Source organism: Ruegeria sp. ANG-R (assembly GCF_000813985.1).
GTDB lineage: Bacteria > Pseudomonadota > Alphaproteobacteria > Rhodobacterales > Rhodobacteraceae > Ruegeria.
Map to the genome: position 1 here is coordinate 1 of NZ_JWLJ01000009.1, position 57,671 is coordinate 57,671.

Sequence of the window (57,671 nt, forward strand, 5' to 3'; positions counted from 1 at the left end):
AAGCTGCGCAAGACGTTTGATTTGCAGCTGAATACCGAAGGTGTCTACGGTTATAAATGCACGCCACATTACCAAAAGGGCATGGTAGGTCTTATTGTTGTGGGCAACCCTTCGGGGAATCTGACACAAGCAATGTCCGTAAAGACACCAGCTGGTGCCCAAATGGTTTTTGATAGTTTGTTCATGCAGGCAAAGGCTATTTCTCTGGCGTATTAGGGCTCTTTAAGTCCCTGATTGCAGGCCTTGAAAACCAACCACCCTGTGTGTCAAGCGCGGGGTGGTGTTGTGCATCACTGCAATCAATCGGGCCACCAGATGCAGAGTGATGGTTCTGTTGCAAAGTTTTGACCATTGACGGTCATGGATGTAGCGAGCGAATAACTCGCTCCAATTTATGGTCGAAAGCTGGTTCATGATCTCTTTCAAAGGCGCACAATATCCAAAGGACGTCATTCTGTTTGCGGTCTTTTTCTATGTTCGGTGTGGCGTTTCATATCGTGATCTGGAAGAAATCATGCATGAGCGAGGCGTTGGGGTGGACCACACTACGCTGAACCGCTGCGTGTCACGGTATGCAGGCGCAATCGCTGAAGCAGCGCGTCACCGTAAGGGTCCGAGCGACCGCTCTTGGAAAATGGATGAAACGTACATCAAAGTGAAAGGCACGTGGGTCTATCTCTATCGCTCTGTCGATAAACACGGCACAACCTTGGATTTAATGCTGTCCGAGCGGCGCAGCCGCTACAAAGTTCTTTGCTCGGATGCTTGAGGTCAACGGCTTACCGCGAAAGATCGTTATCGACAGAAGCGGGGCGAACACAGCTGGCATCAAGGCGATCAACAAAATGCTCAGAGGCTTTGGTTGCCCCGTCCCGATAGAGATGGTCAGGCAGAAATATCTGAACAACATCGTAGAACAGGACCATCGTTTCATCAAAAGACGAACACGCCCGATGCTCGGCTTCAAGTCCTTTGCATCTGCATCCGCGACTCTTACAGGAATCGAAGTGTCGCACATGATCCGTAAAGGTCAGTTCACGCCTGGAATCTGTCCGCTCCGTCAATTTTCGGAATTGGCTGCTTAACCCGCAGGAGCAGCGCGGTACCTGCACTCAGCAAGAAACTTTGCAGCAGAACCACCCGAAGCTCCGAGGTGTCGATCATGGAGCATGTCTCTTCTGCCGCCGAAAATCTTTCTGCATAATGGGGTGGCGAGGTACCAGCTCAAGTTACAAACGCTTGGAAAGGTGCTTTTTCTTCCTGAGAAAGGAAGCAAAGCGGTATCACCTGGCGAATGTTGAGCCACTCAAAACGCAACGACTGTGGTAGCGATTTGGCGTAATATATCGGATTGTTGTCAGATATTACAATGTAATTTTCCGTCATCAAGCGCATTAAAGGCGTGCAATCAGTTTGACCGAATGCTGGCAAACCAACTTACTAGCTATGAGAAAATGAGACCATGACCGAGCTGCCAAAGATCGACTTTCTCTACCTCAACGAAGAAGACATGATTAAGGCGGGCGTTACCGACATGGCCGGCTGTGTCGACACCCTTGAGGACATGTTTGTGCTGCTGCACAAGGGCGACTATCGCATGGCCGGGGCCAACAACGACTCGCATGGTGCGATGGTTGTCTTCCCCGAAGAACCCGAATTCCCCGGCATGCCGCGCCACACGGCAGACCGCCGATTTATGGCGATGCCCGCTTACCTGGGCGGCCAGTACCGCACCACAGGCGTGAAATGGTACGGCTCGAACATTGAAAATCGTGAAAAGGGTCTGCCCCGTTCGGTTCTGATGTTCATTCTTAACGACACAGATACCGGCGCGCCGTTGGCCTTTATGTCGGCGAACCTGTTGTCGGCCTATCGCACCGGTGCTGTGCCTGGCGTTGGCGCGCGTCATCTGGCGCGCAAGGATTCGAAAGTTGTGTCGATCTACGGCCCCGGCGTGATGGGCCGCACCTCGCTGGCTGCGTTCATGGCCGCATGCACCGAAATCGACACGTTGAAAATTCAGGGCCGCAGTCAGGGCACCATCGACCGCTTTATCGAGTGGTCCCGCGAAACCTATCCCCAGATCAAGAACATCGAGGTCTGCACAGACATCGAAACGTTGGTGCGCGATTCCGACATCGTGACTTACTGTGCTTCGTGCGAGACCGGCGACGTTTCGAAATACCCTTTGGTCAAGCGTGAATGGTTGAAGCCCGGCACCTATCTGTCGATGCCCGCCGCCGTCGAAATCGACGAAGGGATGGAGCAGAAAGACGTCCGCAAGGTCATGGACCGGATCGGCCTTTACGAGGCATGGTTTGAAGAACTGCCGAAACCCGCGCACCAGCACGTGCCCGTCGTCGGCGTGCGGTTCATGGACATGATCCATGAGGACAAAATGTCGCGTGATGAGCTGGAAGACCTGGGCGCGATCTGTGCCGGTGAAACCCCTGGCCGCCAGAATAATGACGAGATCATTATCCTGTCGGTGGGTGGTATGCCGATCGAAGATGTGGCCTGGGGTACCGTTGTCTATCGCAACGCGGTTGAAAAGGGCATCGGCACCAAGCTGAACCTGTGGGACACCCCCGCCCTGCGCTAAGGCGGGCGATCACTCAAGGGATTGGAAACATGACAAAAATCACCAAAGTTAAAACCGGCGGCAAGCTGGAAGAGCTTAGCAGTTATTCGCGTATCGTGATGGTCGACAACTGGATTTACGTGTCCAACACTGCGGGCCGTAACCCTGAGACACAGGAAATCCCCGAAGAGCTGGAAGCTCAGACGCATCAGGTGTTCGACAATATCGAAAAGGCCCTGTCGGCGGTTGGCGCCAGCTTGCAGGATGTTGTCGCCACGCGCGTGTTCATCCAGACGCCGTCGGACACGCCCAAAGTGATGGGTATCTTTGGCGAAAAGTTCCGTGGTGTTGATCCGACCACGACCGTGACTTGCCCTCCGCTGGGCTCGGGCGTCTATAAGGTCGAGATCGAGGTGACAGCCTATCGCGGCGCAAGTCAGGCTGACATCACCTATATCGACACCTCCAAGTGATCAAATCCAGCGCGGGAAGCGGCAAGATGGCTCCGAAAATTGACACCGTTGAAACAGCTACAGACATTCCGTCTCAGGCTTCTGTTGTTGTTGTTGGCGGTGGCATTGTCGGGCTGACCACGGCCCTGAACCTTGCCGAGAAGGGCGTGTCGGTGACCGTGCTGGAAAAGGGCCGTCTGGCGGGTGAACAGTCCTCGCGCAATCTAGGCTGGATTCGCAAAACCTCGCGCGCGCGGCGAGATGTTCCGATGTCTTTGTTGTCGGACAAGCTGTGGGCTGAGATGCAGCAGAGGACCGGCGTGGATGTCGGATACCGGCAGAATGGCATTCTGTTCGTCGCCAAATCCGAGGCCGAGATGGCGGCTCATGAAAAATGGCTGGCCTCGGTTCAAGGCCTTGATTTGGATTCACGTCTGGTGTCCGGCCAGCAAATCGCCGAGATGGTACCCGGCGGTACCGAAAGCTGGGTCGGGGGCATCTATACGCCTTCGGATGGCTATGCCGAGCCCATGATCACCTCAAGCGCCATCGCAAATGCCGCGATCCGGCGGGGTGTCACCATTGTCGAGCGCTGTGCCGTGCGGACTCTGGAACGCTCGGGTGACAAGGTGACGGGTGTTCAGACCGAAAAAGGCCTGATCACTTGCGACCATGTAGTACTGGCCACGGGTCTGTGGTCGCGCAAGTTTCTGGCCAATATGGGCGTTTCGTTCCCGACGCTACCGCTGGTCTGCTACGCGATCCGCTCATCCGAAATGGATGGGCCGACGGATATCGCTGTGGGTGCACCGAACTTCTCGTTCCGCAAACGTCTGGATGGGGGCTATACCATCTGTCAGCGCGGCGCTGTTGGCTCGCCCCTGCTGCTGGATCACGCGCTGTTGGGCATGAAATATCTGCCGATGTTTAAGGATGGCCGTTCGATGCTGCGCATCAGTCTGGGCCGTGAATTCGTCGAAGACCTGCGGCTGAAACGCCGGTGGTCGCCCGACGATGTCTCTCCTTTCGAGAAGGTACGAACCATGGACCCGCGCGTGCGCGAGGATATCAATGTCGAAGCGATGGAGAACATCCAGGCCGCGTGGCCGACATTCGCAAGCGCTACTGTGGAAGAGACATGGGGCGGCACTATGGACATCACCCCTGATAGCCTGCCAGTCATTGGCGGGATAGACGGGATTGAGGGGCTGACCCTTTCCACCGGTTATTCCGGCCACGGCTTTGGCACCTCGCCTGCTGCGGGCCAGTTGACCGCAGAACTGGTTCTGGAGGATACGCCGTCGATTGACCCAAGCCCCTATCGGTTTGACCGCTTCTAGAAACGATTTTTCCTGATCCTCCGATCTATACCGGGACCCAGCCATGTTGCCGGGGCCGGTTCTGTTTTGATAAGCCGAGATGCAGAACAAGGATTTTGCAGACCATGCTGCCGCACGATGCCTCTGCCAGAGGAAAGATTTCGTTTGTCCGCGCCTCGCTGATGTCGGCGGTTGCGCGTGAACTGGGTAGAACCGGCACGCGGCCCGAACCGCTGTTGGCGCAAGCTGGGATCAACTCCGGGCAACTCTCGGACCCTTATGGGGAAATCCCGCTGTTGCAATTCGTGAGGTTTCTGGAAACCAGCGCGCATCTGACCTCGGACCCCCATATCGGTGCCGGGATCGGAACGCGGCTTTCGGTGGGCGATCTGGGGCCGGTTGGCATTGCACTGTCACTTTCGCAGAGCATTGATGTCGGGATTTCGCGATTTTCCCGGTTTTCCAATGCCTTGCAGGGCGGAACCGAATCGCAATGGGTCGAAGACGGAGGGATGTGCGTTTTTACCTATCGGGTTTCTGACCCCAAAATTTGGCCGCGGAAACAGGACTCCGAGTTTTCGCTGGCATCACTTGTTCACATCGTCCGGTCGAGTTTCTGGTCGCGCTGGTCTCCGGATGAAGTCCACTTTGAGCATGAGGCACCCCATGATGTGCGCCCACTTCAGGCGCTGTTTGGGTGCAAAATACGATTTGCTCAACCCATTAACCGGTTTCTGGTAGAGAAAGAGCGCTGTCTGGCAACTGCCAGAACCGAAGATCCAGCGCATTTGATGGCATTGGAACGGCATATCACTGAAATCATGGGGTCGACTCTACACTGCTCTACACTGAGCGCCTCTGTTTCTGCACTGATCGACGCAAGTCTTGGTCTTTCGCCGGTCACTTTGGCACGTGTAGCGCGGGTCCTGAAACTCACACCCCGTTCATTGCAGCGCAAATTATCACTTGAGGGCACGAGCTTTCGAGAGGTTTTGGAAAGGCAACGCAAGGACAAAGCCAAAGTGCTGTTGTCCAACCCCAACATAAAGGTTTCCGATGTTTCAGAAAGACTTGGCTATTCGGATCCCACCGCGTTCTGGCGCGCCTGGAAGAGTTGGACCGGCGAGTCACCGACCTTTATGAAAAAAACTTCCGGCCATGAAGTCGTTCAACGAACCGAAGCTTCATGATTTTGGTCAAAGCCATACTTCTCAAGTTAAATTTGGTTGTTTTTCACATTTTGCAGCAAAGTGCCGAGAACACGTACGCATGTATCCAAATCATCGCGGCTGACGCCCTTCACCATGTTCAGATAAAGCTCATTTACTTTTGGAGATAATTCCTTCAGTGCAGCTTTTCCCGTTGGTGTCAGATTAACAGTTCGAATTCGTTGGTCAGTCGAAAGTATATTGCGTTCGACCAAGCCCGCAACAACCAGCTGTTCTACGGTTCGGCTTGTGGTCGATTGCTCGGTAACGGACAGAATTGACAGTTGGTTGATGGTCAGCTCACCAAAAGCTGAAAGCGACGAAAGTACTCTGAGCTTGGCCCCGTGCAATCCGTTTTCAGCAAGGGCTGTGTTCTGATCTGCACTCCAACGGTTAGAGAGTCGGGTGAAAAGGTACGGAAGGTACTGACCTAATTCATCAGGTGACGTGAATGGGAACTCAATTTGGCCCACTGACTTCGATCGGGTCATGTCATCGCCTCGCGCCCAATTTAACCAACAGATCGCGGATTGTGGCTGCGATTTTCGTCATTTCCTCAGGGTGGAGATCAGCAAACATGTCTGCCAGAACTTCTTGGTGCACACGCAGCGCGTCTTCGAACTTGTCCTTGCCTTCATTGGTCAGTCGTGCCCGAAACGAGCGTCTGTCTTCCAAAGACATTTCCTTCTGTACCAGACCTTCCTTGATCAGGCGATTGACCAGCCCTGATACATTTCCGTTGCTAACCCGTAGCGCATTGGACAGGTTGCTCATGCTCATGCCATCGGGAAACCGGTAGAGATGCGCCATAGTATCAAACTTAGGAAGGCTTATGCCGCATTGATCTGACAATGCGCGGTTCAACTCTGAAAAAACCACGCTATGAAGGCTCATGATATTGAGCCAGGTTCGAGTATGTTCTTTGCGAAGGTCTTCGTCCTGGTAAAGTATGCCGCTCTCCAATGTATTGCTTGCGGGTTATGTACCGGCCTTGTATTTTTTCATCGCCTCCCGAATGTCATCAGGCATTTCGGTCGGGCGATGCTTTTCCAGACAAGTTATTACAGTTGTAAAATATCCTCGCAAGGCTTCGTTGTCACCTTTCATCGCGTGCAGGCACAGCTGATAGGATTTCCCGCCAATTTTCGAGATGGTCACAAATATCTCAACCTCATCACCCATCATGCAGGGGGTGAAGAAGGTGGCCGATGCGTTGACATAGCCCAAACCGATGCGGCGCGCGCCCAGAACATCGTAATAGTTGATGCCCAGATGGTTGCAGAACCAGTCCTCGACCGCGTGATTGAAGACGTTAAAGAATTCAGGCGTATAGACGATGCCCGCCGGGTCGCATTGACCGTGGCGGAACGTGTGTTTGTACGACCACATGCCCGGGGTGATATCATCACGGGTGATCGGTACGGGGCGGCCAATAGGGGCGGGTTGTTCTTGTTTTGTCATGAGAAGGACTCGATTGTTTTGATTGTACCGTCCAGTTCATCGCCGGCGGCATCTTTTATGGCTGAGGTCAGCAGACGGCGGCCCCAATCGGCGGCGTCTTCCCTTGCTGCGATGGATTTTGTTGTGCTCAGTACTTTGTCGAATTTCGACAGGCCGCGCACATGGGTGTCGGAATACCCCTTGATCAGACGGCGGAAGGACAGGATCACAACACCCAGATCATAGTTCTGTTTCAGCGCATCTGTGGCATCTGTCAGCCATGCATCGCGGTGGGTGACTTCGGTCTGGTGCCGCAACGATTTGCGCCGGCTTCCCTTCATGGCCCCAACGAAATGCAAGGGCAGGAACCAGCGCAGTGAATAGGTGCGCACTCGGCGGCCCTTGTTGATGCGGCGGTCCAGCCAGTCATAGAGCCCCTTGCGCCCGATCAGCCAGTTGGCCAGCCCCACCGGCAGGGTCGAGGTGATCTCTTCCATGCGCGGGTGCATGAATTCTGTGGTGTTGAGGATCTGACCGTCTTTCAGGCCAACCTCAACCGCGACACGGTCGCGCCGTGTACTGCGGGTCTTTAGACGCGCCACGCGGATCACATCGTCATAGGCCATGGCGTTGGCCAGATATTTCGCTGCGGTCGCAGTGAACTCGAACCCGTTTTCCGCGCCACCAGCTGCGGCGTCTTTCGCCGTCAGGTCACGCAGCAGGTCGAGATATTCGCTGCCATAATCGGCGTCTTGAAAATCGACCACTTTCTGAACGCCCAGAAATGCCGTCTGATGCGCCTGTTCAGGCAGTTCCGCACGGATACGCGACAGCAGAGCATCGGCGCGCTTGTCGCTCAGACGCTCGGGCAGCGGGGCAGGCGCGTCGGGCTGATCGACGGCTTCGGCCTCAACACTCTCTTCGCCCTGTTCGGTGCGGGTAAAGGCCGCGTCGAAGGTGCGGATGCTGGCATCCACGCCCTTGCCGCTCCTGCGGATCACCTCGTAATAGGCTTCTCGGTCAAAGGGCAGGGTGCCCGAAGCGGCAAGACTGCCGAACATTGCCGACGAAATGACCGAGCCATTGCGGACTGCCATGTCGTTCATGTCGAACACGATTTCCTGCTGGGCGACCACGCCGATGGCCTCGTCCACGGCACCGCTGTCGGCGATCCCTTCGCCGGGGGCCATCTTTTCGATGGTCGACAGCGCGCGGTGGCTGGACGCGATCAGGGTGGTACGGTCCGGCGTCACAATCCCGCGCAGGATCGAACGGCCCGCTTCCATATATTCGGATGCGATGACCACATCCACGTCACCGGGTGTCGGCATCTGCGCCAGAATGGGTTTTTCCCCGCTGTCGCTGGAGCGCATCATCTCAACATAATAGATGGTCGCCCCTGTCCGCTGGGCAACGCCCGGAACCGAGGTGGATTGAGCGACCCAGCCCTGACTTTCTGCAAGGCTAACGATCCAGCCGGTCAACACGCCGCCTCCCTGACCGCCCATTGCCACGATGGCGATGGAGATCGGGCGCTCGGTCGCTGGTCCAGCTGCCTTGAGGCCGAGATTGACTGTATCGTCTTTCATAATGTCTTACCCTTCGAAGCTGACCGCACGTTTTTCGCGGCGGTTTTGCAGGTAATTGATTACCGAACCGGACATCCGGTTGCGGAACTTGTCCCATCCGGTCGGATTGTGCGTGACTTCGGCCCGGAAGAACGAGGGGCACAGGACGGCTGCGTCAGCGACTTCGCCACAGTTGCCGCAGGCGACACAGGTGCTGTCGATCGAGGCGACGGGATCGTCGCGCAGCGGATCGTCCAGTTCCTTCACCGACAGGGACGGGCAGCCCGACAGGCGGATACAGGCGTGATCCCCAGTGCAGACATCTTCATCCACGCCAAATTTTTCCTTGATCGTGCGCTCACCGCTTTTGATCGCCTTGGCGACCTGAGGTTTCACGCGGCGTTGTTTGTTCAGCATACATTCGGACGATGCGATGATGATCTTGGGGCCTTCTGCGTCGGTGGTCAGCGCCTCGGTCAGCACGTCACGCATCTGGTTGACATCATAGGTGTGGTCTATCTGACGGACCCATTTGGCGCCCACACCGCGCACGGCATCGGTGATCGGGTTGTTGGTCTGGCGGCGCTTGTTGAAGGCGCGCGATGACAGGATATCCTGTCCACCTGTGGCCGAGGAATAGTAGTTTTCGACAATCACAAATACGCCGTCATGCTTGTTGAACACTGCGTTGCCGATGCCGCTGGTCAGGCCGTTATGCCAGAACCCGCCATCCCCCATGATCGAGATCGAGCGCTTGGCCCCCGGCACGTTGAACGCCGCCGCCGAGGCTGGACCAAGGCCGTAACCCATTGTTGTCGCACCGATATTAAACGGCGGCAGGATAGAAAACAGATGACAGCCGATATCGGCCGAGACGTGATGCTCACCATGTTCTTCGAAGACCAGCTTCATCGCGGCAAAGATCGGACGCTCCGGGCAGCCGGTGCACAGCCCTGGCGGACGCGGCGGCACGACGTCTTTCAGCCGTTCAACAACCGGGTTTGTCAGGATTGGCACTGGGTCCGGCACAGGGGCGCGGTTGCCAAGTTGCTGCGGTTCGTGATCTTCAAGGAACCGTGTCAGGCCTTCGGTCAGCACGGCGGCGGTGTAGTCGCCGCCCATAGGCAGGTAATCCTTGCCGTGGACTGTGACGGGGCGCTTTTTGCGGGCCACCAGCGTGTTGATCGACTGTTCGATATATTCCGGCTGACCCTCTTCCACGACCAAAACAGATTCGAGCCCTTCGCAGAATTCTTCGACCTCGCTGGGGATCGTGGGATAAGCCACGTTCATCACATAGATCGGCAGTTGCGAGTTGCCGTAGGCGTCGCACAGGCCAAGGAACTGAAGTGCGCGGATGGTACTGTTGTACATGCCTCCCACGACGATCAGGCCGGTTTTGCCTTTCTTGTCCTCGCCGGTGGGGCCAAAGAACTCGTTCAGCTTGTTGTCGCGGATGAAATCAACACCGGCGGGCCAGCGCTTTTCGATCTTCTCGACCTCGTGCTCATAAGCGGCGGGCGGCAGAACGATTCGGTCCAGATCACGCTTGGGCGCGTTCATCGCGTCGCGCAGGGTGAATTCGGGGCGCTTGTTGTCCTTGCAGACAAACTCGCCCGTCATATGGCATGATCGTACGCGCACCTGCAGCATGACCGGCGTGTTCGACGCCTCTGACAGCTCAAAGCCTTTTTCGATCAGATTGACCAAACAGGCCTGATCGGGGCGCGGGTCTAGTAGCCACATTTGTGATTTCATTGCAAAGGCATGGGTCCGTTCCTGCATGATCGAGGACCCTTCGCCGTAATCCTCGCCCACGATGACCATGGCGCCGCCTGTCACACCGCCCGAAGACAGGTTCGACAGCGCGTCCGAGGCCACGTTGGTGCCGACGGTGGATTTCCACGCCACAGCCCCGCGCACCGGATACATGACCGAGGCCGACAACATCGCACCCGCGGTCGCCTCGCTGGCTGAGCTTTGGAAGATCACATCCAGATCGTCGAGGATATCGTTGGCATCCGCCAGAACGTCCATCAGATGCGAGATCGGAGAGCCCTGATACCCACCGACATAGCCGACGCCTGATTGTAGCAAGGCCTTGGTAATGGCCAGAATTCCTTCCCCGCGGAACAGGTCGCCTTCACCCAGTTTCAGGTCTTCGACTTCTCTTGCGAAAGATCGTTCAGCCATGCGCGCCTCCAAAAATGTATGGTCATGAATAGATTTATATGTAAAATAAGTCAACGATAAGGTTTCACGTCATCTAAAATAGTTCACGCGAACAGGGAAAAAAGGGAAATAAATCATGCAGATAGCAAGACCAGACAGCGCAGTAGAAAAGATTCTTCCTGGCGTTGCGGACTTTCTTGATTCGCAGCTGACCATGGTAATCGGCGATCAGAAGGTCGCAGGTGAATCCGGGCAGACCTTTCCTGTTTTCAACCCGGCGACCGGTCAGAAACTGGCAGATGTTCCCTCGGGAACGGCGCAGGATGTCGACAAGGCTGTGACAGCCGCACAGGCTGCGCTGAACGGCGAATGGTCGAACATGCTGCCTGCGGATCGTCAGCGCATGATGCTGAAGCTGGCCGATCTGATCGAAGCCAATGGCGAAGAGCTGGCGCAGCTGGAAACGCTGAACAACGGCAAGTCGGTGATGATGTCGCGCCTGATCGAAGTTGGCGCATCCGCTGACTACATCCGTTATATGGCGGGCTGGGCGACCAAGATCGAGGGTTCGACCATCGACGTGTCGATCCCTGTGCCTCCGGGTGCCAAATATCAGGCCTATACCCGGAAAGAGCCGGTGGGTGTTGTCGGCGCGATCACGCCCTGGAACTTCCCGCTGAACATGGCGGTGTGGAAAATCGCCCCGGCGTTGGCGTGCGGCTGTACCGTTGTGATCAAGCCTGCGGAAGAAACCCCGCTGACCACCATTCGCTTTGTCGAGCTGTGTCTTGAGGCCGGTCTGCCTGCGGGTGTGGTCAATGTCATTACCGGTTCGGGCGCCGAGGCGGGTGCCGCGCTAACCGCGCATCCGGGCGTCAACAAACTGACCTTCACCGGCTCGACCGAAACCGGCAAGATTATCGGTGTTCAGGCGATGCAGGACATGAAGCGCGTGACGCTGGAACTGGGCGGTAAGGCCCCCATGGTCATGTTCGACGATATGGACATGGATCAGCTGGGCATTGCAGCCGGAATCGGTGCGCTGTTCAACACCGGCCAGACCTGCTGTGCCGGGACGCGTATCTATGCGCAAAAGGGCATCTATGACAAAGTCTGCGATTTCCTGGGTGGCATGGTCGGGTCGCTGCCGATGGGATCGGGCCTGGACCCGGTCAACCAGATCAACCCGATGGTCTCCGCCAAGCACCAGAACCACGTGAAATCCTGCATCGCACGCGGGGTCGAGCAGGGCGCGAAACCGATGCTGAACGCGGGCGACTATGACGGCGAAGGTTTCTTTGTGAAGCCCGAGATCTTCACTGACGTGGATCAGAAAATGTCGATCATGCAGGATGAGGTTTTTGGCCCCGTTCTGACCATCACCCCGTTCGAGGACCCCGATGATGCCATCGCGATGGCCAATGACACCCGCTACGGTCTGGGCGCGTCGATCTGGACGACGAACCTGAACACGATGCACCGCTATGTGCCGCAGATCGAGGCCGGAACCGTCTGGGTCAACGCCCACAACCTACCGGATCAGAACATGCCGTTCGGTGGCTACAAGCAATCCGGCGTCGGTCGCGAACACGGCCGCGCGGCGCTGGACAATTACCTGGAAACCAAATCCGTCTGTATCGCCTTGGGTTGAGTGTAGGAGTAAGAAACATGGTCACGAAAGACGGCAATTTCCTGCGCGAAAACAATGCGCGTCATCAGCTGCACCCGATGATCCATCCGTTGATCTCGGAAGAAAACCCGCCCCAAATCATTGTTAAGGGCGACGGCTATAACGTCACCGATATCGACGGCAACACATTCGTCGACGGGATCGGCGGCTTGTGGAACGTCAATGTTGGTCACAACCGCGCCGAGGTGAAGGCCGCGATTGCCGCGCAGATGGATGAGATCGCCTATTACTCAAGCTTCGCGGGCACCACGACCGCTCCGTCGATTGAGCTGTCGGCCAAAATCATCGAGATGTCAGCCGAGGAGAATATGGCCAAAGTGCTGTTTTCGGCCAATGGCTCGGACGCGGTGGAAACGGCGCTGAAACTGTCCCGCCAGTACTGGAAACTGGAAGGACAGCCGGAACGCACCGGGTTCATCTCGCTGAAGCAGGGCTATCACGGCATCCAATTTGGCGGCACCTCGGTGAACGGTTCGACCTATTACCGGAACGTCTATGGCCCGCTGCTGCCGGGTTGCTATCAAGTGGACAGCCCCTGGTCCTACCGCAATCCATATTCCGAGGACCCCCAGGAATTGTCGGACGCGATCATCACCCAGATCGAACGGGTGATCCAGCACAACGGTGCCAATACCATCTCGGCTTTCATCGCCGAGCCAGTACAGGGCGCGGGCGGCGTAATCGTGCCCCCGGCACAGTTCTGGCCTGCTCTGCGCAAGCTTTTGGACAAATATGATATCCTGCTGATCTCGGACGAAGTTGTGACCGGTTTCGGCCGCTCGGGTTCCATGTTCGGAGCGCGCGGCTGGGGTGTGAAACCTGATATAATGTGCCTCGCCAAGGGGATCACCGCAGGCTACATCCCGCTGGGCGCAACCGTACTGAACGAACGCGTCATGAGCGCATGGACCAAGGGCGTCGATCCCAACGGCTTCATCTTCCACGGCTATACGGCAACCGGCCACGCTCTGGGCTGTGCTGCGGCCAACGCCACGCTGAAAATCGTCGAGGATGAGGACCTGCCCGCAAATGCCAAGGCGATGGGTGATCGTCTGCTCAAAGGCCTGCAGGACATCCCCAACTGGTCGTCGCTGGCCGGTGAGGTGCGCGGTAAAGGTCTGATGGTCGGCATCGACATGGTGGCCGACAAGAAAACCCGCGAACCGATTGATCCTGGCAAGGGACAAGGCGAGATGACAGCTGGGTTTGCTCGTGAAGAAGGTGTGATCGTGCGCCCGGCCGGGTCCAACATCATCATCTCTCCACCGCTGACGATTGATGCCGAGGGTGTCGATAAGATTGTCGATGGTCTGAACAAGGCCTTCCGCAAATATGAAGAGGTGAAATAGCCATGCTACCCGTCAAAAATTTTCCCAAGTTCACGGCGGCTGCGGTTCAGGTGAGCCCGGCGTTTCTGGATGCGGACAAGACCGCTGAAAAGGCCGCAAGTCTGATCGGCGAGGCGTCGGGGAACGGGGCGCGATTGGTTGTGTTCCCCGAGGTGTTCATCCCGGCCTATCCCTATTGGAACTGGATCACCGATCCGGTGACGGGCAGCGCGTGGTTTGACAAGCTGGTACGTGCGTCGGTCTTCGCCGATGGCCCCGAGATCGGGAAAGTCCGTGCCGCCGCCAAGGCCAATGGCTGTTATGTGGTCATCGGCATCAATGAACGCAGCCCGGTCAGCCTGGGCGCACTTTACAACACGCTGCTGTTCATCGGCCCGGATGGCGAAGTCTTTGGCAAGCACCGCAAGCTGGTGCCGACCTGGGCCGAGAAACTGACCTGGACGGGCGGCGACGGATCGAGCCTGCGGGTCTATGACACCGAGATCGGCCCGCTGGGCGGTCTGGCCTGTGGGGAAAACACCAACACGCTGGCGCGGTTTTCCCTGCTGGCGCAGGGCGAACTGGTGCACACGGCCAGCTATATCGGCCTGCCGGTGGCGCCGCCTGATTACGACATGGCCGAGGCGATCAAGCTGCGCGGCATGTCGCACAGTTTTGAGGGCAAAGTGTTCACCATCATCTCGACCTCGACCGTGTCGGACGAGATCATTGCTGCGATGGAAGAGATCCGCCCCGATGCCCGCGCCCTGCTGGAGCGCGAGTCGGGTGCCTATTCCGGCATCATCGGCCCGGACGGGCGCGAGGTTGTGCCGGGTCTGATCGATGACGAGGGCATTGTGTATGGCGAGGTCGATCTGGGCCGCTGCATCCAGCCCAAACAGATGCATGACATCACCGGGCACTACAACCGGTTCGATGTCTTCAATTTACAGGTGAACCAGCAAGCGCAGGCGCCGGTCTCTCTGACCGGTCAACCCCCTTTGCCAGCAACAGAACGCGAACAGGAAGAGGGCGCAACGTCCGACATCCAATAACTAAAAGGAGTTTGCCTCATGGCACAAACCGAAATCAAACCCGAAGACGACATTCTGGGCCGTGCACGGGTGCGCGACACGCCTGAACTGGAAGCCTATTACGAGGATCTGGCCAAGATCGAAACCGGCGCGCTGTGGACCGTGGCCAATGACATTGAGCCATGGGAACCGACGCCCAAATCGGCCCCGGTTCTGTGGCGCTGGGAAGACACGCGCCGTCAAGTTCTGCGTGCGATTGACCTGGTGCGTCCCGAAGATGCGGGTCGTCGCGTGGTGTATCTGCGCAACCCGCTGCGAAAGGATGTGAGCGCGGCCTGTGGCTGGCTGTTCTCGGGTCTTCAGACGATGAAGGCGGGCGAACGGGCTGGCGCTCACCGACACGCCGCCTCGGCGCTGCGTTTTATCATGGAAGGCTCGGGCGCTTATACCATCGTGGATGGGCACAAGGTAGAACTGGGTGCGCGCGACTTTGTGCTGACGCCCAATGGCACATGGCACGAGCACGGCATTCTGGAGACCGGCACCGAATGCATCTGGCAGGATGGTCTGGATATTCCGCTGACCAACTGCCTTGAGGCGAACTTCTATGAGGTTCATCCCAACGATTATCAGACCACCAACATCCCGATGAATGACAGTCCGCTTACCTATGGTGGTCCGGCGCTACTCCCGCAAACGGACAAATGGGACAAGCCCTATTCGCCGTTGTTGAAATACTCGTGGGAGCCGACTTACGAGGCTCTGCTGAACTATGCCAAGATCAGCGAAGGCTCGCCCTATGACGGGTTGATCATGCGCTATACCAATCCGCAGACAGGTGGTCATCCGATGATGACGATGGGGGCCTCGATGCAGATGCTGCTGCCGGGTCAGCACACCAAGGCACACCGGCATACCGGCAACGTGATTTACAACGTCGCCAAAGGCTCGGGCTATTCCATCATCGGCGGCAAGCGGTTCGACTGGACCGAGCGGGACATCTTCTGCGTTCCTGCCTGGACCTGGCACGAGCATTGCAACACCTCGGAAGGTGATGATGCATGCCTGTTCTCGTTCAACGACTTCCCGGTGATGGAGAAACTGGGCTTCTGGGCGGAGCAGGCATTGGAAGACAATGACGGTCATCAGATCGTCGAGGGTTAAACGCGAACAGCCCCTTCAAGCAGTGAAGCGGTGGGGGCCAAAAGAGGATATAAACCTATGAAACTTGTGACCTACCGCGACAGCGCGGCCGGTGAGGGGCGCCTTGGTGTCGTCAAAGACGGGCTTGTTATTGACGTTGAGTATCTGGGCGAAGCAGTGGGCGAGGCTCTGCCCTCGACCATGCTGGATCTGATCGATCTGGGCCCGGACGCCCAGGCCTCCATTACGCGAGCGCTTGAGGCCACCGACGGGTCCCGCCCTGCAGGCATCGCGGTGCCGAAAGAGAACGTGCGGTTGTTGGCACCAATCCCGCGCCCGCGCAAGAACATCTTCGGCATTGGCCTGAACTACGTCGAGCACGTGGCCGAAAGCGCCAAGTCGCTGGACACTTCGAAGGATCTGCCGAAGGAGCCGGTGGTGTTCTCGAAGCCGCCCACATCTGTGATCGCCAACGGCGAGCCGATCCAGCACAACGCGTCGATGACACAGATGCTGGACTGGGAGGTCGAGCTGGCCGTGATCATCGGCAAGCGCGCTACCCGCATCAGCAAGGATGACGCGATGAGCCATGTGTTTGGCTATTCGGTGATCAACGATATCTCGGCTCGTGACAACCGCCGTGCTGGCCAGTGGATCTTTTCCAAGGGCCAGGACAGCTATTGCCCCTTTGGTCCGGCAATCATCACCGCAGATGATGTGGCCGATCCCCACAATCTGGATCTATGGCTGACCAAGAACGGTGAGGAAAAGCAGCGCTCGAACACCAAACACCTGCTGTTTGATATCCCGACACTGATCGCCGACATCTCGTCAGGCATTACGCTGGAACCCGGCGACATCATCGCCACCGGCACCCCGGCGGGTGTTGGCGCGGGCCGTGATCCGCAGGAATGGATGTGGCCCGGCGACGTGATCGAATGCGGTGTCGACGGCATCGGTGTGCTGCGCAATCCGGTTGTGAAGATTGGCGACTGACATGGCTGGCATTCAGGAAAACATGCACCAGACGCTCAAGATCGGGCAGATCGTTCCATCGTCAAACCTGACGATGGAACGGGAAATCCCGGCCATGCTGCGCGCGCGTGAAGAGGTGCTGCCCGAGCGCTTTTCGTTCCATTCCTCCCGCATGCGGATGAAGAAGGTTACGAAGGAAGAGCTTGAAGCCATGGATCGCGACAGCGACCGTTGTGCTTTGGAACTATCGGACGCAGATGTCGATGTGATGGGCTATGCCTGCCTTGTCGCCATCATGTCCATGGGCAAAGGCTATCACCGCGAAAGCCAGAAGCGTCTGCATCAGGTGACCGTGGACAATGGACATCCTGCGCCGGTTGTCAGCTCGGCCGGTGCGCTGGTTGATGGTCTGCATCTGATGGGGGCCAAGCGGATTTCGATCGTGACGCCGTATATGCGTCCGCTGACCAATCTGGTTGCGGATTACATCGAGGCCGAAGGCGTCGAGGTGTCGGACAGCATCGCGCTGGAAATCCCCGACAACCTTGAGGTTGCCGCCCAGAACCCGCTGAACCTGACGGAGATCTACAAGCAGGTGAACCTGAAAAACATCGACGCGCTGGTCCTGTCGGCCTGCGTTCAGATGCCGTCACTTGCCGCGATCCAGAAGGTTGAGGACGAATGCGGCATCCCGGTTCTGTCCGCAGCGGTCGCCACGACCCACCAGATGCTGAAAGAGCTTGGCCTGGACGCACGCGTTCCCGGTTGCGGCACGCTGCTGTCGGGCAAATTTGCATGAAACTCTTCCGGACGCGGTTCCAAATCGCGCCCGGCCACTGACACGCGGCAGGAGGAGCCGCGCCAAGGTTATAAGGGAGAAGACGGATGTTTTCGAGATTTCTAAGCACCGCCGCAATTGTTTCGGCGGCGACGATGGTGTCGATGCCGGTACAGGCGCAAGAGGTCACTCTGACCATTTCCACCTGGGCACCGCCCACGCATGGCATCAACGCCACAATGTTCCCCGAGCTGATCCGCCTGATCGAAGAGGCCACCGAAGGTCGCGTGACGGCTGAGATGAAGTACAATCTGGCCCCGCCGCCTGCGCAGGCCGATATCGTCTCGGACGGGATTGCTGATATCACATGGATCGCCCATGGCTATACGCCGGGTCGTTTCCCTTCGGCTGCTATGGCAGAGCTGCCGGGTTTCGGTGGCAATACCGAGGCGTTGTCGGTTGCCTATTGGCGCACCTTTGAAAAGTTTTTTGCCGAGGCGAACGAACACCGAGATCTGAAAGTTCTGGCCGTTCATACCCATGGCGACGGGATGCTGCATTCCTCGACCAAGATCGAAAATCTGGATCAGGTCGCGGGCATGAAGTTCCGTGTTGGCGGCGGCGTCGCTGGCCACGTTGGTAAGGCGTTGGGTCTGTCCGCGATCAACGTGCCTGCGCCGCGTGTCTATGAAACGCTCGCGTCGAACGCGGCAGACGGCGCGATGATGCCGATGGAGGCGAAGGTCGGCTTCCGCCTGACCGAGGTTGCGCCGCACAGCTATGACATGCCGTCTGGATTCTATCGCACCTCCATGGCCACGGTCATGAACCGCGACGCGTTTGAAAACCTCAGCGAGCAGGATCAGGCCGCTTTGGACGATTTGTTTGGCGAGAAGCTTTCGGCCATCACCGGCGCGATGTGGGATCAGTTCGATCAGGAAGGGATTGATGCATCAGCTGCGGCAGGGACCAACACGATGACCATGGCCTCGGAAGAGGATCAGGCCGTCTGGGCCGCCAAGGCCGATGTGATCGTGGCGGAAGTTCTTGAAGAGATTAGCAAAACCGGCGTCGATGCAGAATCGGCTTATGCCTACTTTCGACAGGAATTCGAAAGTCTGAACACGCAATGACCACCTGAGCCGTTTGGGCAAGCGCCAGTTGGTGTCTTGCCCATCGGCACGCGTATCGCAGCACGCGATGCAGGACCCTGAGGAGGAGGTTCCATGCAAGACAACGCTCATCCACTCTTGGTATCGCCAATCCGGGGCGCGTGGCGCGTGAGCCGATGGCCGGGCAGGAGCTGACATGATGACCCCATCCTCTGAAACCTCCAGACTGAAACTTTGGTCCGAACGGCTTGCTCTTGGCCCGGCAAGGATTGCTGGGCTTGCCCTTATGTTCCTGATGGTTTTGACTTTTGTCGATGTGATCTCGCGCAGCGTGTTTTCCGCGCCGCTGGGCTTTTCGGCAGAGCTGACCGAGATTTCCATGGCGGTCATCGTCTTTGCCGCTCTGCCCATGGCCACCTTGCACGATGGCCATATCGTTGTGGATCTGCTGGACAAGCTGTTTCAGGGCAAGGCCGCTTATCTGCGCGATATGATGGTGGATGTGGTCTGTCTGGTGTCGCTGGCCTATCCGGCGGTGCGCGTGTGGACCCTGGGCACCCGCAGCCGCAGCTATAACGAAATAACGGAAATCCTCGGTTGGCCGCAGTTCTATCTGATCTATTTCGTCTCAATCGCCCTTTTCGGCTGCTGCGCCGTCTATGTGCTGCGCATCCTTATCCGGTTCCAGACAGGGGCCAGCCCCCAGCGAGAGGCTTCATGTTAATTTCGATACTTGGTTTCTTCGCGGTTCTCGCGCTGGCCTTTGTGCGCATCCCGATCGCTTTTGCGATGGGGATCGTCGGCTTTGTTGGCACCGCCTACCTGACCAGCACCAAGGCATCGCTGTCCCTTACAGGTCGTTTGATCGTGGACACGTCGCAGGACTATGGACTGTCGGTTGTGCCGCTTTTTATCCTGATGGGGCTGTTTGTGAACAAAGGCGGCCTGTCGCGTGAGCTGTACCGCGCGGCCTATGGGTTCCTCGGCCATATGCGGGGCGGACTGGCGATGACAACCATCACCGCCTGTGCCGGGTTCTCGGCCATTTGCGGCTCGTCACTGGCGACAGCGGCCACCATGTCGAAAGTGGCTATGCCCGAGATGCGCAGGCTGGGCTATGCTGATCGTTTGTCGACCGCTTCGATTGCGGCGGGGGGCACGCTGGGTATCCTGATCCCGCCCTCTGTCATTCTGGTGATCTATGGTCTGATGACCGAGACCAGCATTGGCAAGCTCTTCATCGCGGGCATTATCCCCGGTTTTCTGGGCGTGTTGTTCTACCTTCTGGCCGTTCAATGGACGGTCCGCCGCGACCCCACCGCCGGACCGGCGGGTGATCGTAGTTCCTGGCCGGATCGCCTGCGCGCGCTACGCGACATCTGGATGGTGCTGGCCCTGTTCTTCCTTGTGATCGGTGGCCTGTACGGGGCGTTTGATTTTTATCCGCTGAACCTGACCTTCTCACCGACCGAGGCTGCGGGCATGGGCGCGGCAGGGGCCTTCCTGATCGCGCTGGCCCGAGGCCAACTGAATCTGCGTGCCGTCAACGAGGCGCTGACCGAAACCGCCGTGACCTCGGCCGGGCTGTTCGCGGTTCTGATCGGTGCCTGGATGTTCTCGAATTTCGTCAATCTGGCAGGCCTGCCCGAAGCGCTGCGCGAATTCGTTCTGGGTATCGGAGCGACTCCGATGGCGGTGATGATCGTGATCATCCTGATCTACATCGTTCTGGGCTGCGTGTTTGAAAGCCTGTCGATGTTACTGCTGACGGTGCCGATCTTCTTCCCGCTGGTGACATCGCTGGGTTTTGATCCAGTCTGGTTCGGCATTATCGTCGTTGTCGTCACTGAAATCAGCCTGATCACTCCGCCGGTAGGGCTGAACGTATTTGTCCTGAAAGGCGTTGTGAACGACGTCTCGACCGGGACGATCTTCAAGGGGGTCACCCCGTTCTGGGTTGCCGATATCTTTCGGTTGATCCTGTTGCTCTGGTTTTCGGGGCTTGTTCTCTTCCTTCCCAACATGATGTGAGGTGCCATGGAAAAAGTTATCACCCGCCTGAAGACATTTCAGGAGCTGTTCCACCGGGACCGAAGACCCGGAGACCTGATGTTCGCGCTGGCATTTCTGGCATTCTGCATCTTCCTGTTGTGGAACCTTGAGGGGCAGGCCCAATGGGTCAAGAACACCAAACTGGTGGCACAGCCCGCGTTTTGGCCGACTGTGGCGGTTTATGGCATGGGCATCTTTGCACTGCTGCACCTGATCGGGTCGCTGTCCTCGCCCCGGATTCCTGGGCGATTGAAGGAAATTTCGTTCTGGGTGCGCTCGCTGGAATATGTGGCCTATTTCCTGATCTATGTCAGCATCGTGCCGGTGATCGGCTATCTGCTGTCGTCAATCGTGTTTGCGCTGTTCCTGACCTTCCGGCTGGGATACCGCCGGGCTACGGCGTTTGGCATCTCGACTGTGTTTGCCGTTGCGGTTGTGCTGATCTTCCGCGCCGGTCTGCGGGTGAAGATACCAGCAGGGCAGATCTATGAGTATCTGCCAGACGCCGTCCGTTCTTTTGCAATGATCAACCTGTGAGGATCAAATAATGGACGCACTCCTCGGAGGAATTCAGATCCTGCTTAGCTGGCAGGTTCTCGTCGCCCTGTTGATCGGTTCGATCGGCGGCGTGATCATCGGTGCCATTCCCGGTGTTGGCGCGGCTGTGGCCATCGCAATCCTGCTGCCCGCTACATTCTCGTTTGAGCCCATCGTGGGCCTTACCATGCTCCTGGGGATTTACGGCAGTTCGATGTATGGCGGATCGATCCCGGCCATCCTGCTGAACACGCCGGGCACGCCTGTGAACGCGCTGACCACGTATGACGGCTATCCGATGACCAAACGGGGGCAGGCACACCGGGCGCTGTCTCTGGCGTATTCAGCCAGCTTCTTCGGCGGTGTTTTTGCCGTGATCTGTCTGATCATTCTGGCTCCTGTGCTGGCAATGATCGCACCGCATTTTGGCAGCCGCGAGATCTTTCTGGCGGCGCTACTGGGGATCATTCTAGTGATCCTGGCGCACCGAGGTCAGATCATGGCCGCTGGTATGATGGCGTTTCTGGGTATCTTCCTGAATACCGTCGGATTGGAACCCGCAAAGTACACGCATCGTTTCACATTCGGTCAGAATTGGCTGACCGGTGGCGTTGACCTTATTGTTCTTGTGCTGGGCCTGTTTGCGATCAGCCAGGCGCTGTTTCTGATGGTCGAAAAAGATGAGATGCCCAAAGCCGAACGCGTACAGGGCAACATGCTGGGCGGTTTTGTCGAACTATTGGGCCTGAAACGCGTGGCCTCGGTCGCGGGCAGTTTTGGCGTCATGATGGGTACCATTCCGGGCGTGGGTGAGTTCACCGCTCAGTTCCTGTCGTATACCTACGCGCAGAAAACCTCGAAAACCCCCGAAGCGTTTGGGGATGGTTCGCCCGAGGGTCTGGTTTCATCCGAAGCGGCGAACAACGCGGTGCCTGCTGCGGCGATGATTCCGCTGCTGGCGCTTGGTATTCCGGGTGAGGCGCTGACGGCCATGATGTTATCGGTGTTCTATGTGCACAACGTCATCCCTGGTCCGCAGCTGTTCCAGGGCAGCATGGACTTTGTGATGGCGCTGTATATCGCGATGCTGCTGCTGAACATCATCGTTCTGGTGTTCCTGCTGTTCTCGACCAACCTACTGTTGCGCATTACCCAGATTCCAACCCGGTATCTGGGACTGATGATCCTGTTGCTCAGCTTTGTCGGGGTTTACTCTCTGCGGAACTCGCCTGTGGATTGTGCCATGGCAACCGGGTTCGGTGTGTTCGGTCTAATCCTGAAACGCCTGAACCTGCCGATCGTTCCGATCATTCTGGGCGTTGTTCTGGGTGGCATCATGGAGGTCAAGCTGCGCAGCGCCATGGCGCGCGTCGACAGCCCGATTGATTTCGTCAACCGCCCGATTTCGGCCATTCTGGTTTCGCTGATCCTGATCGTGCTTGTGCAACACGTCCGAGCCCTGCGGTTCGAACACAGGCAGCGGCGGCTCAAGAAACAGATGGAAGGCGATAAGCCACCCAAGGATGAAGGCGTGGCACCCGAAGGCTTCTGATCCTTCTAGGCGACAGGGTGTGGCGGGTGATTTCATTGCCGGCCACAACCAGCATCAGGAAGTAATTGCAGAATTCCGCATCGGTCCAGCAGACGACCGTCCACCTCGCCACGCACCGGCGAGGTGACGATATCGTCCAACGGGTTCTTGCGGCGATCTTACGCCCATCTCACGGGCAATCAGCGATGCGGGATGACCGGTTTATTTCGAGCAGGACAGCAACTTGATCCTTCTCTCACCCGAGAATTTGCGCCGCGCGCCCGCGGCCCAAGAACCGACACTTAGCGCGGCGAAGCTGCGGCGGAGACTGGCAGCCGAAGGGGGACCTTTCGCGACATCCTTCGCAAAAAGCGGATCGAGATGGCGTCACGTCTGTTGCTGGATGAAAGCTATGGCGTGCTCGGATTCGCGGAGCGCTGCGGGTATTTCGTAACCGCCAGTTTCACGCAGGCCTTTGCTGAGGAAACCGGGAAATCCCTGCGTCAATTTCGATTGGACAGCCGGATATCCTGACAAAAAAACCTGCCGGCGAAGCGCCGGCAGGTAAGGTGTCGAGAAGAACGCTCGGGGAGTTCAGTTTGCGTTCATCTCGGCAATGTTGCCCAAGGTCGCCCCGTCTTTTGCGATCTGTGCGGCGGCCTCTTCCGGGGTCTGCCAGTAGATCAGCGCACCGGTTTGCTGAGACAGCTCTTTCGCGGCATCGCTGGTTGCGACTTTCTGAGCGACGGCGATGATCTTGTCGCGTGCGTCCTGAGGGGTGTCCTTATGAACGAACAGGCCGTTCCAAGTTCCTAATTCTAGCTCGGGCTTCAACTCACCCAGAGTCGGCACGTCAGGCAGGATCGCGATGCGATCTTCTGTGACAGTGGCCAGCGGGGTGATGCTGTCGAGGCAGGGCTGAACCAGTTGCAGCGTGGTGTTGATCACATCCGCATCGCCCGAAGCAAGTGTGTTGCAGTCCAGCGCATCAAACGCGGCATCGCTGCCCCATTCAAAACCAAACGCTTCCTGAGTGGCCATGGTCACCTCGGTCGGAGAGGCACCAGCGCCAAAGTGGCCCACAACCAGGCTGTTGTCCTGCGCATGCGCGGCAAGCTCTTCCATGGTTTTAAACGGAGCGTCACCGGCAGCGGCCAGAATGAACGGGTAGGTCAGAAAGATGCCCAAAGGCTCAAACGGGTCTTCTGCTAGGTCCGGAATACCGATCTGGGGGCCGACGATCGGGATATCCAGAACGAACGAACCAATGGTGTAACCATCTGCTGGCTGGTTGGCCACGAACACAGCGCCCGGGAACGGACCACCACCGCCACCTGGCTTGTTCACAACTGCTGCAGGGACGCCGTAGGTAGCCTGAAATTCATCGGCAATCATCCGGGTCAGAACGTCTTCAAGGTCGCCTGGGGGGAAGGGCACAACAAACTCAACCGGTTTTTCGGGATATTCCGCAACAACCGGCGCAGCGGCCAAAGTCGCCAGTGCGACCGACGTATAGAAAGCAATTTTCCTCATAGTTTTTCTCCTGTTGGCTCATTTCAGCCCATTGCTATTTGGGTCAAGAAACATGCTGATGAAAAGATTTATATGTAAAATACTTTTTGAGTCAACCACCTTCCTCTAAACGTCGCGCTTGACAGATTTTCTTTTATATATAAATCTATGCAAAATCATACATTAGATTCGAGGGGCTAGAAAATGCCAGCAATCGCATACGAGGTTGTAGCTGCCACCAGCGAAACACCCGATATTCGGCGTATCGTGATGAAACCGATTTCGCCGATTCCTGTCGTGTGGCGGGCCGGGGCGCATATTCGCGTCAACCTGCCTGAGGGTGGTGATCGCGCCTATTCCCTCCTGCGCCTGCCAAAGATGAAGGCCGGGCATCTGGCCGTTGGCGTTTTGCGCGAACCCAACAGCCACGGCGGTTCGAAATACATGCACTCGCTTAAGGCCGGAGATTGGATACGTCTGAACAATCCGGCCAATCATTTTGAGGTGGAAGATCACGACGGGCCCTGCCTGCTGATCGCGGGCGGCATTGGGATCACGCCGATCTTGTCGATGGCCTCTGATCTGTCCAGAACCGACCGTGAGTTTGAGGTTCATTATGGCGGACGCGCTGAAGGTGCGCTGGCCTTTGTGCCCGAAATGCAGGAAATCTGCGGTGACCGCCTGAACCTGCATTACGACGATCAGCCCAATCGGATGAATCTGGTCGAAATTCTGGAAAACGCCCCCGATAACTCGCATGTCTATTTCTGTGGCCCGCGCGGTATGGTCGAGGCGATCATCTCGATCACCGAAAACCTTGGCTGGGATGATGAGCGTGTGCATTTCGAGGTCTTCGCCGCCAATGCCGATACCTCTGGCGATACTGCGTTTGACATTCAGATCCGCAGCACGGGTCAGGTTGTCAAAGTGGCGTCGGACAAAACCATCGTCGAGGCACTGGAGGAAGCAGGGCTTGACCCGCTTTACGATTGCCAGCGCGGCGATTGCGGCATCTGCCAGTGCAAGGTCCACGAAGGTGAGCCCGAGCACCGGGACGTGGTGCTGACCAAAAAGGAACGGTCGTCGAACTCGAAGATGCAAATCTGCGTTTCGCGTTCCAAATCCCCGAAGCTTGTCATCGACATCTGATTTAGGAAACAGGAGGAAGCAATGGATCGCTACCGCGGGAACCCACAAGCCATCGCTGATCTGGTCAAGGGCTATGCTGTCCATCGTGACACATATGTAGATCAAGAAGTCTTTGACCTTGAGATGGAACAGCTGTTCCCGAACTGCTGGGTCTATATTGGCCATGAAAGCCAGATCAAGAATTCCGGCGATTTCATCACATCAAAGATCGGGCATCAGCCGGTTCTGGCCTCGCGTCATCGTGACGGTCAGGTCTATGTGATGCACAACCGTTGCCCGCACAAAGGCGTCAAGATCGCCTCCGAACCCTGCGGCAACACCGGCAAGTTCTTCCGCTGCCCCTATCACGCTTGGTCGTTCAAGACCGATGGCTCGCTGTTGGCGATCCCGCTGAACAAGGGCTATGAGGGCACCGGGTTTGACGCGGATCGCGCGGCTCAGGGTCTGCCCCGGATCGAGAACGTGAAAATCTATCGCGGCCTGATATTTGTGCGTCTGGCTGAAAAGGGCCTGAGCTTTGAGGAATATTTCGGCGAGTCGCTGACCACGATCGACAACATGGCCGACCGCTCGCCCGAGGGTGAGCTTGAGGTGCTCAGCGCACCGATCCGCTACATGCATTCGTGCAACTGGAAAATGCTGGTCGACAACCAGACCGACACCTGCCACCCGATGGTGGCGCATGAAAGCTCAGCCGGGACTGCGGTGAATGTCTGGGAACGTGCCAAAAAGGCCAATCCGGATCTGGAAACGCCGATGGCCGTGCAGCTTTATGCGCCCTTCATGGCACCTTACGAATTCTACGAAGGCGCAGGTATCCGCGTTTGGCCGAATGGTCATGGCCATTCCGGCGTGACCGGCTCGATCCACCAGGACTACGAAGATGTCGATGGCTATCTGGGCAGGATGGAAGACGCCTACGGCAAAAAGCGCGCGCATGAGATTCTGGGCGACGTGCGGCATAATACCAACTACTTCCCGAACATCATGGTGAAGGGTCCAGTCGGCATTCTGCGCAACTTCATCCCGCTGGCCGTGGACAAGACGCTGGTCGAGAGCTGGGTGTTCCGATGGAAAGGCGCGCCGGACAAGCTGTATGAGCGGGGCCTGATGTACAACCGCTTCATCAACGCGCCGACCTCGATTGTGGGCCATGATGATCTGGAAATGTACGAACGCGCGCAGGAAGGTCTGTTGTCGGACGGCAATGAGTGGATCAACCTGCACCGTCTGTGGGAAGAGGATGAGGCCGAAGACACCACCGAAGTGGTCAACGGTACCTCGGAACGTCAGATGCGCAACCAGTTCTACGCCTGGCGCAAATTCATGATCCAGAACATGGAAAACACCGTGGAGGCCGCAGAATGAACCGCGACGATCTGATTGATTTCGTCTATGACGAAGCCGCCATGCTGGATGACATGCGGTGGGAGGACTGGACCAAACTGTTTGCCGAAGATGGCCGATACTGGATGCCGCTAGAATGGCAACAGGAAGACCCGATCCTGCAACCCTCGCTGATGTACGAAGACCTGCTGCTGCTGACCGTTCGGGTTGAGCGTCTGACAGGTGAACGGACCTTCAGCCAGAAACCCAAAAGCCGTAGCCATCACCTGATGGAACGGCCCCGTATCCTGTCGATGGGGGAAGAGGACGGTATATACAGAATGCGCACCTCGTTCCTTTACACCGAAACGCGGGGCGACCTGTTGGAACGCTACTCTGGCTGGATCGGGCATCAACTGGTCGAGGTCGACGGTGCTTTGAAGATCAAGCAAAAGCGCATCGACCTGATCAACTTCGACGCACCCTTCAGCAACATTCAGCTGTTTATCTGAGGCACTTCATGACATCCGAGACCGTTTACCGGCGCTTTTCTGAAACCGCCGCGCGCCGCGGTGACGCACCCTTTCAGCATGTTCTGGAAGAAACCGCAGGGATTTACGGAATCCCGGCGGGCGATATCTCTTATACCGATATGGCCGCACGTATTGAAAAATGGCGGCGACGGTTCGAGGACGCAGGATACGGGGCAGGCCAACGCGTTGGCTTGCTGTTGCAGAACCGGCCTGTGTTCCTTGAAATCTGGCTGGCTCTGAACGCGATTGGTGTATCGGTAGTGCCGATCAATCCCGATCTGCGACTGGCCGAGCTGGAATATCTGGCCGAGCATTCCGAGATGATCCTGGCCATCGTTCTGGCCGATCGCGTGGATGAAATGCGTCAGGCGGCCCAGAATGCAGGCCTGTCGATGCCGGTGATCACCGTCGATGACGATTTGCCCGCCGCAACCACTGCGCCCCGGGCCGGGGCCGAGCTGAACAGCGCGACGGAATGCGCGCTACTTTATACCTCGGGCACCACAGGGCGGCCCAAAGGCTGTATCCTGACCAACGAATACTACCTGCATTCCGGCGACTGGTACGCGGAAACCGGCGGCCATATCAGCCTGCGCAAAGATTGCGAGCGGATGTTGACGCCGCTGCCGGTGTTCCACATGAACGCCATGGCGGTTTCGGTTACGGCGATGATCACCGTCGGTGGCTGCCTGATCATGCTGGATCGCTTCCACCCGCGCAGCTGGTGGGAGTCGGTACGCAAAAGCGGCGCGACCGTGGTGCATTATCTGGGCGTCATGCCCTCGATGCTGATGGTGGCCGAACCCTCTGATGCAAACCGCGACCACAATGTGCGCTTTGGCTTCGGCGCAGGTGTCGACAAAAAGCTGCACGCGCCCTTCGAGGAGCGCTATGGCTTTCCGCTGGTCGAGGCCTGGGCCTGTACTGAGACCGGGTCCGGCGGTGTGATCAGCGCCCATGAAGAGCCGCGCCAGATCGGGACCTCGTGCTTTGGCCGCCCCTGCAAGGACGTCGCCGTGCGCGTGGTGGATGACGCAGGCAATGACGTTGCCACCGGCGAACCCGGTGAGCTTTTGGTGCGCCGCGCCGGGGACAATCCGCGCTATGGCTTCTTCTCGGGTTACCTGAAAAATCAGGAAGCCACGGATGAGTTGTGGGAAGGCGGCTGGCTGCACACCGGCGATGTGGTCAGCCAGGACGCAGACGGATCGCTGCATTTCGTTGACCGCAAAAAGAACGTGATCCGCCGCTCGGGCGAGAATATCGCGGCGGTCGAGGTTGAATCGATCCTCAACCGTCACCCCGAGATCAAGATTTCCGCCGCTGTCGCCGCCCCCGATGAGGTGCGCGGAGACGAGGTGGCCGTGTTCATGATCCTTGACGGGGTCAAGGGCGACGCCGCCAAAGCTGAAGAGATTGCAACCTGGGCGCTGGACCAGATGGCCTATTACAAAGTGCCCGGCTGGATCGCTTTTGCAGATGACCTGCCTTTGACCGCGACGCAGAAAATCCTGCGCGGACAGATGAAGGATCTGATGGTAAAGACGTTTGAGGAAGACGGCTTTATCGACACGCGGCACCTGAAGAAACGCAAGGTCTGATGGCAAAACAGAAATCATATGACGGCGCGGTTGTCTGCGCGCCGGTGACTGTGCCCTATGTGCGGTTTTCGCCAGAGACGGCACATTGGTGGACCGGGGCCGCGCTGGCCGAACTGTCGCGTCAGACGGGGCTTGGGCCTGCGGATTTTGACGGGTTCTGCTTTGCCAGTTTTTCGGCCGTGCCCGACAGTGTGGTGGGCATGGTCCAGCATCTGGGCCTCAGCCCCCGCTGGATGGACCATATCCCGACGGGCGGGGCCAGCGGCGTGATGGCGCTGCGCCGTGCGGCGCGCGCGGTTCAGGCGGGTGATGTGGATATCGTGGCCTGTGTTGCGGCGGACACCAACCAGATCGACAGTTTCCGGCAGACTTTGGCCGGGTTCTCGCGCTTTTCGCAGGATGCCACCTATCCCTATGGGTTTGGCGGGCCGAACGCGACTTTTGCGCTGATCACCGATAACTTCATGCGCCAATATGGCATCGGGCGCGAAGATTTCGCCAAGCTCTGCGTGGCGCAGCGCGACAATGCGCTGTCCAATCCGACGGCGCTGATGAAGAAGCCACTGACGCATGAGCAATACATGAAGGCCCGTCCGATCTCGGACCCGGTGCATCTGTTTGACTGCGTGATGCCCTGCGCCGGGGCTGAGGCGTTTATCGTCACCACCCCCGAAAAAGCCGAAGAACTGGGCCTGTCCACGGCGCGGATCGCAGGCACCATCGAACGGCACAATGCCTTTGCCGAGGACGCTGTGCAGACGCGCGGCGGCTGGGCGCGCGACATTGACGATCTGTGGCAGGCCGCAGAGCTTGGCCCGCAGGATATGGATATGGTTCAGGTCTATGACGACTATCCCGTGATCGTCGCCATGCAACTGGCCGATCTGGGCTTTTGCGACAAAGACAAGCTGCCAGAGTTCATTGCCCAGAATGACTTTACCATCTCGGGCTCACTGCCGCTGAACACCAATGGTGGCCAGTTGTCCGCCGGGCAGGCGGGCGCGGCTGGTGGGTTCCAGAACGTGACCGAAGGGTTGCGGCAGGTGCTGCATTGCCCGTTGGGCGATCAGGTGCCCGATGCGCGCCACGCGCTGGTGTCGGGCTTTGGTCTGGTGAACTATGACCGGGGCGTGTGCACCGGTGCGGCTGTATTGACGCAGGAGGTGCTGCGATGACCGATCCGTTGACGCCTCCGAAAAAGAAAGACCCGCTGGTCAGAACCCGCGCGGGCCATGTGCCTCCGGGGCTGCGATCCCGTGCGGCCAAGGCAATGGCAGTGCGGGCCGGGCAGGGGCAGTTTGTTTTGCAGACCTGCAACACCACCGGGCAGACGACCTATCCGCCGCGCGACCGCTCGCCCTTTACCTGGGATGAGCTGACCTGGCAGGAACAGCCCCGTGGCGCCGTAATTGAGGCCGTGACCACGATTGATGCCACCGTCGATCCGTTTTTCCGCGAACATCTGCCCTGGCGCGTTGGCTCGGCCCGGCTGGATGCAGGCCCGATGGCGATTGTGCATCTGCATGGCGACGTCAAACAGGGCGACCGCGTGCGGATGGAGATCAAGCTGGACCGGGGCGGCAACCCGGCCCTGTTTGCGATGCCCGAAAAGGAGACACCGAACATGGCCGATGATCCGCAACTGCGCGTCTTTACTGCTGATCCGAAACTCCGCCGCGTTCTTGTCACCGACGGGCGTGGCCCGGTGGGGCAGGCCGTGGCGCAGGCCCTGCTGAAGGCCGGGGCCAAGACGGTCTATCTGGGCAATGCCGACACGCTGATGCGCTATCCCGGTCAGGACCGGATCGAGGCCATCGAGGGCATCGAACCCGTCGCCCTGAACCTGACCGACACAAGCAGCACGCAGGAACTGGCGGCGCAACTGGGCGGCAAAGTGGAAATCGTCGTCAACACGGCACAGTTCACCCGTCAAAGCGGCGTGGGTTTCGGCGGCAAGTTGAGCGATCTGCAAACCGGGCTGGAAACCGAGGTGTCGGGCCTGATGCGTCTGGCGCAGGCCTTTGCCCCGGCGATGTCCGGGCGGTCGGATGATGGGGTGAACTCGGCTGCGGCCTTTGTTGACGTGGCCTCGATCCACGGGCTGACCGGAAAATCCGGTTTCTCGGGCGCGGCGGCGGCGGCGGCTGCGCGCCTGTCGCTGATATCGGGACTGCGCGGAGAGATGGCCCATACCGGCATCCGCGTCATGTCGGTTCTGACCGGCGCAATCGACGATGAATGGCACCAGAACGTGCCGCCCCCGAAGACGGCCCCCGTTCAGATCGCCAAAGCGGTGGTCGAAGTGCTGCAAAAGGGGCAGGAAACAATATGCGCGGGCGATGTGGCCAAGGACATTCTGTCCCGCTGGCAGGCCGATCCGCTGCTGACAATCCGGGAGGAAAACCAATGACCCAATCTGTTCTTGTTGATCTGGCGGCGGCGCTGGCCTCGGGTCAGGTGCGCGTTGTCGACCTGACCAACACACTCAGCCCCGAGTTTCCGGTGATCGTGCTGCCGCCAGAGTTTGGCCAATGCGCGCCGTTCCGGATGGAGAAAGTCTCGCGCTATGATGACAATGGCCCGGCGTGGTACTGGAACAACATCTCGATGAACGAACACACGGGCACGCATTTTGATGCGCCCGCGCATTGGGTGACGGGCAAGGATCTGCCCTCGAACACCGTTGATGCGATCCCGGCGCAGGATTTCATGGCACCGGCGGTTGTGATCGACATCTCGGTTGAATCTGCAGCGGATGCGGATTTTGTGGTGACGCGTGCGTTTCTGGAAAACTGGGAAAAGGAAAACGGTACCATCCCGCCGGGTCACTGGATTGCCCTGCGCACCGATTGGTACAAGCGTGTCGGCACGCCCGAATACCTGAACCTGCTGGAAGACGGCGCGCATTCGCCCGGGCCGGATGCCAGCGCGGTTGAATTCATGGTACATGACCGCAATTGCGTGGGTCTTGCGGTGGAAACCGTGGGCACCGATGCGGGGCAGGGGTTCCATTTCAATCCGCCCCTGCCGGCGCATTCGATCCTGCATGGCAATGGCCGTTTCGGCCTGCAGTGCCTGACCAATCTGGACAAGCTGCCAACCTTCGGCGCGATCATCGTCGCCTGCCCGCTGAAAATCGAAGGCGGTTCGGGCAGCCCGCTGCGCGTTGTCGCCCTGATCGAAGGAGAGGGCGCATGAAAACCACTCTGATCACCGGCGGAAACTCGGGCATTGGTGCGGCGATTGCCGAATTGCTGCTGGTGCGTGGCGAAAAGGTTGTGTCGCTGGGGCTGGAACTGCCCGCGGCAGAGCATGAGAACCTGTTTGGCTACACCGCCGATCTGACCGACGCGGCCAACACGGCCGAGGTTGCGGCGCAGATCGCATCAGATCATCAGATCGACGCGCTGGTGCACAATGCGGGGATGATCCTGCCTAACCTGCTGCCCGATGCTTCGCCGCAGGACATTCTGACCCTGTCGCAACTGCACCTTGCCGCGCCTATGGCGCTGACGCAGGCAGTTCTGGCGGGCATGGAAGAGCGTGGTTCGGGCCGTATCCTGTTCATCTCATCCCGCGCGTCGATGGGGATGCCGACCCGCTCGGCCTATTCTGCGACCAAGGCGGGGGTGCATGGCATGGCGCGCACCTGGGCGCTGGAGCTGGCCCCCAAGGGGATCACCGTCAACGTTATCGCGCCGGGCCCGGTTCTGACCGAGAATTTCTGGGGCATCGTGCCAAAAGACGGCGAATTGCAGGGCAAAATCGCCGATGGCGTGCCGGTCAAGCGGATCGGGACATCGGACGATATCGCCAATGCGGCTGGGTTCTTTCTGGATGACAAGGCCAGTTTTGTCACCGGGCAGGTCCTGTTTGTCTGCGGGGGCACCAGCCTCGGTAGCCTGCCGTCGTGAGGCCCCATGTTCTACACGATTGAACAGGGTCACCCGTTCCGCCACAACCCCCTCAGCGCCATTGTCACCCCGCGCCCCATCGCGTGGATTTCCACCCGCGATCAGGATGGGGTGGACAATCTGGCGCCCTATTCGTTCTTCAACCTCACGGCCTATGATCCGCCACAGGTAATGTTCGCATCTACCTTCACCAAACCCGATCAGGATCGCTCGAAGGACACGGTGTCGAATATCGAAGCCAGCGGCTTTTTCTGTGTCAACGTGGCCGAACACGCGGCGCGCGAGGCGGTCAACCACTCCTCGGCCCCGCTGGAGCGTGGCGTGGATGAATTCGCGCATACCGGCATCGAAAAAACCGCGTGCGAAATGATCGACTGTAGCCGCGTCGCGCAGACTCCTGCGGCGCTGGAATGTCGGTTGAACCAGGTGATCGACCTGCCAGGTGAGAACAACCATCTGGTTCTGGGTTTCATCGAGGCCGTGCATATTCGCGACAATTGCATTGTCGAGGACCGGTTCGAGATCACAACCTATAAACCTCTGACCCGGTTGGGGTATCAGGACTACGGCATGATCGAAGACACATTCAGGATGTCCCGACCCAAATAACGGCTGTCAGACCATCACAGCGCATTTCGTTCAGATAAGGGTGCACGTATGAAAATCTGGTATCAAAGCTATGTCGATTATGAAAACGGGGCCGCGTATTGGGATGTTCTGAAACCGCATCTTGAGGCCTGCGTCTCGGACGGTACGACAATTGACATCCATGGCATCACCCCTTTCGACAGCTATGCGCACCCGCTGGTCGAATTCCGCTGCGCCCGCGAGATGATCTGCAATGCGATCCGGGCCGAGCGTGAAGGGTATGACGCGTTTGTGGTCGGCCATTTTCAGGATGCGGGACTTTATGAGGCGCGTAGCGTTGTCGACATCCCGGTGATCGGTTTGGGCGAGGCCACGATGCTTTGGTGCTGCCAGATGGGCCAGCGGCTGGGGATTGTGACGATCAACACCCGGTTCATTCCGTGGTTTCACCACCAGATCGGCAAATACGGCCTGCGCGACCGCATTTCAGGCGTCCACGCGATGAGCTTTGAGCCCGGCCAGATTCTGGGCGCCTACGGTGATGCTGACAAGGCACAAGTGGTGAAGCGGTTGTTCGAAGAACAGGGCCGCCCTCTGGTCACCGAAGGAACCGATGTGCTGATCCCCGGTGGCGGCATTCCCATGCTGCTGTTTTCGCAGTTCCACGATCACCAGATCGACGGCGCGCCGGTGGTGAACGGTATTCCGATTGCGGTGAAATCGGCCGAAATGGCCGTCGCGCTCAAGTGGATGACAGGGCAGTGTGTCAGCCGGACCGGCGATTATTCCAAAGCCCCACCCGAGGTGATTGAAGAGTTCATGACCCATCCGAAAGGGTTGTGATTCAATCAGTTGAGATGTGCTTTCTGAAGATTCTGCGTCAAGTTTCAGAATAACATTTATTCATAAAATTATGCTTTTGAAAAATTTTATATGTAAATGATACTTTCTTGTGTATTCTGGCTGACGTCAGGGAAGGTTGAAACAACCGCTTCGAGGGAGTGAAGGAATGACCACAAGCGATTTGACAGCGCTGTTCGGTCTTTCGACCAAGGGCCGTAGCTGCAGCGATCTGTTCGCGCGAGGTTGTCGTTGCACCGCTGACACTGAAAAAAGTAACAGAACAGAGAGGGCATTAAGATGAGATTTGTGACGAAAACATTGGCGGGGCTGGCCCTTGCGGTGGCCTCGTTGGGGACAGCGGCAAATGCGCAGGACACCTTGCGGGGCGTCAGCTGTTTCCCGATTGGCAGCCCTCCGGGCTTGCCGTTTGAAAATCTGGTGGCTGATATCAATGAGCGCGGCGCAGGCGTGGTTCAGATCGACTTGCTGGGCGGCGCGCCAGCCATTGGCAGCCCGTTTCAGGTGGCCGAGCGGATGGCGTTGGGGGCATATGACATAGCGGGTTGCCCCGAGGCGTTCTTTGGAAATCTGGTCCCCGAAGCCCCCGCGCTGCGCCTGACCGAGCGGTCCTATGCTGAGCTGCGCGAGAATGGCGGGATCGACTATTTCCAGGAGTTGATGAATGCCAAAGGCGCGGTTTTTCTGGGCCGCCACCATGACGACGGAAACTTTCACCTGTTCCTGGCGGAACCGATTGAAAGCACCGATCTCAGCGGTCTGAACCTGCGGGTCTCGCCGGTTTACACCGCGTTCTTCAAAGCGCTTGGGGCCACGGTGCAGCGGTCCAGCATGCCCGAGGTATATACGCTGATGGAAAACGGCACGGTTGACGGTTTCGGCTGGTCGTTCCGTGGCATCTCGCCCACCTGGTACAAGGTGACGAACTATCGGGTGGATCCCGGTTTCTATCGCGCGACCATTCATACCATTGCCAACAAAGCCCGCTGGGATGCGCTGAGCCAGGAGGCGCGGGATGTGATCTCGGAGGTTGTCATCGAGTATGAGAAACGGATGGAACCGGGCAGCAACCATTCGAACGAACTGGACGCGGCGATGCGCGCGACGCAGGCCGAGAACGGGTTCGAAACCATCACCCTAGAAGGTGCCGATGCCGAAACATGGGTGAACTCGGCTCGTGACGCGGCTTGGGCCGAGTTTCTGGAACAAAACCCCGAAACCGGCCCCCGCCTGCAAGAACTGTTCACCCAGTAAGGGCGCACCGCGCCAACCGGCTGGTCGCGCGCGGCCAGCCCATTCCCCACTCCATGCGGTCGGTGACCATGCAAACCTTTGAATCCCTGTTCAAAACGCTCAATTCCGCCATTGCGGCATGTGTTGCCGTGTCGGTCGGGCTGTTCACCGTGCTGGTGACGCTGGATTACCTGCTGCGCAAGTTCAGGATCGGCGGGCTGGAATGGCTGAATGAAGGGGCTGAATACGGCCTGTTCTTTGGTGTGTTCCTGTCCGCAACCAGGGTTTTGCAGCAAGGCGCGCATGTGCGGGTGGATATCATCATCTCATCCCTGCCAGCCCGCGCGGCGGCCTGGCTTGAGCGGATGGTGGATCTGTTTGGCGCGCTGATCTGCGCGATCATGGCCTATCTGGGCAGCAAAGGGGCGTTGTCGGCTTTTGTACTGGGCACCTTGCCCGACAAGGATCTCCGGGTTCCGAACTGGGTGGTTCTGTCGGTCTTCTGCCTGTCCTTCGTGCTGCTGACGGTCGAGTTTCTGCTGCGCTACTACCGCGCGGGCAAGCACGGATATGTGCGCGAAGACGGTGTGGGATTCTAAGTTATGGAATGGTATTTTGCACTCAGCCTGATGCTGGGCACGGTCTGTTTCTTTCTGTTTCTCGGCCTGCCGGTGGCCTTTGCCTTTATCGCGGCGAACCTGCTGGGCACGGCGATGTTCATCGGGGCGTGGGCTTCGCTGGGCGACTGGACCATCGTGCGTATCTCGTTGGAAAGCATGCCGATCGAGTTCCACGAGGCGGTCGGATACCCGTTAACCACAATCGCGCTGTTTCTGCTGATGGGAGAGATCCTGTTGCAGACCGGTGTGGCCTTCAAAGCCATCGGCGCGATTGAACAGATGATCGCTCGCGTGCCGGGCCGGTTGTCCATCGTGGCCATTCTGGGCGGCACAGTGTTTTCCTCGTTGTCGGGATCAACCGTGGCCAATACCGCCATTTTGGGCAATGTACTGCTGCCCGACATGGTCAAGCGTGGCTACAAGCCGGAAATCGCCATGGGGCCGATCATGGCGGTCGGCGGCATTGCCATGCTGATCCCGCCCTCGTCTCTGGCGGTGCTGCTGGCCAGTATCGCGCAGCAATCGGTGGCCCTTCTGCTGGTAGCGGGAATCGTGCCCGGCGTTCTGATGGCGCTGCTGTTTTTTGCCTATGTGGTCATTCGCTGCACCATCAATCCCGATATGGCCCCGGCATATGATCCTGACACCAGCCATCTTGACCAACCCATCACCTTTGCGGTCAACCGCAAGGGGCATACGATCTGGTCGCGCAGCTATGATGGTGCGCTCAACCGAGTTCTGAACCGTATCCTGCCGTTCTTTCTCTACATCACCCCGCTGATGTCGATCTTTGTAGTGGTTGTGGGCAGCATCTTCTTCAAACTGGCCTCACCGACCGAGGCTGCCGCGATGGGCTGTCTGGCGGCGCTGGCCACCTGTTACTTCTTCCGCCTGTTCCGGCACACGATAACGATCAGCGGGATCGAAGGCGCAGATTTCGACTGGCGCGCGATTGCAACTGCACTGATGGGGACGGTCAAGATCAACACGATGATCATCTTCATCATCGCCGGATCGCTGGTCTTCACCCAGGCACTGGCGGTGTCGGGCGCAACCCAGGGCCTGCTTGAGGCGCTGTTGTCGGTGGATATGAGCGCCACGACCGTGGTGATTCTGATGATCCTGATCCTGCTGTTTTTAGGGGCATTTATGGATCAGGTCAGCATGCTACTGCTGACGTTGCCCTTCTTTCTGCTGGGCGCGAATTCGCTACAGGTCGTCTATGATATCGACCCGATCTGGCTGATGGTGCTGATCCTGATCTCGATGGAGATCGGCCTGCTGACCCCGCCCTTTGGTCTGCTGCTCTATGTGATGAAAGGTGTCGCACCTGCCGGGATCAGCATTGCACAGATCGTCCGGTCGGCTATTCCCTTCATCCTGATCGAGTTGGCCGTGCTCGCGTTGCTTATCGCCGTACCTGAAGTCGCAACTTGGCTACCACAACAGCTGCGATAAACGATAAGGCATCTTGAATACATGTCATTTTCCTTAGACCGCCCCGAAACGCTAATGTTCATGGGCGGGATCACCGCGCTGGCCGCCATCTCGGTTGAGATTGTGGTGCCTGCAACCGGTATCGTGGCGCGGTATTTCGATCTGCCCGAAGCGCGCGGAGCTTCGCTGGTCGGCGTGTACTTCCTGTCCTACGGGACCGGGCAAATTTTCTGGGGGCTGTATTCGGATGCTTTTGGGCGGCGCATTGCGCTGTTGCTATCTCTGGCCGGTTTTGCGCTGGCGTCGCTGGCCTGTGCGCTGGCCCCCAGTTTTGAATGGCTGTTGATCGGCCGCTGCGCCCAAGGGGCGATGGCCGGGGCACCGGTGACTGCCCGCGCGATGGTGCGTGATGCCACCTCTGGTGCAGAGAGTGCGCGGATCATGACGTTGCTGGGCGCGATCCTGACCGTGACCACACTGTTCGCGCCAGTGCTGGGGTCCGGGTTTCTGATCCTGTTTTCCTGGCGCGTGATCTTTCTGGCGCTGATGCTGCTGGCGCTGGTGTTTCTGATCTACAGCTACGTGGCGCTGACCCCCACAAACGAACGCTGCCGACGTGAAAGGTTTTCGCTGCGCTTTCTGCGACAGGCAACACAGTATCTGCCGGGCAACCAGCAATTCCTTGTGCCGACCCTGATCGGAGGGTTTATCTTTGGCGGCTATGCCTCGCTGGGGGCGGTCGGTGCCATCACGGCTGAGGAGCAATATTGCATCTCGCCCGGTTCCTTCGGGGCGCTGTTCACCATTGCGGTTCTGGCCAATGTCTCAGGGTCGTTATTCGCCAGCCGCCTGTTGCGGCGGATCAATCTGCGCGCTGTCGGAACGCTGTCGATGGCCATTCTGGCGGTTCTGACCATCATTCATGTTGTCATCGCGCAGGCGCAGCCCAGCTTGCAATTGTTTTGGGTCACGATATGCATCTACGTCTTTGTGTTCGGGATGACCCTGCCCACAACCATGGCCGCTTCGCTGGAGCCTGCGGGTGAAATGCCGGCCTTTGCGGCCTCGGTTTTTGGGGCCTGCATCATGGGGATGGCCTTTCTGGGGGCGGTGACCGCATCGCGCCTGTATGATGGGGATCATCAGGCCATTTCCCTGACCATGGCGCCGTTCGGAGCGGCGGCGGTTATGGTGGCTGTTGCAGGCCGCGTGTTGGGACGGCCTGCGTCGCCTTACCCCTGATCGAAACGGGCGATGCGATCTTGCTCGGCTTTTAGCTCGTCTTCGTCCCAATACCCGATGATGATCCCTGAGCGCAGCGTCGGGTCGCCGCCCTCAGCCCTCAAGGCATCATCGCGGGTAAAGCTGTCATCGCGTTTTGTGATCCGGGTGCGGGCATCCTGATACCAGCTGTGGATGGCGGCCAGTAGACGCGCCCGTTCTGCGACAAAATCCGGGTGGTCACCTAGATCCGTCAGCTCATCCGGGTCGGTTTGCAGGTCGAACAGCATGGGCCGAAAGCCCCGGCATTCCACCAGTTTGAACCGTCCGTCGAACACCATGACCATGCGACTGTTCTGAACCGGTACCTCTAGCTTGTATCGCGCAGTTTCCGGGGCATAGTCGAATTCCGAGAACACATAGGTCTTTTCCGCAGCCTTCTGCCCATGCAGAACCGGCAGCAGAGAGGTCCCTTCCAACACGTGCGGCTTAGCCTCGCCGTCTGCGACCTCCAGGAATGTGGGCGCCAGATCGATCATTTCGACCAATCGCTCCGAGACCTGACCGCGTGTTTTGTCCGCCGCCGGATCAGGATCGACGATGATCATCGGTACCTTGGCCGAGACATCGTGGAACAGATACTTCTCACCTAGCCAGTGATCGCCCAGATAGTCCCCGTGATCTGAGGTGAAGACAATCATCGTATCCTGCATCATCCCGCGATCTTCCATGAAGGAAAACAGCAGCCCAAGCTGATCGTCGATCTGTTTGATCAAGCCCATATAGGCAGGAATGACCTTTTCGCGCGCACCTGGACGCGCAAAGTTCTGCGAGTGTTTCTCTTCGGTAAAGGCGCGGAAGATCGGGTGGCCGTTATCAAGCTCGGCCTGATTGCGCACCACGGGCGGGATGTCTTCGAGCCCGTACATGTCGTGATAAGGGGCGGGCACGAGATAGGGCCAGTGCGGTTTGATGTAACTCAGATGTGCGCACCAGGGGCGGCCATCCGCCTGCGCTTGCGCCATGAAATCCATCGCGCGTCGGGTCATATAAGGCGTCTCGGAATCCTCTTCGGCCACGCGCGCAGGCTTGTCGGCATGGGTCCAGAGCCAGCCGTTCAGGACCTCTCCGTTCGGGGCTTCGGCAGCGTTGGCCCAGCTTTCCCACGGGCTCTCGCCGGTATAGCCTTTCTCGGCCAGATAGCGGTTGTACTCCGGCGCTTCATGGGGCCCGTCCGATGGGTGCAAACCATCATCTCGTTCAAACGGTTCAAACCCGCATTGCGCGCTGTGCACCCCAATGATCGAGTTCGGGTCGATCCCCAACCTCTCCATCCCTTCGGTGTCAGCGGTCATATGGGTCTTGCCGATCAGAACCGTGCGCATCCCGGCGTCGCGCAGATGATCGCCCAGCGTCGGTTCGCCAATGCGCAAAGGGATGCCATTATAGGTCGATCCGTGCGAGCGGACATAGCGCCCAGTATAGGCCGACATACGCGACGGCCCGCAAATCGTCGACTGCACATAGCTGTTGGTGAACCGCACCCCGCGCGTGGCCAGCGCGTCGATATTGGGGGTGTGCAGGGTCTTGTGGCCATAACAGCTTAGATAGTCATACCGAAGCTGATCACACATGATCCAAAGGATGTTTCGGGGTTTCGCCACGGGTGTCACCTGTTGTTTTCATAGAATGCGGGGCGGTCAGAGCAAACCAACCGCCCCAGTTGGATCAGTTTTCACCGATAAGCGCGTCGATCTTGCCCAGAATCGTGATGTCGCTTTCGATTTGCGCTGCCGACTCGTCGGCCCCTTTCCAATAAATGACTGCGCCGGTGTTTTCAGCCAGCTCCTTGGCCGCGTCAGAGTTCAGCGCCTTGATGGCAACCTCTTCGATCTTGGCGCGGATTTCGGGGGGCGTGTCCTTGTGTACGAACAACCCGTTCCAAGTGGACAGGTCCAGCTCAGGCACCAGCTCTCCCATAGTTGGGACATCCGGCAAAGTCGCGATGCGTTCGTTCGTCACGGCGGCCAGAACGTTCAGCTCATCCACACACGGCGCGACAAGCTGCAATGTGGTCGAGATTACGTCTGCATCGCCCGACGCCAGCGTGTTGCAATCGAGCGCGTCAAATCCGGCCTCAGACGAGAACTCGAACCCCAGTTGGCGGGCGGCGGCAACCATGTGGCGGCGTGGGATGCTGCGGGCACCGAAATGGCCGAAGGTGACCTGATTGTCCTTTGCATAGGCCGCCAGTTCGTCGATGCTCGAATAGGGCGCATCGCCACTGGCCGCGATTACGAAGGGGTAGGTCAGGAATATGCCAACCGGGTCAAACGGGTTGGGTGACAGTTCGGGAATGCCGATCTGCGGACCCACCACCGGCACACCGATCACGAATGAGCCAATCGTATATCCATCCGCAGGCGCTTGGGCCACATAGATCGAACCAGGGAACGGGCCACCGCCGCCACCGGGTTTGTTCACGACTGCGGCAGGCACGCCATAGGTTTCCTGAAATTCATCGGCGATCATCCGAGTCAGCAGATCCTCAAGATCGCCAGGGGGAAAGGGTATGACGAATTCAACTGGTTTCTCGGGATATTCTGCGGTGGCCAGCCCGGGCAGGGCGGTGGCTGAGAGCGCCAGAGCGGTAAGCAGTTTCTTCATAAGGGTCTCCCTCCTGTTGGTTTGCGCGGCATGTTCTGTATGCGGCGCAGTATCGTGCCAGTCTGGGGCGGGGGCCGTTGAAATGAAAATACCGTTTGCAGGTGGGGTATATCTGTTTTGATATATCAAAGCGTAACGTCAGTCTAACTTGCGGGTTTAGCGGCTTCTTCTTCGATCAGTTGAATCAAGCGTTTCGCAGGTTGGCCAAGCTTGCGGCGCGCATTTGTTGTGATGCCGACGGCACCCATCAGTTGCGGGTCCCCCAGCTCGAGATCAATAAACTCATTCCGCGCAAGCTCCTGTGAGACAGCCCCGGCGGGACAAAAAGCAATCGCCTGCGTTGTCGGCAGAAAGGCGCGGATAAACTCGAATGAAATCGTTTCGATTTTATTGGCAATTCGAGGTTGGTCGTTGGCAATCAAGAAATGGTCGAGCTCGTCCCGCAGGACCACACCTTCCAACGGGACCAGCATTAGATACCCGGCTATGTCCGATAATCCGACCGCTTTGCCTGTTGATAACGGATGTGTGTGGTGGGCCACAAACAACAGCGGTTCACTGTAAAGGTGATTGAAGCTGAGCCCATCCATTTTCTCAGACGTCCCTAAACGTCCGATTGCAAAGTCCAGATCACCACGCCTAAGGGTGTCCGGAAGAGTTGCGTCGCCACGGGTTTCAAGCTCGATCGAAACGTTTGGGAATTCTTCCTTAAAACGGACAACCGCGCGCGGGAACAGAGTGCGCGATACAGTTGGCAGGATAGCAACACGCACTGATTGCGTACCATAATCACACTCTACATCGCTCAGACCCGCTTCAAGCTGTTCAAACGCTGCCAGAACGTAAGTCTGTAGACGGCGACCCTCAGCTGTCAGGTGCAGACCATTTGGGGTCCGGTCGAATAGGCGGCAGTTCAGTCTCCCTTCCAGTTCCGCTACCGCTCGTGACAAAGCCGGTTGGGATGTGTGCAACCGCTGGGCCGAGGCCGTGACCGAACCGCTATCGGCTATATCCACGAAGGCGTGCAGATGCCTCAGCCGGATACGGAGTTGATTGAGTAATGGAAAACGCATCACATCCCGGCAGTTTTGAGCAGAATATCGTGCAGCATTTGGTCCGGCAATTCTTTATCGTCCAAGAAGTGTGAGCGATAACTCAACCGCGTCACCTATTTACTTTGAGGACATCCGACCTTGTGTCGGATCACCGATGCGCCGTCTTGACGATACCGCTTCAACAGCCGGAAAATCTGCCGCCGTGTCAGGTCCAACATGTTCGCAGCACTGTCTACGCTCAAACGTCCATCATCGACCTGCGCCAGGACTTCCACGCGGTTCAACTCGCGCTCGCTCATAACCACCCATCCCATGTCTGCTCACCCTCATTGATTTTTGAGGGCAGAGTGACATTCCTGAATTGCTCACGGGTGACATTTTAGCTTTGCTGCTACACAACCAATACTGCAGAAGCAAAATTATGTTAAATTATCTGCCGGATCCGCTGATACCAGAAAAACGTTGTTTTAACCTAAATAATTTACCCTGTGCATGTGATTTTAGGAACATATCTAATGTGCAATATTGGGCCATCCCGCTTCCAAACCGATGCCACTCTCGTAGACAAGTTGAGCTTCTACCGTCGAACGCACGAATCTACTAGACGTGCTCTATCCAGCACGACTTGGCCATCAATCGATTTTTTCGACTTTCAAAACCTGACGGTATCGCCCGGAGCGATGCGCAGTGCCGACGGTTCAAACACTATTCGACCAACTTCACCCTTTTTCAGCAGGGGCCATATTCGCGACCGCCAGCGCAACACCCACAGTGGTGAAAAGCGCGTATTTAATGTAGTGGTTCCTTTCACACAAAGTCTCTTTTCGGTTGAACAAACAGGGCTGAGAGGACGGTTTTTTGATCTAGCGCAAAGGCTGAGTTTTTCTATCAGGTAAGGAGATATCCGTGAGGCCGACCTGCGTCGGGGTACATAGATTCCAAAGGAACCAAAGCGTGCTGAAGACTGATCTCATCATTCTAACCGTCGGCTCGACTGGCCAGACCCATATGGCGATGATGGATGCGCCCTCGGACGCTGCGTGTCAGGATGCGGCCCAAACGATTCAGGCGATCCTCAGTAAGAATGACATTCCGATCTCGGCCATGCGCTGTGGGGAAACCGGGTTACGACTGACCGAGTTCGCACATGGCTACTCCGAGGAAGAGATGCGATGGCATTACCGGGTGACCGTGAAGGGCACAGCGTTAGAGGATGGCTTTGCGATCACCCAAGTCGCACCGGGCACCTGTGAGATGTCTGGCCCGGATACATACTGCACGATTTCGGCACAGCACCCGGTTGAAGACTAATGCGGTCGTTTGGATGTTTGCCAATAATCGTGCTTTAATCATTTGTATTGCAAAACTTTTCTGGGGTTTGTTTCTAATGTATCGTGATGGTGTATTTCATCTTTCAGATATATGCTCAGGCAGGAACCCAAGTGGACCCCATCAACCCCCCTTCCGAAGACGCGCTGTTCTTCGGCGATGATCAGGAATGCGTTAGTTACAACCGTGTTTGGTTCAACCTGATCCGCGCTCATCGTAAGTTTTATCCACGTATCACCAAGGCCCTGAAATCCTGTGGTATAAACGACCCGCTCTGGTACGAGATTCTGCTGGAAATTGAGCGGGCCGGGCCCGAGGGCCAACCGATGGCTGCGCTTGAAAAACGGTTGTTTGTTCCACAATATGCGCTGTCGCGCCACGTTGCCCGATTGGAAAAGGAAGACTTCGTTCGGCGCGAATACATCGCCGATATTCGCCGCAAGCAGATCCTGTTTCTGACCGAAAAGGGACAGGGCATGCATGCGCGCATCTGGCCCGTCTACTGGGATGCGATGCAGGACGAAATCGGGCCGCATATGAGCGTTGATGACGCTTATAAGCTGGCCCGACTTCTGATCAAACTTTTACCCTGACAGGTAGGATCAAAAGGGTTGTCAGAACCGTGCGACGGCCTCAACAACCACTGTACGACCCGGTTCCTTGAGCGGGACAAGATCGGCGGCGTAGTCTGCACCATAGGTCGCGCGATCCGAATAATCCTCGTCAAACAGGTTGTTGACCGACAGGCGCAATGTGAGGTTCGAAAGTGACGGTGGAGTGTATTCACCAAAGATATTAACCACGGTGTAGCCGTCCAAACCCGAACAGGTGTCGCAGACCGCCGTCGCGTCATTGTCGAAAGCCATATCGACCGTGGCGCCAAAGAGCGTGTTCAACTGTGGCACAAATTGCTGAGCTTGAAGCGCGAGGCGCTGGCCGATCGGAGTACCAAAACCAAAAGCCTGCGACTCATAGGTGCCGGGATCCTCACCGTTGATCTTCAGGTCCGCGTTTGTATAGGTCACGCGCATCGAGCCATTGTACCAGGCATAGCTGGCGTCAAGGTTAAAGCCCTGGCTTCGGACATCTGCGGGGTTGTGTACGTTCATGCCCGTCGCCCGGTCAAAGACCATCATGCGGGCGCTATCGACGGATGTACGAAACAGTTCTGCCGATACATGCAGATTGCCTGCATCCCAGCCAACGCCGAGATTGATGTTCTTGCCACGTGACGATTCAAAACCGCTATAGTCGGTAATCCAGAACTTATAGTTATCTTCGATCTGGTAGCCGCCAAACACGTTCGAGTATCCGGCCCGCAGCGACAGAGCGTCAGTCAAGAAGTAGGTTGCTGAAAGGTTATAGCTTCCACCTGAATCGCTAAGGTCAGTTTCGTCAACGCCGGTAAAATCCTGTGTATCATAGCGCGCTCCGGTCGAGATACTCCAACGGTCGGACGGGTCAAACCGGGCCTGCGCGAAGATACCAAGGTTTTTCACCCGCTCTTTCAGACTGTATGTCGGTTCGGTGAACTCGGAGTCCTTATCGTAGAAGTCCAAACCAGCCACAACTGTGCCGCCCTCCATGAACCCGCTTCCGATATGGAAGGTGTTTTGGATTTTACCCGACAGAGTAGATGAGACACCCTCGTAACTGGAATCGGTCCGGTTCACCGTGGCATCGGAATAGCCCACAACGACCTGCGGGTCCCACATTCCCCCGCCTTGCGTATTTGAGTATTGGAATGCATAGCTTGATCGCTCAGTGTCATATGGCAACAGTTCCATCTCAAATGGTGGTACCCAATTCCCGAAATTGGGCTTCTCGTTGCGCTCTTCGGAATCCTTGATGCGCTGGCCTGACAGTTCGAAGCGGTCGCCCTGATCTCCTTCATAGGCGAACTTCAAAAGCCCCGTCTGCATGTCGGCTGCCGTTCCTTGCGTCAGGTTGCCTGCGCCGTCTTCATAGGGATCGCCGGTGGTTGAACGCCCATAGCCAAGGGCTTCAAAACCACTGCTGCGGCCCGCCAACACAAGTGATCTGGCAAACGTGTCGCCATTATTACCGTAACCCAGCCGTAGTGTTCCCGCTGCGCTGTGTCCGTCGGTAATTATGTCGCCAGCGTCAATGGTTTCCAGAATGACCGCACCGGCAGTTGCGTTTGGTCCGGTGTCTGCAGCGGCGATGCCAGGATCAACCCGAACAAACTTCAGCATCCCCGGATCAAAAACCGTTGCACTTGTGTGGTGGAACACACGGTTGTTTTGCAGCGCTCCGTCAATCTGGGTGGTCAGATTGATCAGGTCGATTCCGTTCACGTAGATTTTCTGAGTGAGCGGGATTGCCCCGCCAACTGAGACGTTGGCGATCCCCTCGAACAGATCCTTGGCATTGCCCAAGCGAGCATTCTCCAACTCAGCATCCGACAGGTAGATGGAGTTGGCGCGGTCCGCATCCCGCCCCAACGGGTCTCTGTCGCGCACAATGATCGGATCAAGCGAAAAAACCTCGCCATCGGTGTCCGTCGCCGTCGGTTCTGATGTCTCTGCATCTTGCGCAAGCGCGGCTGCGCCAAACAGCAAGGACAGCGCCGACCCGCAGAGCAATCCTGCGCGCGACGCGTTAAATTTCTTAGGCATGATTTCTGGCCCCCATGAGTTGCATTCAACCTGGCGGGCCCTGAGCATGAGCTGGCGTGGATTTCGCCCGTCCACTAGGCTTCGGACCATTAACATGCAAGTGCATGTCAATGATTGGTGCGAGACTGTGGCGCTAAACCAACACTATCGGGCGACCATCGACTGTTTTGACCTTGGCGCGGGTTTGAAACACGTCCTGCAGCAAGCTATCGCTGACAATGGTACTGGGCGCACCATCGGCAACCACTTCGCCCGCCTTGAGGGCGATGATGCGGTCCGCATAGGCTGCGGCATAGTTGATGTCGTGCAACACGATCACCACGGTCCGCCCGCGTTGCCGGGTCAAATCGCGCAACACCTCCATCAATGCACGAGAGGCGGCGATATCCAGGTTGTTGAGCGGCTCATCCAGCAGCAGATAGTCCGTGTCCTGTGCATAGGCCATGGCGACAAAGGCCCGCTGGCGTTGCCCCCCGGACAGCGTATCCAGTTGACGGTCGCCAAGGTCGGCCAGGTCGAACAGTTTCAGGGCGGCCTCGATCAACTCGCGATCCTCGGCACCCGGGCGGCCGCGATGATAGGGATAGCGACCAAAGCCGACCAGATCACGCACCGTCAGGCGGCTGGCAACCGTCAGGTCCTGACGCAGGATTGCAAGCGTGCGGGCCAGTTCAATATCCGTGGCCTCTCCAATTTGCAGATCATCCACCACGATCGAGCCGGACTGCAGTGGTAAAAGGCGCGCGATCAGCGATAGGAGCGTCGATTTCCCGGCCCCGTTCGGCCCAATCATGGCAACCACTCCACCCTTGGCCAACTGCAGCGACACATCACGAAGAACGGGCTGACCGGCAATCTGATAGCTGAGGTTGTGAATGTCGATCATCTGAGGCTCCGGAGCAGAAGAAACAGGAATACGAGCCCGCCGAGGAACTCGACCACCACACTGAGCGGGGTGTTAAGGTCCAACACCCGCTCCATCATTGTCTGGCCGCCGACAAGTATGATCCCGGCGATCAGCGCGGCGGCGGGCAGGATGTCGGCGTGGCGGCTGGACGGTATGATCAGGTAGGTCAGGCTTGTGACCAACAGGCCAAAGAATGCGACCGGCCCGACCAGAGCGGTCGAAACCGATACGAGTATCGAGATCAGGATCAGCACCTGCCACTGCAGCCGCTGCGGTGGCTCACCCAGTGAGGTGGACAGAACCGGGCCAAGCGATGTGACGTCCAGCCGGTGGCGCAGATGCCAGACACCCAGCCCCGCCACCAGCGACAATCCTGCAGCCAGAGTCAGAAGGCTGGTGTCAATGTTCGAGAACCGGGCAAACGACGCAGCTTGAACAACGGCATACTCGTTGGGATCGATCACGCGCAGAACGTATGAAGTCAATGACCGGAACAGCACGGACAGAACCACCCCTGTCAGGATCATTTGCATCATGTTGTCGCGCCCGGCGCGCAGCACCACCTTGAACAGGATCAGTGCGGCGGAGCATAACAATGCAGCATTTGCCGCCATCAAACCCTGCACGGGCAGCGCCTGATATGCCTGTCCACCAATGCTCCAGACCAGCAGGCTGAGCAGCAGCAGAAAGAGCGCATCAAACCCCATGATCGCAGGGGTCAGGATGCGGCTTCCGGTGATAGTCTGAAAGATAACGGTTGCCCATGACAGGGCAAAACTCACCAGTAGAAGCGCTGCCAACTTACTTGCCCGAAAGGCCAGTACAAAGCTCCAGTCTCCGCGTGCTCCAAGGCTCAGATACGCCAGGCAACAGAGCACCAGCGCAGCGACCATTAGCGTGATCCTAACCTGCACGACGCCCTCCTTTGTACAGCAACCAAAGAAAGGCGATGGCCCCGACGACGCCGATAACTGTGCCGACGGGCATCTCGAACGGGTAAATCACCAACCGCCCGACCAGATCGGCGATCAGTACAAGGCCAGCCCCAGCCATCGCCGTGATCGGTAGGGTCCGGCGTAGATTGTCGCCCGCCATCAGGCTGACCATATTGGGTACGACAAGCCCGACAAAAGGGATTATCCCGACCGTCACGACTGTCAATGCAGTGACAACCGAAATCATCAGCAGCCCCAGCATCACAACCTGACGGTAGCTCAGGCCCAGATTTATGCTGACCGCCTCACCCAACCCGATGATCGAGAACTGATCCGCCACCAGATAAGTCAACGCGGCCGCAATCCCGGCCAGCCACAGCAGTTCATAGCGGCCACGCAGGGTCCCCGAGAACTCTCCATTCATCCAGATTTCGATGAATTGCAGCATGTCAGCCTGAAACGCGACATAGGTCACGCCCGCGCCGACGATGCCGCCATAGATTAACCCGACCAGCGGCACCAGTAACGGCTGTGTTGGCGGCAGGCGCCTTATAAGCGAAAAGAACAGCACCGAACCGCCGAGCGCAGTGATCGACGCCAACCCCATTTTCAGGCCAATCGGAGCCGTCGGAAACAGCACTGCCGTCAGCAAAACCCCCAGCGCCGCGCTCTGGCCAGTGCCAGAGGTCATCGGCTCGACAAAGCGGTTACGGGCGATCAACTGCATGATCTGACCGGCGATGGCCAGTGACGCCCCGGTCAGCAGCGTCGCCACCGTGCGTGGAAAGCGGCTGTCGCGGATCAGCGGCCAGATTTCGGCCGGATCGACCCGTAGAAGGTCTATGACACCAACGAACAGCGAGACGCTTGCCAGTGCCGCCAGCGCAATCAGGCACAACCATTTGGACATTGGAACCTAGCTGGATGAAAAACCGGCAATCAACTGATCCAGCGTCCGCATCATCGACTGGATGCCACCGCCCGCAATGTAAATATCGGCGGCGTTCAGATAGATCACCTGATCGGTCTTCCAGGCCTTGGTTTCTTGCACCAGAGCATTGTCCAGCGTCGCCTTTGCGCTGTCGCCCGGCTGCCCGATCGCCGCCAGGCGGTCCACCACGATCAGCCAGTCAGGGTCAGTGTCGCGAATGAACTCAAAGGAAATCGCCTCACCATGTATGGTCGTGCTGATCTTGGGTGCAGCTTCGGGCAGGCCGATATCCCTGTGTAGCCAGCCAAATCGGCCTCCACCCCCATAGGCGCTGACCTTAGGGCCATTGGTCATGACGATCAGCACGTCTCCTTTGCCCTCCGCGGCAGCTTTGGTCTGTTCCAGCCGGTTCTGAAAGGTGTTTTCGATCGCGGCCGCTTTATCTGTCTTGCCAAAAATGCGGCCATAGTCGCGCAGCCGCGCAAGGGCACCACCAACCAGATCGGCGTCGATGGTCATGTCGATGCTGGGGGCGATCTTGGCCATATGGTCCAACTGATCCGAACTGCGGCTGCCGACAACGATCAGATCGGGGCTTAGTGCGTGCACGCCTTCGAAATCGGGTTCCCAGAAGGTCCCCAGATCAATGGCCCTATCGGCCACGTCATCAAGGTAGTCTACGTAAAGCCCGTCAACGGTTCCGGCGATGGGTACGCCAAGCGCGTCGATCGTGTCAGCGGCGGCCACATCGAAGACAGCGATCGTTTTGGGTAGCGCTGCCACCTGCGCCGGACCGCGATAGGTGTCGACGTCCAGCGTCTCGGCCAACGCTGCGCCAGCGGTCAGGAGGGTCAGGGCAAGTGAGGTCAGTCGGCCAGGCATCTCAAATCCTCAGGGTTTTTCCAGTTTGAAAACGGGGGTAACGCTGGCGAGATGCAATTGCATGTGACTGGCGCGCGGACATTTGCATATCGAGTAAAGAACTTCAATCCGCCTAGTTCAGCCCCTCCGCATCGGACGGACGAACAGTAAAGTCCAGCCGGTTGCCGCATATAGCGAGCTGAGCCTGCCAAGTGCAAAAGTCGATGTGATCAAGGTTGCGTCGAATTTTACATCGACTGGCTCTATCGCCAACTTTTTAGTTGGCAGCATAAGTGGGGCAATGGTTCCGTGGAAATCGGCAACTTCACTGTCGCAACGTTGACTGAGGACGAGTAGATCTTAGTTAGCACCCTAAAGCCCGATCATATTTCGCTCGGCTAGGTGTCAGAGCACGATTGTACATCTATTGTTCCAAATAGAGCCTAAGTATGCGGTTTCCAAGCCGCCTGTGTCGAAAAGCCAATGAATGCAAACGGTCGGGCGGGGACAAGCCTTCAGGAAAAGGGTAAATCATGCTCGGAACTTGTCCTTTTCGGTAACTTTGCTGAACTGACTGCTTGAGACCGCACATCGGATGACACCCGTCGACTTGATGGAAGCTTCGCATCAGATTCCATGGGGTGTCGAAAACAACTGGAATTCCTGCTCCGGCGGGGCCGAAAACTTGACGGCGCTACGCAATAATCCTAGCAGGGTCTTGCCACGTCATTGCAATCGAAAGATCATTTTCTCCCCGAAATCAATAAAACGGACTATGCCCCCAAAGAAGCGAGCAACAATCAAGCAAGTGGCGGAACATGCCCATGTCTCGCCGATGACGGTTTCGAATTACGTCAACGGGCACTTCGATCTGCTCTCTGACAAGATGAAAGAACGGGTTTCCAAATCGATCAAGGAATTGAATTACCGTCGGAACTTCGGTGCGCATGTATTGCGGACGTCACAGCTTTGGTCGATCGGTCTTATCATAGTGGACCGGTCTGACGAATTTCTTGCTGACGGATACACCACACAGATTACGTCGGGGTTCAGCAACTATTTGAACAACAACGGATACTCGTTGCTCTTGCAGGGTGTGAAGCCCGAGGAGTTTGAGAATTCAAACATTGTCCGCAATCTTCAGACCGACGCGATTGGCGTGCTTTTCTCCGGAGATGATGCTGCGCGGCAGTCCCAGTTTGAACTCATCTGCGAGCTCAGCCAGCCTACCGTGTTGTTCCTTGAGGATTTCGAGAACTCCACTCACAAGCTGTGTTCAATTAAGCAGGACGAAATTGCTGGCGGCAGCCAATTGGCCGGCGCGGTCCTGAAATACTCACCCAAGCATGTTGCAATCTTGACGTCGGGCGAGAACGAATGGGCGGCTGTCAACAAACGCATCGCAGGAATGCGTCGCGCGTTGGACCAAGCCGGCGTAGTGGACAGGATTTTTACGGTTCCGTGTGGCGATACAAGCTTCGGGGATGTGAGTGTCTCTCTGGAACGGCACGTGCGTGATCACGGACTTCCCGATGCGGTAATGTGCATCAATGACTACATCGCGATGTCTGCAATTACGCTCCTGAAACGACGCGGGGTCGATGTCCCGGGTCGGACCTGCGTGACTGGGTTCAACGCATTTCAACTTCACCAGATGTCTGATCCGACCATAACCACCATGCAGTCGCCTGCCTATGAAATGGGGCAGGCAGGAGCCAAAGCGCTGTTGGACTGTCTGGACAGCGACGGTTTCAGCGATAGGGTGATTACGTTTCCCGGAATCCTGGTGCAGGGCGAGTCTGCCTAATAAATAGCTGGTCCAATTTGAACCTCCTCACAACAATATTGTAACGTTATAAATGCAGTGAGTGACTACCCAGATGCCCGATACAATGGCGATTTCCTAGTTGCTAACTGAAGGCCCAGCTCTTCTGGGTTCTACGAGCTTGCTTGCCAATTGCTTGGCGCTTAAGTCCGGTGATCTGGTTTTGCTGGTCGAGGAAGAATTCGGACCGGGATATTTTTGATAATCTCGCCCCAAGGATCGTGGCCGATGAGGCGCGCAATACGGGCGTTGAGGTGTTGATCATGAGCACGCCACGGGCAGCCGGGCCGGATTCGGTCGCAGCTGCGCTGAGAGCGGCGATGGAACATGTCGATCATCCGATCTTTCTGAGCCGATTCACCATCGGGACAAATACGAACATCTACTCGCCCGAGGCTCATTTCCTGACCAGCCCTATCACTGCGACAATCAAATCAGGCCGTGTGGTCATACTGGATGGGCAAAGCGACGCAGTCAGAAAATTCAAAGCGCACAGAAAAATGGTTGCCGATCTGTTTGGGCTGATGAGATGTTTGTCCATTCCTGGCATCCGGGCCTGAACCCCGGCATCACGTATTTCGGCAAAGCGGCGGACGATCTGGAGCGGGGGATTACTTCAAACACATCGGCGTACCTGCCTGGATCGGCGCCGGGTGCTCGGATTCCCATGACTTTGACGCTCAGGCTGCTGCCGAAGCCGGGTCCAACATGGCAATCGCCGCGATGGCGAGTACGCCATTTGTTCACAACCTGGGATACCTGTCCGGGGGAAGGACCGGTTCTCTGGAAATGCCGGCCCTATGCGATGAACTGGTGGGTTGGTCCAACCAGATGGCCGCGGGTTGCAAAGTGGACGCTGACAGTATTGCCGTTGATGTAATCACACGCGCGGCACGTGACAATTCTTACCTGACCGACCGGCACACTCAGGACAGATACCTTACGGAAAACTGGTACCCAACTTTGCTGGAACGCTCGGATGCCGATGCGTGGATGGAACGGGGAAGCCCAGACCTCCGGAGCCGGATAAACGATCGGCTTGCGGACATACTCCGCTAGGACGCATGTGGCGTTCACTGGGCGACCTGCCATCATATGAACCGGGCGTTTGACCCAAGTGTATTCCGGTTTCGGAAACGATCTGAAATGAACCGGTCCGAAACCCTTTGCTGTAATGAGCGAAATTTCGCCCCATAGGAGCTACACAAATCGATCAATCCTGTGCCATGTTCGACCCAATTGACGACTAGGAACACGAGGGCAACGATGGCGCGCACTGATAAGGTCGAAGACAAAGCTGTGCTGTCGCAGGACCCGCATAAAGTTACGGATAGCGGTGAGAAGAACCTCGAAACAGCGATTGGGCGAGAAATCAAGGCACTGCGCCTGCAGCAGGGGACAACCATTGCCGAGTTGTCTTCATTGACCGGATTGTCCATCAGCATGTTGTCAAAAATTGAAAACGGCGCAACCTCGGCGTCGCTGACAACACTTCAATTGCTGGCGAACGCGCTGAGCACCCCGATCACCTCATTCTTTCGCAGGTATGAGGAAACCCGTAACGCCGTGCATACCAAAGCGGGCGAAGGGGTCGAGACGGAGCGTGCAGGAACACGTGCCGGACATCAGTACAACCTGCTGGGGCATCTGGGCGCAAATGCCAGCGGCGTGGTGGTAGAGCCTTATCTGATCACTCTGACCGAGGAATCGGACAGGTTTCCTACGTTTCAGCACGATGGGATCGAGATGCTCTATATGTTGGATGGTGAAGTGGATTACCGCCACGGCGACAGAATTTATGCGCTGAAACCGGGGGATACTCTGTTCTTCGACGCCGATGCACCGCACGGGCCTGAAGTTCTGGTGAAGCTTCCCGCCAAATATCTGTCGATCATTTCTTATCCGCAAACCAGCTGATCGCCACACCTTCGATTTGTGCTCGTCATGATTGGCTTCCCGTATTTCCTCACATGAAAAATTATTTCTCACAGTTGTTTTTCAGCGGCTAGGCTGCTAGCGTTACTTTCGAAGAAATCTCGGAAGGCAAAAGCTGATGTGTGGAATTGTCGGCCTGTTTCTCAAAGACAGGACACTGGAGCCCAGGCTGGGCGGGATGCTAACGGATATGCTGGTTACGATGACCGACCGTGGCCCGGATAGCGCCGGGATTGCCATCTACGGAAAGGAATCGACCGGAAACGCCAAATTGACGGTCCAGTCGGACACGCCCGACAAAGATTTTGCAGCGCTGGCCGCGGAACTTGGTGCTGCAATCGGAGCCAACGTGACGCTGCGCGCCAACGACACTCATGCCGTGCTTGAACTGGATAGCGCCAAGGTTGAACAGGCACGTCGGGCGGTGCGTGAGTTGCGGCCGGGTATGCGGGTCATGTCAGACGGAGCGGCGATAGAAATTTACAAAGAGGTCGGCCTGCCAAAGGATGTGGCTGAACGGTTCAGCCTGTCGGGCATGGCAGGAAGTCACGGCATTGGTCATACGCGCATGGCGACCGAATCCGCGGTGACTACCGAGGGTGCACACCCATTCAACACCGGTTCAGATCAATGCCTGGTGCATAACGGATCGTTGTCGAACCACAACGCGCTGCGCCGCAAACTCAAGCGCGAAGGTGTCCGGGTCGAGTCGATGAACGACACCGAGGTCGGCGCGGCCTACCTGACCTGGAGGATGCAAAGAGGTGCAACGCTGGGTGAGGCGCTGGAAAGCAGCCTTGAGGACCTTGACGGGTTCTTTACCTTTGTCGTTGGGACCAGAGACGGGTTCGGTGTGGTCCGCGACCCCATCGCCTGCAAACCGGCAGTTATGGCCGAGACAGACAAATACGTGGCTTTTGGCAGCGAGTATCGGGCGTTGGTAAATCTGCCGGGGATCGACGAGGCCAGAGTCTGGGAGCCCGAGCCAGCAACCGTTTACTTCTGGAGCCACTGAAATGCAGATATATGATGTTGCAGAAAATGGTCTGCGCGGGCTCAACGCGACTCTGCAGGCGCAAGGCAAAGAGACCAACCAGACCAACTGGGTCGTGCAAAACCCCAAGGGCAGCCATGCCATCGCGGTGGGTTTGGACGCGCCGATAGACGTCACCGTCAAAGGATCGACGGGATATTATTGCGCCGGGATGAACCAGCAGGCGATTGTCCGGGTCGAAGGCTCGGTCGGTCCGGGCGTGGCAGAGAACATGCTGTCCGGCACTGTGATCGTAGAAGGCGACGCCAGCCAATATGCAGGCGCGACCGGACATGGCGGCTTGCTGGTGATCAAGGGCAACGCCAGTTCGCGGTGCGGAATTTCCATGAAAGGGATCGATATCGTCGTGCATGGCAATATCGGCCACATGTCCGCCTTCATGGCGCAGGCGGGCAATCTGGTTGTGTGCGGCGATGCGGGCGACGCGCTTGGGGATTCACTCTACGAAGCATGTTTGTTCGTTCGCGGGTCGGTCAAAAGCCTTGGTTCGGACTGTATCGAGAAAGAGATGCGGCCCGAGCATCTCGAGCTATTGAAAGATCTCCTGGAACGCGCTGGCAGCGATGCGAAGCCGGAGGAGTTCAGACGATACGGATCGGCCCGGCAGCTTTACAACTTCGACATCGACAATGCCGCCGCTTACTGAGGATGAAGCGTATGAAAGATACGGATACAACGATCCCCCAAACCCGGCCGATCCAGTCGGCGACATTCACAAACGAAATCAACTCGGAAATCCGCCGTGCTGCTGCGACCGGAATCTACGATATCCGGGGTGGTGGCGCCAAGCGTCGGGTGCCGCATTTCGATGACCTTCTGTTCCTCGGCGCATCGGTCAGCCGATACCCGCTGGAAGGTTACCGCGAACGGTGCAGCACATCAGTTACGTTGGGAACGCGCTTTGCAAAAAAACCGATTGAACTGGACATCCCGGTCACCATCGCGGGAATGAGCTTTGGCGCACTATCCGGTCCCGCAAAAGAGGCGCTGGGTCGGGGCGCGTCGATGGCAGGGACGTCGACCACCACCGGTGATGGCGGCATGACCCCCGAAGAACGTGGGCACTCCTCCAAGCTGGTTTATCAGTACTTGCCGTCCCGCTACGGCATGAATCCCAACGACCTGCGCAAGGCGGATGCTATTGAAATCGTTGTCGGTCAGGGGGCGAAACCGGGTGGTGGGGGTATGTTGCTGGGCCAGAAAATCAGCGACCGGGTAGCCGAAATGCGAACGCTGCCAAAGGGCATCGACCAGCGCTCGGCCTGCCGGCACCCGGATTGGACCGGGCCCGACGATCTGGAGATCAAGATTCTCGAACTGCGGGAGATCACCGGTTGGCAGGTGCCGATCTACGTCAAGGTAGGTGCGACCCGACCCTATTATGACACTGCTCTGGCCGTGAAAGCCGGGGCCGATGTGGTGGTAATGGATGGAATGCAAGGCGGAACAGCTGCCACGCAGGATGTATTCATCGAACATGTCGGCATTCCGACACTTGCCTGTATCCGCCCTGCGGTTCAGGCGCTGCAGGACCTTGGTGTACATCGCGAAGTGCAACTTGTTATCTCTGGCGGTATTCGCACCGGTGCCGACGTGGCAAAGGCGCTGGCGCTGGGGGCGGATGCGGTGGCGATCGGCACGGCTGCACTGATTGCCCTGGGTGACAATGACCCGAAATGGGAGGCCGAGTATCAGAAGCTGGGCTCGACCACCGGCGCCTATGACGACTGGCATGAAGGGCAGGACCCGGCGGGCATTACCACTCAGGACCCCGAGCTGGCGGCCCGGCTTGATCCGGTCGAGGCCGGGCGCCGCTTGCGCAACTATCTGAAGGTGATGACACTTGAGGCGCAGACGATTGCACGGGCGTGCGGACACAACCACCTGCATAACCTGGAGCCCGAGGATTTGTGCGCCTTGACGATGGAGGCCGCGGCAATGGCCAAGGTGCCGCTGGCGGGGACCGATTGGTACCCGGGAAAAGCCGGGTTCTGAAATGACAAACGACATAAGGCGCGGCCCAGCAGGGCGGCGCCTTTCTTCTGTGGGATGACATCAACAGGGAAAGGAGAGCCGACCATGACGACAGATCTGGCTGCTTTCGCCAAGGAAAATGGCGTCAAATATTTCATGATCTCGTTCACCGACCTGTTTGGTGGGCAACGGGCCAAACTGGTGCCGGCACAGGCGATCGCGGATATGCAAGAGGAAGGTGCAGGTTTCGCGGGTTTTGCGACCTATCTAGATATGACTCCGGCGCATCCTGACATGCTGGCGGTGCCGGACCCGTCCTCGGTCATCCAACTGCCCTGGAAGCCCGAGGTTGCCTGGGTTGCTGCGAATTGCGTGATGGAAGATCAGGACGTGGCTCAGGCTCCGCGTAACGTCCTGCGTCGGCTGATCGGTGAGGGTGCGTCTGATGGCCTGCACGTCAAAACCGGAATTGAGGCCGAGTTCTTTCTGTTGACGCCCGATGGCGAACAGATCAGCGACCCGTTCGATACCGCCGAGAAACCCTGTTACGATCAGCAGGCGGTAATGCGGCGCTATGATGTCGTACGAGAGATTTGCGACTATATGCTGGAACTGGGTTGGGGGCCGTACCAGAACGACCACGA

At 57.7% G+C, this 57,671-nt stretch carries 56 protein-coding genes and 1 pseudogene (1 of these 57 running past the window's edge); 42 read left to right on the plus strand and 15 right to left on the minus strand.

Annotated elements, in window-relative coordinates; translation table 11 throughout:
- The 6 genes and pseudogenes from RA27_RS17500 to RA27_RS17525 form a co-directional block, all read left to right on the plus strand.
- Positions 1–216: plastocyanin/azurin family copper-binding protein (locus RA27_RS17500; RefSeq protein WP_039542085.1), on the plus strand; the 216-nt coding region annotated here is incomplete at its 5' end.
- Between the two features lie 196 nt (positions 217–412).
- Positions 413–1,085, plus strand: a pseudogene (locus tag RA27_RS17505) (IS6 family transposase).
- 377 nt (positions 1,086–1,462) lie between these two features.
- The gene (locus RA27_RS17510) at positions 1,463–2,602 is read left to right on the plus strand and encodes a tyramine oxidase subunit B (RefSeq protein WP_039542086.1); all 1,140 of its coding nucleotides are present in this window, start codon (positions 1,463–1,465) and stop codon (positions 2,600–2,602) included.
- 29 nt (positions 2,603–2,631) lie between these two features.
- Positions 2,632–3,054, plus strand: a complete 423-nt coding sequence (locus RA27_RS17515; RefSeq protein ID WP_039542089.1) for a Rid family hydrolase — start codon at positions 2,632–2,634, stop codon at positions 3,052–3,054.
- A gap of 26 nt (positions 3,055–3,080) precedes the next feature.
- On the plus strand, positions 3,081–4,373 hold the full coding sequence (locus RA27_RS17520; RefSeq protein WP_039542351.1) for an FAD-binding oxidoreductase: 1,293 nt from the start codon (positions 3,081–3,083) through the stop codon (positions 4,371–4,373).
- 161 nt (positions 4,374–4,534) lie between these two features.
- Positions 4,535–5,542 carry an AraC family transcriptional regulator gene (locus RA27_RS17525; RefSeq protein WP_241484105.1) on the plus strand — a complete coding sequence of 336 codons (1,008 nt, stop codon included), beginning with the start codon at positions 4,535–4,537 and terminating at the stop codon, positions 5,540–5,542.
- A 26-nt stretch (positions 5,543–5,568) separates the two neighbouring features.
- Here the strand turns inward: RA27_RS17525 and RA27_RS17530 are convergent, their stop codons facing one another.
- The 5 genes from RA27_RS17530 to RA27_RS17550 are packed head-to-tail and all read right to left on the minus strand — an operon-like array spanning position 5,569 to position 10,761.
- Positions 5,569–6,051 carry a MarR family winged helix-turn-helix transcriptional regulator gene (locus RA27_RS17530; RefSeq protein ID WP_082025175.1) on the minus strand — a complete coding sequence of 161 codons (483 nt, stop codon included), beginning with the start codon at positions 6,049–6,051 and terminating at the stop codon, positions 5,569–5,571.
- A 1-nt stretch (position 6,052) separates the two neighbouring features.
- Complete coding sequence (locus tag RA27_RS17535; protein ID WP_241484099.1) at positions 6,053–6,523, minus strand: MarR family transcriptional regulator; 471 nt, start codon at positions 6,521–6,523, stop codon at positions 6,053–6,055.
- Between the two features lie 15 nt (positions 6,524–6,538).
- On the minus strand, positions 6,539–7,021 hold the full coding sequence (locus RA27_RS17540; protein WP_052265352.1) for a thioesterase family protein: 483 nt from the start codon (positions 7,019–7,021) through the stop codon (positions 6,539–6,541).
- Positions 7,018–8,589: an indolepyruvate oxidoreductase subunit beta family protein gene (locus tag RA27_RS17545; protein WP_039542092.1), complete on the minus strand. Its 1,572-nt coding sequence runs from the start codon at positions 8,587–8,589 to the stop codon at positions 7,018–7,020. Before RA27_RS17545 ends, RA27_RS17540 begins: the two co-directional genes overlap by 4 nt.
- Positions 8,590–8,595: 6 nt before the next feature.
- A complete protein-coding gene (locus tag RA27_RS17550; RefSeq protein ID WP_039542095.1) occupies positions 8,596–10,761 on the minus strand; it encodes an indolepyruvate ferredoxin oxidoreductase subunit alpha in 2,166 nt (721 codons plus the stop codon).
- 115 nt (positions 10,762–10,876) lie between these two features.
- On the opposite strand from RA27_RS17550, the gene RA27_RS17555 reads away from it, so the two are divergent.
- The 12 genes from RA27_RS17555 to RA27_RS23775 all read left to right on the plus strand — a co-directional run bounded on the left by RA27_RS17555 (position 10,877) and on the right by RA27_RS23775 (position 23,454).
- Positions 10,877–12,391 carry an aldehyde dehydrogenase family protein gene (locus tag RA27_RS17555; protein WP_052265353.1) on the plus strand — a complete coding sequence of 505 codons (1,515 nt, stop codon included), beginning with the start codon at positions 10,877–10,879 and terminating at the stop codon, positions 12,389–12,391.
- Positions 12,392–12,408: 17 nt separating this feature from the next.
- Complete coding sequence (locus RA27_RS17560) at positions 12,409–13,779, plus strand: aminotransferase class III-fold pyridoxal phosphate-dependent enzyme (RefSeq protein WP_052265354.1); 1,371 nt, start codon at positions 12,409–12,411, stop codon at positions 13,777–13,779.
- 2 nt (positions 13,780–13,781) lie between these two features.
- A complete protein-coding gene (locus RA27_RS17565) occupies positions 13,782–14,813 on the plus strand; it encodes a carbon-nitrogen hydrolase family protein (protein ID WP_039542097.1) in 1,032 nt (343 codons plus the stop codon).
- An 18-nt stretch (positions 14,814–14,831) separates the two neighbouring features.
- Entirely contained in the window at positions 14,832–15,956 is a 1,125-nt protein-coding gene (locus RA27_RS17570; protein ID WP_039542100.1) for a cupin domain-containing protein, read from the plus strand.
- Between the two features lie 57 nt (positions 15,957–16,013).
- The gene (locus RA27_RS17575) at positions 16,014–16,931 is read left to right on the plus strand and encodes a fumarylacetoacetate hydrolase family protein (protein ID WP_039542103.1); all 918 of its coding nucleotides are present in this window, start codon (positions 16,014–16,016) and stop codon (positions 16,929–16,931) included.
- 1 nt (position 16,932) lies between these two features.
- A complete protein-coding gene (locus RA27_RS17580; protein WP_275451359.1) occupies positions 16,933–17,709 on the plus strand; it encodes an Asp/Glu racemase in 777 nt (258 codons plus the stop codon).
- A gap of 86 nt (positions 17,710–17,795) precedes the next feature.
- Positions 17,796–18,821: a TRAP transporter substrate-binding protein gene (locus RA27_RS17585; RefSeq protein WP_039542105.1), complete on the plus strand. Its 1,026-nt coding sequence runs from the start codon at positions 17,796–17,798 to the stop codon at positions 18,819–18,821.
- Positions 18,822–18,999: 178 nt separating this feature from the next.
- Positions 19,000–19,524, plus strand: a complete 525-nt coding sequence (locus tag RA27_RS17590; RefSeq protein WP_206540002.1) for a TRAP transporter small permease — start codon at positions 19,000–19,002, stop codon at positions 19,522–19,524.
- Positions 19,518–20,831, plus strand: coding sequence for a TRAP transporter large permease (locus tag RA27_RS17595; RefSeq protein ID WP_039542108.1), 1,314 nt, complete (start codon positions 19,518–19,520; stop codon positions 20,829–20,831). The genes RA27_RS17590 and RA27_RS17595 overlap by 7 nt, the downstream gene beginning before the upstream one ends.
- A 6-nt stretch (positions 20,832–20,837) precedes the next feature.
- Positions 20,838–21,389, plus strand: a complete 552-nt coding sequence (locus tag RA27_RS17600) for a tripartite tricarboxylate transporter TctB family protein (RefSeq protein ID WP_241484100.1) — start codon at positions 20,838–20,840, stop codon at positions 21,387–21,389.
- A gap of 10 nt (positions 21,390–21,399) precedes the next feature.
- Entirely contained in the window at positions 21,400–22,941 is a 1,542-nt protein-coding gene (locus tag RA27_RS17605; RefSeq protein ID WP_039542111.1) for a tripartite tricarboxylate transporter permease, read from the plus strand.
- A gap of 336 nt (positions 22,942–23,277) precedes the next feature.
- The gene (locus RA27_RS23775) at positions 23,278–23,454 is read left to right on the plus strand and encodes a hypothetical protein (protein ID WP_343294166.1); all 177 of its coding nucleotides are present in this window, start codon (positions 23,278–23,280) and stop codon (positions 23,452–23,454) included.
- 60 nt (positions 23,455–23,514) lie between these two features.
- On the opposite strand, the gene RA27_RS17610 is transcribed toward RA27_RS23775, so the two are convergent.
- Positions 23,515–24,453, minus strand: coding sequence for a tripartite tricarboxylate transporter substrate binding protein (locus tag RA27_RS17610; RefSeq protein WP_039542113.1), 939 nt, complete (start codon positions 24,451–24,453; stop codon positions 23,515–23,517).
- A gap of 183 nt (positions 24,454–24,636) precedes the next feature.
- Here RA27_RS17610 and RA27_RS17615 point away from each other — a divergent pair, with 183 nt between their 5' ends.
- From RA27_RS17615 to RA27_RS17680, 14 genes are all read left to right on the plus strand, one after another.
- Positions 24,637–25,581 (plus strand): PDR/VanB family oxidoreductase, encoded by a 945-nt coding sequence (locus RA27_RS17615; RefSeq protein ID WP_039542115.1) that lies wholly within the window; start codon positions 24,637–24,639, stop codon positions 25,579–25,581.
- 21 nt (positions 25,582–25,602) lie between these two features.
- Positions 25,603–26,949 carry an aromatic ring-hydroxylating dioxygenase subunit alpha gene (locus tag RA27_RS17620; RefSeq protein ID WP_039542117.1) on the plus strand — a complete coding sequence of 449 codons (1,347 nt, stop codon included), beginning with the start codon at positions 25,603–25,605 and terminating at the stop codon, positions 26,947–26,949.
- Positions 26,946–27,419, plus strand: a complete 474-nt coding sequence (locus RA27_RS17625) for an aromatic-ring-hydroxylating dioxygenase subunit beta (protein WP_039542119.1) — start codon at positions 26,946–26,948, stop codon at positions 27,417–27,419. Before RA27_RS17620 ends, RA27_RS17625 begins: the two co-directional genes overlap by 4 nt.
- Before the next feature lie 8 nt (positions 27,420–27,427).
- A complete protein-coding gene (locus tag RA27_RS17630; protein ID WP_039542121.1) occupies positions 27,428–29,041 on the plus strand; it encodes an AMP-binding protein in 1,614 nt (537 codons plus the stop codon).
- Entirely contained in the window at positions 29,041–30,216 is a 1,176-nt protein-coding gene (locus RA27_RS17635; RefSeq protein WP_039542123.1) for a thiolase family protein, read from the plus strand. Before RA27_RS17630 ends, RA27_RS17635 begins: the two co-directional genes overlap by 1 nt.
- Entirely contained in the window at positions 30,213–31,451 is a 1,239-nt protein-coding gene (locus RA27_RS17640; protein ID WP_039542126.1) for an SDR family NAD(P)-dependent oxidoreductase, read from the plus strand. Before RA27_RS17635 ends, RA27_RS17640 begins: the two co-directional genes overlap by 4 nt.
- Positions 31,448–32,239, plus strand: coding sequence for a cyclase family protein (locus tag RA27_RS17645; protein ID WP_039542127.1), 792 nt, complete (start codon positions 31,448–31,450; stop codon positions 32,237–32,239). The genes RA27_RS17640 and RA27_RS17645 overlap by 4 nt, the downstream gene beginning before the upstream one ends.
- Positions 32,236–32,955, plus strand: coding sequence for an SDR family oxidoreductase (locus tag RA27_RS17650; RefSeq protein WP_039542129.1), 720 nt, complete (start codon positions 32,236–32,238; stop codon positions 32,953–32,955). The genes RA27_RS17645 and RA27_RS17650 overlap by 4 nt, the downstream gene beginning before the upstream one ends.
- A 6-nt stretch (positions 32,956–32,961) precedes the next feature.
- Positions 32,962–33,564 carry a flavin reductase family protein gene (locus RA27_RS17655; protein ID WP_039542131.1) on the plus strand — a complete coding sequence of 201 codons (603 nt, stop codon included), beginning with the start codon at positions 32,962–32,964 and terminating at the stop codon, positions 33,562–33,564.
- A 48-nt stretch (positions 33,565–33,612) separates the two neighbouring features.
- On the plus strand, positions 33,613–34,386 hold the full coding sequence (locus RA27_RS17660) for an aspartate/glutamate racemase family protein (RefSeq protein ID WP_039542134.1): 774 nt from the start codon (positions 33,613–33,615) through the stop codon (positions 34,384–34,386).
- A gap of 297 nt (positions 34,387–34,683) precedes the next feature.
- Entirely contained in the window at positions 34,684–35,658 is a 975-nt protein-coding gene (dctP, locus tag RA27_RS17665; RefSeq protein ID WP_039542136.1) for a TRAP transporter substrate-binding protein DctP, read from the plus strand.
- 68 nt (positions 35,659–35,726) lie between these two features.
- Entirely contained in the window at positions 35,727–36,236 is a 510-nt protein-coding gene (locus RA27_RS23260; RefSeq protein WP_193746540.1) for a TRAP transporter small permease, read from the plus strand.
- Between the two features lie 3 nt (positions 36,237–36,239).
- Entirely contained in the window at positions 36,240–37,715 is a 1,476-nt protein-coding gene (locus RA27_RS17675; protein ID WP_039542139.1) for a TRAP transporter large permease subunit, read from the plus strand.
- Positions 37,716–37,736: 21 nt separating this feature from the next.
- Positions 37,737–38,936 (plus strand): MFS transporter, encoded by a 1,200-nt coding sequence (locus RA27_RS17680; protein ID WP_082025178.1) that lies wholly within the window; start codon positions 37,737–37,739, stop codon positions 38,934–38,936.
- Here the strand turns inward: RA27_RS17680 and RA27_RS17685 are convergent.
- From RA27_RS17685 to RA27_RS17700, 4 genes are all read right to left on the minus strand, one after another.
- On the minus strand, positions 38,927–40,579 hold the full coding sequence (locus RA27_RS17685) for a sulfatase-like hydrolase/transferase (protein ID WP_039542378.1): 1,653 nt from the start codon (positions 40,577–40,579) through the stop codon (positions 38,927–38,929). The genes RA27_RS17680 and RA27_RS17685 overlap by 10 nt on opposite strands.
- 64 nt (positions 40,580–40,643) lie before the next feature.
- Complete coding sequence (locus RA27_RS17690) at positions 40,644–41,582, minus strand: tripartite tricarboxylate transporter substrate binding protein (RefSeq protein WP_039542145.1); 939 nt, start codon at positions 41,580–41,582, stop codon at positions 40,644–40,646.
- Between the two features lie 143 nt (positions 41,583–41,725).
- Positions 41,726–42,655, minus strand: coding sequence for a LysR substrate-binding domain-containing protein (locus RA27_RS17695; RefSeq protein WP_052265357.1), 930 nt, complete (start codon positions 42,653–42,655; stop codon positions 41,726–41,728).
- A 95-nt stretch (positions 42,656–42,750) separates the two neighbouring features.
- Positions 42,751–42,951, minus strand: a complete 201-nt coding sequence (locus RA27_RS17700; RefSeq protein ID WP_039542148.1) for a helix-turn-helix domain-containing protein — start codon at positions 42,949–42,951, stop codon at positions 42,751–42,753.
- 640 nt (positions 42,952–43,591) lie between these two features.
- Between RA27_RS17700 and RA27_RS17705 the strand changes: the two genes are divergently transcribed.
- Both RA27_RS17705 and RA27_RS17710 read left to right on the plus strand, forming a co-directional pair.
- Entirely contained in the window at positions 43,592–43,948 is a 357-nt protein-coding gene (locus tag RA27_RS17705; RefSeq protein WP_039542151.1) for a hypothetical protein, read from the plus strand.
- A gap of 131 nt (positions 43,949–44,079) precedes the next feature.
- The gene (locus tag RA27_RS17710) at positions 44,080–44,559 is read left to right on the plus strand and encodes a MarR family winged helix-turn-helix transcriptional regulator (RefSeq protein ID WP_082025189.1); all 480 of its coding nucleotides are present in this window, start codon (positions 44,080–44,082) and stop codon (positions 44,557–44,559) included.
- Positions 44,560–44,580: 21 nt separating this feature from the next.
- Here RA27_RS17710 and RA27_RS17715 read toward each other — a convergent pair whose 3' ends face one another.
- The 5 genes from RA27_RS17715 to RA27_RS17735 form a co-directional block, all read right to left on the minus strand.
- Positions 44,581–46,605, minus strand: coding sequence for a TonB-dependent receptor (locus tag RA27_RS17715; RefSeq protein ID WP_052265358.1), 2,025 nt, complete (start codon positions 46,603–46,605; stop codon positions 44,581–44,583).
- Between the two features lie 133 nt (positions 46,606–46,738).
- Positions 46,739–47,491: an ATP-binding cassette domain-containing protein gene (locus RA27_RS17720; protein ID WP_039542153.1), complete on the minus strand. Its 753-nt coding sequence runs from the start codon at positions 47,489–47,491 to the stop codon at positions 46,739–46,741.
- Positions 47,488–48,426, minus strand: coding sequence for an iron chelate uptake ABC transporter family permease subunit (locus tag RA27_RS17725; protein WP_241484101.1), 939 nt, complete (start codon positions 48,424–48,426; stop codon positions 47,488–47,490). Before RA27_RS17725 ends, RA27_RS17720 begins: the two co-directional genes overlap by 4 nt.
- Complete coding sequence (locus tag RA27_RS17730) at positions 48,416–49,357, minus strand: iron chelate uptake ABC transporter family permease subunit (RefSeq protein ID WP_039542159.1); 942 nt, start codon at positions 49,355–49,357, stop codon at positions 48,416–48,418. Before RA27_RS17730 ends, RA27_RS17725 begins: the two co-directional genes overlap by 11 nt.
- A gap of 6 nt (positions 49,358–49,363) precedes the next feature.
- Positions 49,364–50,260 (minus strand): siderophore ABC transporter substrate-binding protein, encoded by an 897-nt coding sequence (locus RA27_RS17735; protein ID WP_052265359.1) that lies wholly within the window; start codon positions 50,258–50,260, stop codon positions 49,364–49,366.
- A gap of 754 nt (positions 50,261–51,014) precedes the next feature.
- Between RA27_RS17735 and RA27_RS17740 the strand changes: the two genes are divergently transcribed.
- From RA27_RS17740 to glnT, 8 genes are all read left to right on the plus strand, one after another.
- Complete coding sequence (locus RA27_RS17740; RefSeq protein ID WP_193746541.1) at positions 51,015–52,046, plus strand: LacI family DNA-binding transcriptional regulator; 1,032 nt, start codon at positions 51,015–51,017, stop codon at positions 52,044–52,046.
- Positions 52,047–52,327: 281 nt separating this feature from the next.
- Positions 52,328–52,624 carry a hypothetical protein gene (locus RA27_RS17745; protein WP_152610735.1) on the plus strand — a complete coding sequence of 99 codons (297 nt, stop codon included), beginning with the start codon at positions 52,328–52,330 and terminating at the stop codon, positions 52,622–52,624.
- Positions 52,608–53,123, plus strand: a complete 516-nt coding sequence (locus RA27_RS17750) for a trimethylamine methyltransferase family protein (RefSeq protein WP_082025180.1) — start codon at positions 52,608–52,610, stop codon at positions 53,121–53,123. Before RA27_RS17745 ends, RA27_RS17750 begins: the two co-directional genes overlap by 17 nt.
- Positions 53,124–53,330: 207 nt before the next feature.
- Entirely contained in the window at positions 53,331–53,981 is a 651-nt protein-coding gene (locus tag RA27_RS17755; RefSeq protein ID WP_039542171.1) for a helix-turn-helix domain-containing protein, read from the plus strand.
- Positions 53,982–54,117: 136 nt separating this feature from the next.
- A complete protein-coding gene (locus tag RA27_RS17760) occupies positions 54,118–55,014 on the plus strand; it encodes a glutamine amidotransferase family protein (protein ID WP_039542173.1) in 897 nt (298 codons plus the stop codon).
- 1 nt (position 55,015) lies between these two features.
- A complete protein-coding gene (locus RA27_RS17765) occupies positions 55,016–55,699 on the plus strand; it encodes a protein glxC (protein ID WP_039542176.1) in 684 nt (227 codons plus the stop codon).
- An 11-nt stretch (positions 55,700–55,710) separates the two neighbouring features.
- Positions 55,711–57,048 carry an FMN-binding glutamate synthase family protein gene (locus tag RA27_RS17770; RefSeq protein WP_039542179.1) on the plus strand — a complete coding sequence of 446 codons (1,338 nt, stop codon included), beginning with the start codon at positions 55,711–55,713 and terminating at the stop codon, positions 57,046–57,048.
- An 84-nt stretch (positions 57,049–57,132) separates the two neighbouring features.
- On the plus strand, positions 57,133–57,671 hold the 5' portion of the coding sequence (gene glnT / locus RA27_RS17775; RefSeq protein WP_039542182.1) for a type III glutamate--ammonia ligase. 790 nt of this gene lie beyond the right edge of the window; the window shows 539 of its 1,329 coding nt (coding positions 1–539); its start codon is at positions 57,133–57,135; its stop codon lies off the right edge, out of view.

Bases quoted from the DNA above. Each gene is read 5' to 3' on its own strand.
- RA27_RS17550 (WP_039542095.1), bottom strand. From the start codon at position 10,761: ATGGCTGAACGATCTTTCGCAAGAGAAGTCGAAGACCTGAAACTGGGT.
- RA27_RS17655 (WP_039542131.1), top strand. From the start codon at position 32,962: ATGTTCTACACGATTGAACAGGGTCACCCGTTCCGCCACAACCCCCTC.
- RA27_RS17715 (WP_052265358.1), bottom strand. From the start codon at position 46,605: ATGCCTAAGAAATTTAACGCGTCGCGCGCAGGATTGCTCTGCGGGTCG.
- RA27_RS17590 (WP_206540002.1), top strand. From the start codon at position 19,000: ATGACCCCATCCTCTGAAACCTCCAGACTGAAACTTTGGTCCGAACGG.
- RA27_RS17530 (WP_082025175.1), bottom strand. From the start codon at position 6,051: ATGACCCGATCGAAGTCAGTGGGCCAAATTGAGTTCCCATTCACGTCA.
- RA27_RS17520 (WP_039542351.1), top strand. From the start codon at position 3,081: ATGGCTCCGAAAATTGACACCGTTGAAACAGCTACAGACATTCCGTCT.
- RA27_RS17625 (WP_039542119.1), top strand. From the start codon at position 26,946: ATGAACCGCGACGATCTGATTGATTTCGTCTATGACGAAGCCGCCATG.
- RA27_RS17615 (WP_039542115.1), top strand. From the start codon at position 24,637: ATGCCAGCAATCGCATACGAGGTTGTAGCTGCCACCAGCGAAACACCC.
- RA27_RS17755 (WP_039542171.1), top strand. From the start codon at position 53,331: ATGGCGCGCACTGATAAGGTCGAAGACAAAGCTGTGCTGTCGCAGGAC.
- RA27_RS17735 (WP_052265359.1), bottom strand. From the start codon at position 50,260: ATGCCTGGCCGACTGACCTCACTTGCCCTGACCCTCCTGACCGCTGGC.
- RA27_RS17525 (WP_241484105.1), top strand. From the start codon at position 4,535: ATGTCGGCGGTTGCGCGTGAACTGGGTAGAACCGGCACGCGGCCCGAA.
- RA27_RS17600 (WP_241484100.1), top strand. From the start codon at position 20,838: ATGGAAAAAGTTATCACCCGCCTGAAGACATTTCAGGAGCTGTTCCAC.
- RA27_RS17660 (WP_039542134.1), top strand. From the start codon at position 33,613: ATGAAAATCTGGTATCAAAGCTATGTCGATTATGAAAACGGGGCCGCG.
- RA27_RS17740 (WP_193746541.1), top strand. From the start codon at position 51,015: ATGCCCCCAAAGAAGCGAGCAACAATCAAGCAAGTGGCGGAACATGCC.
- RA27_RS17765 (WP_039542176.1), top strand. From the start codon at position 55,016: ATGCAGATATATGATGTTGCAGAAAATGGTCTGCGCGGGCTCAACGCG.
- RA27_RS17675 (WP_039542139.1), top strand. From the start codon at position 36,240: ATGGAATGGTATTTTGCACTCAGCCTGATGCTGGGCACGGTCTGTTTC.
- RA27_RS17635 (WP_039542123.1), top strand. From the start codon at position 29,041: ATGGCAAAACAGAAATCATATGACGGCGCGGTTGTCTGCGCGCCGGTG.
- RA27_RS17630 (WP_039542121.1), top strand. From the start codon at position 27,428: ATGACATCCGAGACCGTTTACCGGCGCTTTTCTGAAACCGCCGCGCGC.
- RA27_RS17610 (WP_039542113.1), bottom strand. From the start codon at position 24,453: ATGAGGAAAATTGCTTTCTATACGTCGGTCGCACTGGCGACTTTGGCC.
- RA27_RS23260 (WP_193746540.1), top strand. From the start codon at position 35,727: ATGCAAACCTTTGAATCCCTGTTCAAAACGCTCAATTCCGCCATTGCG.
- RA27_RS17720 (WP_039542153.1), bottom strand. From the start codon at position 47,491: ATGATCGACATTCACAACCTCAGCTATCAGATTGCCGGTCAGCCCGTT.
- RA27_RS17565 (WP_039542097.1), top strand. From the start codon at position 13,782: ATGCTACCCGTCAAAAATTTTCCCAAGTTCACGGCGGCTGCGGTTCAG.
- dctP (WP_039542136.1), top strand. From the start codon at position 34,684: ATGAGATTTGTGACGAAAACATTGGCGGGGCTGGCCCTTGCGGTGGCC.
- RA27_RS17700 (WP_039542148.1), bottom strand. From the start codon at position 42,951: ATGGGATGGGTGGTTATGAGCGAGCGCGAGTTGAACCGCGTGGAAGTC.
- RA27_RS17695 (WP_052265357.1), bottom strand. From the start codon at position 42,655: ATGCGTTTTCCATTACTCAATCAACTCCGTATCCGGCTGAGGCATCTG.
- RA27_RS17770 (WP_039542179.1), top strand. From the start codon at position 55,711: ATGAAAGATACGGATACAACGATCCCCCAAACCCGGCCGATCCAGTCG.
- RA27_RS17575 (WP_039542103.1), top strand. From the start codon at position 16,014: ATGAAACTTGTGACCTACCGCGACAGCGCGGCCGGTGAGGGGCGCCTT.
- RA27_RS17570 (WP_039542100.1), top strand. From the start codon at position 14,832: ATGGCACAAACCGAAATCAAACCCGAAGACGACATTCTGGGCCGTGCA.
- RA27_RS17760 (WP_039542173.1), top strand. From the start codon at position 54,118: ATGTGTGGAATTGTCGGCCTGTTTCTCAAAGACAGGACACTGGAGCCC.
- RA27_RS17555 (WP_052265353.1), top strand. From the start codon at position 10,877: ATGCAGATAGCAAGACCAGACAGCGCAGTAGAAAAGATTCTTCCTGGC.
- RA27_RS17595 (WP_039542108.1), top strand. From the start codon at position 19,518: ATGTTAATTTCGATACTTGGTTTCTTCGCGGTTCTCGCGCTGGCCTTT.
- RA27_RS17560 (WP_052265354.1), top strand. From the start codon at position 12,409: ATGGTCACGAAAGACGGCAATTTCCTGCGCGAAAACAATGCGCGTCAT.
- RA27_RS17690 (WP_039542145.1), bottom strand. From the start codon at position 41,582: ATGAAGAAACTGCTTACCGCTCTGGCGCTCTCAGCCACCGCCCTGCCC.
- RA27_RS17540 (WP_052265352.1), bottom strand. From the start codon at position 7,021: ATGACAAAACAAGAACAACCCGCCCCTATTGGCCGCCCCGTACCGATC.
- RA27_RS17620 (WP_039542117.1), top strand. From the start codon at position 25,603: ATGGATCGCTACCGCGGGAACCCACAAGCCATCGCTGATCTGGTCAAG.
- RA27_RS17585 (WP_039542105.1), top strand. From the start codon at position 17,796: ATGTTTTCGAGATTTCTAAGCACCGCCGCAATTGTTTCGGCGGCGACG.
- RA27_RS17645 (WP_039542127.1), top strand. From the start codon at position 31,448: ATGACCCAATCTGTTCTTGTTGATCTGGCGGCGGCGCTGGCCTCGGGT.
- RA27_RS17640 (WP_039542126.1), top strand. From the start codon at position 30,213: ATGACCGATCCGTTGACGCCTCCGAAAAAGAAAGACCCGCTGGTCAGA.
- RA27_RS17680 (WP_082025178.1), top strand. From the start codon at position 37,737: ATGTCATTTTCCTTAGACCGCCCCGAAACGCTAATGTTCATGGGCGGG.
- RA27_RS17745 (WP_152610735.1), top strand. From the start codon at position 52,328: ATGAGCACGCCACGGGCAGCCGGGCCGGATTCGGTCGCAGCTGCGCTG.
- RA27_RS17545 (WP_039542092.1), bottom strand. From the start codon at position 8,589: ATGAAAGACGATACAGTCAATCTCGGCCTCAAGGCAGCTGGACCAGCG.
- RA27_RS17510 (WP_039542086.1), top strand. From the start codon at position 1,463: ATGACCGAGCTGCCAAAGATCGACTTTCTCTACCTCAACGAAGAAGAC.
- RA27_RS17730 (WP_039542159.1), bottom strand. From the start codon at position 49,357: ATGTCCAAATGGTTGTGCCTGATTGCGCTGGCGGCACTGGCAAGCGTC.
- RA27_RS17580 (WP_275451359.1), top strand. From the start codon at position 16,933: ATGGCTGGCATTCAGGAAAACATGCACCAGACGCTCAAGATCGGGCAG.
- RA27_RS17515 (WP_039542089.1), top strand. From the start codon at position 2,632: ATGACAAAAATCACCAAAGTTAAAACCGGCGGCAAGCTGGAAGAGCTT.
- RA27_RS17605 (WP_039542111.1), top strand. From the start codon at position 21,400: ATGGACGCACTCCTCGGAGGAATTCAGATCCTGCTTAGCTGGCAGGTT.
- RA27_RS17650 (WP_039542129.1), top strand. From the start codon at position 32,236: ATGAAAACCACTCTGATCACCGGCGGAAACTCGGGCATTGGTGCGGCG.